This window comes from Actinocorallia sp. B10E7, from assembly GCF_039871655.1.
GTDB lineage: Bacteria > Actinomycetota > Actinomycetes > Streptosporangiales > Streptosporangiaceae > Actinocorallia.
In genome coordinates, this window is the sequence record NZ_JBDPLZ010000002.1 from 619,618 (window position 1) to 675,275 (window position 55,658).

Consider the following 55,658-nt stretch of genomic DNA (forward strand, 5'->3'; position numbering starts at 1 on the left):
AGGGTGGAACCTTCCTAAAATGGATGGTTAACCCACATGACACATGCCTGTCATATTGGCTAATTCTCATGGTGGCCGGAACTCTGGCCCGGTCCGGCGCTCCGGCGTGGCTCCCCTGTTCGAGGACGTCCGAGAAGGGGCATCTGAAAAGGGAAAGGAGCACCATGACCGAGCCCGTGATCGACAAGAGCGTCCCGAACTCCGCTCGGATCTGGAACTACTTCCTGGGCGGCAAGGACCACTACCCGGTCGACGAGGAGGCGGGGGACGCCTACCTGGCCGCCTTTCCCGGGATCGCGGACATCGCCAGGACCGGCCGGCTCTTCTTGGGCCGCGTCGTGCGATACCTGGTCCAGGAGGAGGGGATCGGCCAGTTCCTCGACATCGGGACGGGCCTGCCGACCGTCGACAACACCCACGAGCTGGCGCAGCGGGCCGACCCGTCCGCCCGGATCGTCTACGTGGACAACGACCCCCTCGTGCTCTCCCACGCGCGGGCGCTGCTGACCAGCACCCCCGAGGGTGCCACCGACTACATCGACGCCGACATGCGCGAGCCCGCCATGATCCTGGAGAAGACGCACGGGACGCTGGACTTCGACAGGCCCGTGGCCCTGACGCTGATGGGCGTCCTGGGGCATGTGGGCGACGACGGGGAGGCGCACGCCCTGGTGGCGGAGCTGCTGGACGGCCTGCCGCCGGGAAGCTTCCTCGCCCTGTACGACAGCCACGACGAGAACGCCGCGCTGAACGAGGCGCAGCAGCGCTACGACGGCACCGGGGCGGTGCCCTACAAGCTCCGGAGCAGGGCGCAGATCGAGGCGTTCTTCTCCGGCCTGGAGCTGGTGGAGCCGGGTGTCGTCCCGTGCCCGAGATGGCGCCCGGAGGTGGACTTCGGCGATGTTCCGGACAGTCCCACGCTCTGCGGGGTCGGGCGAAAGGCGTAGGAGGCGGATGAAGAAGAACCACATCGTGAGCGGACCGGCCGGACCGGCCGCCGCCATCGAGTGGCGGGCCGGTCCCACCGCGCCCCGGATGATCCTCGGAGCCCAGCTGCGCCGGCTCAGGGAGGCGGGGAACATCACCCGTGAGGTCGCGGCCGGCGCCATCCGCGGCTCCGAGTCGAAGATCAGCCGCATGGAGCTGGGTCGGCACAAGTTCAAGATCCGCGACCTCGAGGACCTGCTGGATCTGTACGGGGTCACCGAGGAGGCGGAGCGCTCCGTCCTGCTGGAGCTGGGCCGGCAGTCCGGCCTGCCCGGCTGGTGGCAGCCCTACAGCGACCTGGTCCCGTTGTGGTTCGAGTCCTGCCTCGGCCTGGAGCAGGCCGCCAGCGTCATCCGCTGCTACGAGATCCGCGCGGTCCACGACCTGCTGCAGACCCCCGACTACGCCAGGGCCGAGCTGGTCCGCCTCCACCCGGACGAGACCCGGGAGCGCGTCGCCCGGAGGGTGGAGCTGCGGCTGCACCGCCAGGACGTGCTGACCCGCCCCGGAGGCCCGCGCCTGTGGGTGGTCCTGGACGAGGCCGCGCTGCGCCGTCCGGCCGGGGACCTCGCGCTCATGCGCGCCCAGTTCGACCACCTGGCCGAGCTCTCCGCCCGCCCGAACGTCCGGATCCAGGTCCTGCCGTTCTCCTACGGGGTGCACGCCGCCAGCGGCACCCCGATCACCCTGATCCGGCTCCCCGCCGGCGACCTCCCCGACGTGGTCTTCCTGGAGCGCCGCTACGACGGCACCTACCCCGACCGTCCCGCCGAGGTCGGCCGCTACCGCCAGCTCGTCGACGAGCTCGGCACCCATGCCCTGCACCCCGAGCGGACCCCGGAGTTCCTCGACGGCGTCCTGCGCGAGCTCTGAGCCCGGCGGGCTCGCCGGGCTCGCGGACGAGGAGCCGCGCCGGGGTGGTCCTCACGGGACGCGGCTCCGTCCGTCCGGTCATCAGCTCTGGGCGAGGCAGCCGCGGATGCCCTTCTCACGTCCCTGTCCGAAGGCGGTGACGCGCTCGATGGCGTCGCCGTGGGCGCTGGGGTCGGTCCACGGGTAGTTGTCGCCGAAGGCCGACAGGGCGGTGCCGATCTCGGTGGTGTCGCCGTCCTCCCAGGTGAGGGTGCCGTCGGTCTGGGAGCCCCACAGGACGGCGCCGGCCAGGCAGTCGGCCTGCAGTTCGCCGGCCTCGGCGACCAGGCTCGTCTGGAGGCGGTTCTGGATGGCGTGGCCCCACTCGTGCGCGATGACGAGGTAGATCCAGGCGTCGCCCTGGGCGTAGCCGGTCTTCATCAGCTGGAAGTCCCAGGCGACGTAGTCCTCGGGGTTGCAGTAGTAGGCGTTGAACGCCTCGGCGATCTCGCCGCCGCAGGTGAAGCGGTTGGGGTCGCTGCCGTTGTAGGCGCCCAGGACGCGCGGCGGGGAGTAGGTGCCGGTGAAGAACTCCGACCAGTGGGTGCTCCAGTAGGTGTCGACGACCTGGATGGCGTCGTTGATCTCCTTGGTGACGTCGGCGTCGGAGAACTGCGTGTTGGGGTCGGGCTGGCCGCTCTGCGCGGGGGCGGGGGGCTGGTCACCGGCGTTGGGCGCCCCGGTGTTGGGGCCGGGCTTCATGGTGGGGACGTTGGTGGGCAGGGTCTGGACGTCACCCACTTGGAACTCGCAGCCCGCGGTGGTGGCCATGACGGCGGCCAGTGCGAGGGGGAGGAGGCGTTTGAACATGTCGTTCTCCGTGCGAAATCAGGGCGGGGGATCATCCATGTCTTCTGACTCCGCAAAGGGGAAAACGGTTCGCCTTTCGGACATTCGGCTCCGAGGTGTTCAGGCGAGTGAGGCGGGATCGGCCAGGACGCGGCGCAGCACCTGGCCCGCGGCTCCGAGAACCGCCGCGTCCGGGCCGGTGACGGCGGGGACGAGGGCGGGCGGGGCGGGGCGCAGGGCGCCGAGCCGCTCGTCGAGGACCGCCTCGACGGCCGGGGCCAGCCAGGGGAAGAGCGGGACGTAGCAGCCGCCCAGCACGATCGTGCCCGGATCGAGGAGGTTCACCGCCGAGGACAGTGCCAGGCCCAGGGCGCGGCCGGCCCGCCGGCACGCCGCGGCGGCCCGCGGGTCGTCCGCGGCGAGGGAGGCGGGATCGGGCAGGGAGCCCCGTCCCGCGTACACCTCCAGGCAGCCCCGGCTCCCGCACCGGCAGGCCGGGCCGCCGTCCGTGACGACCACGTGGCCCAGCTCGCCCGCCAGACCCGACGAACCGCGCAGGAGCCCGCCGTCGCGGACGAGACCCGCGCCGACGCCGATCTCGCCGGAGACGTAGAGGAAGTCACGGGGCGCGGCGCCGAACTCCAGCTCGCCCAGGGCCGCGAGGTTCGCCTCGTTCTCCACCGCGACGGGGGCGACGGAGAGGCGTGCGGCGATGTCGGCGGTCTCGACGTTCCGCCAGCCGAGATGGGGCGCGTGGTGGACGCGTCTTTCGCCGACCGTTCCCGGGACGGCGAGGACCGCCCCGGCGACGCGCAGGGACGGGACGCCGGCGAGGGTCTCGCCCGCCAGGCGGTCCAGCGCGGCCAGCACGGGCTCGGGGCGGCTCGCCCGGTTGTCGGCCCGGACGGTGCGCCGGGCCCGGACGGCCCCGGTCAGGTCGACGAGGCAGGCCGCCAGGTAGTCGACGTTGACCTCCAGCCCGAGGGCGGCGACGTGTTCGCCGCTCAGCCGCACCTCCACACCGGGCCTGCCGCGCTCCCCGCCGCGGGCGGCGGGAGCCTGCGCGACCAGCCCGGCGGAGAGCAGGTCGGCGACCAGGCTGGAGACCGTGGTCTTGGTCAGCCCGGTGAGCTCGGCGAGGGCGGCGCGGGTCAGCGGGCCGCCCCCGGCGATCTCGCCGAGGACCAGTGCCAGGTTGCGGGCGCGCATCGCCCCGTGGCGTACCGGCTGGTTCACGGTCTTGACGATGCCACCTCCCTGTGGTCCCCTTTAGTTCACATTATGGACTAAATAGAGGAGGCCGGGAATGCACGCCTACAAGCCCAAGCCCGAGGACCGCTTCACCTTCGGCCTGTGGACCGTCGGCTGGCAGGCCCGGGACCCGTTCGGCGACGCGACGCGGCCCCCGCTGGACCCGTCCGAGACCCTCCACCGCCTCGCCGAACTGGGCGCCTACGGCGTCACCTTCCACGACGACGACCTGACGGCCGTCGAACCCGACCGCGACAAGGCCGTCGAAAGCTTCAAACGCGCGCTCACCGAGACCGGCCTCAAGGTGCCGATGGCCACCACGAACCTCTTCACCCACCCCGTCTTCAAAGACGGCGCGTTCACCAGCAACGACCGCGACATCCGCCGGTACGCGCTGCGCAAGGTCATCCGCAACATCGACCTGGCAGTGGAACTCGGCGCGACCACCTATGTCTGCTGGGGCGGCCGCGAAGGAGCCGAATCCGACGCCGCGAAGGACGTCCGCGTCGCGCTCGACCGCTACAAGGAGGCCCTGGACGTCCTGACGTCCTACGTCATCGACCGGGGATACGACCTGCGTTTCGCGTTGGAACCCAAGCCCAACGAGCCGCGCGGCGACATCCTCCTGCCGACGATCGGCCACGCCCTGGCCTTCATCAACGAACTGGAGCACCCCGAACGGGTCGGCCTCAACCCCGAGGTCGGGCACGAGCAGATGGCCGGGCTCAACTTCACGCACGGCGTCGCCCAGGCGCTGTGGCACGGCAAGCTCTTCCACATCGACCTCAACGGCCAGCACGGACCCCGCTACGACCAGGACCTGATCTTCGGCCACGGAGACCTCAAGGGAGCCTTCTTCCTGGTGGACCTGCTGGAGTCCGGCGGCTACGACGGCCCCCGGCACTTCGACTACAAGCCGCTGCGCACCGAGACCGACGTCTGGCCGTCCGCCGCCGCCAACATGCGCACCTACCTGATCCTCAAGGAGAAGGCGGCGGCCTTCCGGGCCGACCCCGAGGTCGCCGAGGCGCTGGCCGCGACCCGCGCCCCCGAACTCGCCGCGCCCACGCTCGCCCCCGGCGAGGACCTCGACGGGCTGCTGGCCGAGGAGTTCGACCCGGACGTCGCCGGCCTGCGCGACAGCCACTACACCCGGCTGAACCAGCTGGCCCTGGAACACCTCATGGGAGTGCGGGGATGACCCTCGTCGCCGGGGTGGACTCCTCCACCCAGAGCTGCAAAGTGGTCATCCGGGACGCCGAGACGGGCGAAGCCGTCCGCGAAGGCGCCGCCCCGCACCCGCCCGGCACCGAGGTGGCGCCCGACGCCTGGTGGAACGCCTTCCTGCGGGCCGTCGAACGGGCCGGCGGACTGTCGGACGTGGCGGCCCTGAGCATCGCCGCCCAGCAGCACGGCATGATCTGCCTGGACGAGCGCGGCGGAGTCGTCCGGGACGCGCTGCTGTGGAACGACACCCGCTCGGCCTCCGCCGCCGCGGATCTGGTCGCCGAACGGGGCGCGCGCTGGTGGGCCGAGACGGTGGGCAGCGTTCCCGTGGCCTCCTTCACCGTCGCCAAGCTGCGCTGGCTGGCCGAACACGAACCGGACAACGCCCGCCGCACGGCTTCGGTCTGTCTGCCGCACGACTGGCTGACCCGCCGCCTCACCGGAGGGCTGACCACCGACCGGGGCGACGCCTCGGGCACCGGCTACTGGTCGCCCGCCACCGGCGAATACCGGCACGACGTGCTGAAGGACGCACTCGGAACGCTTCCGGAACCGCCGCGTGTGCTCGGTCCGCGCGAACAGGCGGGGGAGTGGGAGGGAAGGGCCGTCGCCTCCGGCACGGGCGACAACATGGCGGCCATGCTGGGCGTGGGAGGGACTCCGGGTGCCTCCGGAGATATCGTCGTGTCGATCGGCACGTCGGGGACCGCCTTCGCCGTCGCGGACACCCCCAGCGCGGACCCGTCGGGGAAGGTCGCCGGGTTCGCCGACGCCACCGGCCGCTACCTCCCTCTGGTGTGCACCCTCAACGCGGCCAGAGTCCTGGACGCGACCGCCTCCCTGCTCGGGGTGAGCCTCGAACGCCTCTCCGAGCTGGCCCTGAGCGCCCCGCCCGGAGCGGACGGCCTGGTGCTGCTGCCCTACCTGGAAGGGGAACGCACCCCCAATCTCCCGGACGCAGCCGGCTCCCTGCACGGGCTCCGCCCGTCCACCGCCACGCCCGCCCATATGGCACGAGCCGCCGTCGAAGGACTGCTGTGCCACCTGGCCGACGCCGTGGACGCGCTCGGACCCGACCCGGAACGGATCCTGCTCATCGGAGGAGGTGCGCGTTCCGAGGCCGTACGGCGTATCGCCCCGGCCGTCTTCGGCCGTCCCGTCCTCGTCCCCGAGCCGGGAGAGTATGTTGCGACCGGCGCGGCACGTCAGGCGGCCTGGCTGCTGGCGGGGACCCCCGACCCGCCGGAGTGGGCTTCGGCGGGTCGGGAGCGCTACGACGCCGAGCCCGTCCCCCGGATCAGAGAGCGCTACGCGGAGGTCAGGCCGTAGCAGGAGAGCGTGCCCGGGTCCGGGCGCGGGGTCAGCGCCGCGATGTCCACCGTCACCGCGATCGGGTCGTGACTCCGCGGGCCGTGCGCGTTGTCCAGCGGCTACGATCATTGGTGCGGGGAAGGAGCCCTTGATGGCGCAGGCTTACGTGCAGGTGACCACCACGACCGACGAACGGGCGGAGGCGGCCGAGCTGGCCGCCGCGGCGGTGTCCGAAAGACTGGCCGCGTGCGCCCAGGTCCTCGGTCCGATCGCCAGCACCTACTGGTGGGAGGGGGAGATCGAGACCGCCGAGGAGTGGATGGTCCTGTTCAAGACCACCGCGGACAGGTTCGAGGAACTGGCGGGGCTGATCAACGAACAGCATTCCTATGAGACACCCGAGATCATCGCCACCCCGGTGGTGGCCGGCAGCGCCGACTACCTGGGCTGGGTGAGCGAGCAGACCGTCGAGCCCGCGGTCGAGGAGGACGAGCTGGAGATCATCGACTGACGCTCGTTTGGTCTTGCCGCGGCCCGGTGACATATCGGAACATAAGGCGTCACTTACGGGAGAGTCGCCATGCAGAACGATGCCGCGCGAGACCACGGACTCTTCGGGCCGGGGTCGGTGACCTGGCGGATCATGGGCGAGCCGGTGCTGGTGGTCGGCGGACTCCGGGCCCTGCTGCTGCAGGCGCTGCACCCCCACTCGATGTGGGGCACCGCGCAGAACTCCGCGCTGATGGACCCCGAGGCGGCCTGGGCGCGCCTGGGGCGCACCATCGAATTCGTCGGCGTCCGCACCTGGGGCGACCTCGAGGAGGTCGAACGGGTCGGGCGCCGGGTGCGCAAGCTGCATTCCAAGCTGAGCGGAATCGACCAGCGGACGGGTGAGGCCTTCCGGGTGGACGACCCGGAGAACCTCCTGTGGGTGCACCTGGGCGAGGTCGACTCCTACCTGGACGTCGCCCGGCGGTCGGGACTCCCGCTGAGCCGCCAGGAGTGCGACCGCTTCGTGGACGAGCAGCGCCGCGCCGCCGAGGTCGTCGGCCTCGACCCCGCGGACGTCCCGGCCTCGGTGGGCGAGATGCGGGACTACTACCGGGCGATGCGCCCGCACCTGTACGCCTGCCACGAGGCGCGGGAGAGCCTGCGCCGGCTGTTCAACCCCCCGGTGCCCATGCCCTACACCCCGTTGAAACTCGCCGCGCCGTCGCTGGCCGTGCTGGTGGTGTCGACGCTGCCGCGCTGGGCGCGGCGGATGTACGGGCTGCCCGGCCTGCCGACGTCCGACCTGGCGGCGACGGCGACGCTCAAGACGCTCTACCGGGCCAGCCGGCTGGTGCCCTCTTCACTGCGCTACCCGCCGGAGGCCCGGCGCGCCCACGAGTTGACCCGGGAGGCGCTCAGCCACGCCGCATGAGCCTGCCGACGGCCGCCATGAGCTCCTCGGACATCTCCTCCGACTTGCCCTCCTGCGCGCTCAGCGCGACGCAGTGCCGGACGTGGCCGTCCAGCAGGCCCAGGGCGACCTTGTCGAGGGCCGCCTGGATCGCGCTGATCTGGGTGAGGACGTCGATGCAGTAGCGGTCGTCCTCGACCATGCGCTCGATGCCGCGCACCTGGCCTTCGATCCGGCGCAGTCTGGTCTGCAGCTGTTCCTTGGTCGCGGTGTAGCCGCGGGTGGTCATGGCGGGCCTCACATTCGCAGGGCGGGTGCGGCATCAGAGTACCCAGCCCCCAGAGGGTATGCTAAGTTCCTGGCTTGATACCCATACCCGGTATACCTATGAGGAGGGTCACATGTCCGACCGCACCTACACCGTCAAGGGCATGACCTGCGGCCACTGCAAGGCCTCCGTCACCGAGGAGATCACCGAGCTTCCCGGCGTCACCGGGGTGGACGTCGACCTCGAGACCGGCAGGGTCACCGTCGCAGGCGAGGGCTTCACCGACGAGGAGATCCGCAAGGCCGTCGAAGAGGCCGGCTACCAGGTCGTCTGATCGATCACCGCGTTGCGGGCCGCGGTGCCGCAGGGTCAGCCGTCATCGACAGGTCACTCAAAGCGATGATCCCATAGGGGGCGGGTCGGTTCAGGACGGGGGGACGTTCCAGGAGGTGATGACCTCCCGGCCGTGCTCCAGGCCCAGCGTGCAGGTGGTCCCCGTCCGCAGGGCGAACAGCCTGCCGTGGTCGGCGGGCAGGCCCAGCCACCGCGCGGTCAGGATGCGCAGCAGGTGACCGTGGGCCACCAGCGCCACGTCCCCCGACTCCAGGTGGGGGCGGACCGCGGCGATCACCCGGTCGCAGCGCTCGCCGACCGCCCGGACCGTCTCGCCGGGCGTGGCGCCGGGGACGATCTCGTGGGTCCAGACCGCCCAGCCGGGGATCTCCTGGCGGATCTCCGCGGTGGTGCGGCCCTCGTACCCGCCGTAGTCCCACTCCCACAGGTCGTCCAGCGGCTCGGCCCCGGGCAGCCCCGCCAGGCGCGCGGTGGCGCGGGCCCGCAGTGCGGGGGAGCAGAAGGCACACACGATGTGGCGCGCGGCCACCCGGGGCGCGAGAGCGGAAGCCTCCTCCTCCCCGCGCGGCGTGAGCGGGAGGTCGGTCCGGCCGGTGTGCTTGCGCATCCGGCTCCACTCGGTCTCTCCGTGGCGCAGGATCAGCAGTTCCCCCATGGAGGTCACGTTACGGGACGGTGCCTTCGTCCAGAAGATCCGTGACCGGAGTGAAAGGCAGCCCGTGCGCCAGGGCGACCCCGCCGTGCGTGAGCCGCCCCGCGTGCGTGTTGAGGCCCGGCGCCAGCGCCGGATCCTCGCGGAGGGCCCTCCGCCAGCCCTTGCCGGCCAGTGCCAGCGCGTAGGGAAGCGTGACGTTGGACAACGCGTGCGTCGAGGTGTGGGGCACCGCGCCCGGCATGTTGGTGACGCAGTAGAAGACCGACTCGTGGACCCGGTACGTCGGGTCGGTGTGGGTGGTGGGGCGGGAGTCCTCGAAACAGCCGCCCTGGTCGATCGAGATGTCCACCAGCACCGACCCGGGCCGCATCCGGCCGACCAGTTCATGGGAGATCACGGTCGGGGCCTTGGCGCCGGGGATGAGCACCGCGCCGATCACCAGGTCCGAGCGGACCGCCTGGCGCTCCACTTCGTAGGCGCTGGAGACGAGGGTCCTGATCCGGCCCTCGTACACCGAGTCGATCTGGCGGAGCCGCTCGACGTTGACGTCCACGACCGTCACCCGTGCGCCCAGGCCCATCGCGATCCGGGCGGCGTTCAGCCCGGCCACCCCGGCGCCCAGCACCAGCACCTCGGCCGGAGGAACTCCCGGCACCCCGCCGGGCAGCAGCCCCCGCCCGCCGTTGAAGCTCAGCAGGTGGTGGGCGCCGACCTGGGGGGCGAGCCGCCCGGCCACCTCCGACATGGGCGCCAACAGCGGCAGCGCCCCGCCGGGAGTCTGCACCGTCTCGTAGGCGATCGCGGTGGTCCCGGAGGCCAGCAGCGCGTCCGTGCACTCGCGGGAGGCGGCCAGATGCAGGTAGGTGAAGAGGATCTGCCCCTCGCGCATCCGGTGGTACTCCGAGGGCACCGGCTCCTTGACCTTGAGGACCAGCTCGCCCTCGGCCCACACCTCGTCCGCGGAGTCCAGGAGCTTGGCCCCCGCCTGGGCGTACTCCTCGTCGGGCAGGGCCGAACCGGTCCCCGCTCCGCGTTCGACGAACACCTCGTGGCCCGCGCGGACGAGTTCGTGCGCACCCGCCGGGGTGATCGCCACCCGGTCCTCGTGATCCTTGACCTCGCGTGGAATGCCGACCTTCACCGATTGCCTCCAGGTACGCGGGACGCGGGCCGCGTCCGTCCTCCCAGGGTGCGCCACGGCCCGCACCGCTCGCCAGCCGCACTGTGTACGGCTCCGCGCGGCTTCGGCGACACAGTGTCAGCCGCGCCTCGAGGAAGGCTTCCCGCTCGGGCTCACAGCCACTCCTCGGCGATGACGAAGGCGAGCCGCTCCAGCAGCGGGCCCGCGGCGCTGATGCAGCGCTCCACATCGGGTTCCAGGTCGGTGAGCGAGTAGGCGGCGCTGATCCGCGCGCGGCGCAGCTGCTCCCCGGTGAGCGCCCTGCGGCCGCAGACGGCCACCACCGGGACGTTCGCCCGGGCCGCGGAGCGGGCCACTCCGACCGGGGCCTTGCCGCGCAGGGTCTGGGCGTCCAGCGAGCCCTCCCCGGTGATCACCAGCCGGGCGCCGGCCAGCCGCCGGGTGAAGCCGAGCAGGTCCAGCAGGTAGCCGATGCCCGGCTCGACCCTGGCGCCGAGGAAGGTCATCGCGGCGAAACCGACCCCGCCGGCCGCGCCCGCCCCCGGACGGTCCCGGGCGGTCCGGCGCGTGGCGGCCTCGGCCAGGTCCGCCCAGCGCTGCAGCCCGGCCTCCAGGACCTTCACGCCGTCCCGCCCCGCGCCCTTCTGCGGCGCGTAGACGGCCGCGGCGCCCTCCCGGCCCAGCAGCGGGTTGTCGACGTCGGAGGCGACGACGATCTCGAGGCCGGCCAGGTCGTTGAACCCGCGCAGGTCCAGCGCGTGCAGCATGCGCAGCGCGGCCCCGCCGGGCGGCAGCTGGTGGCCCTTGGCGTCCAGGAGCCGGGCGCCGAGGGCCTGGACCATCCCGGCGCCGCCGTCGGTGCAGGCGCTGCCGCCCAGGCCCAGCACGATCCTGCGGGCCCCGCTCCGGGCGGCGGCGAGGACGAGCTGGCCGGTGCCGAGGCTGGAGGCGGTCATCGGTTGGGGCCGTCCGCCCGGCAGCCGGTGCAGCCCGGAGGCCTCGGCCAGCTCCACCACGGCGGTGTCGCCGCGGACCGCGTAGGCGGCTTCGACCGGTTCGCCCGTGGGGCCCGCGACCCGCGCGGTCCGCCGTTCGAACCCGGCGGCGATGGCGGCCTCGGCCGTGCCGTCGCCCCCGTCGGCGACGGGCAGGGTCACGAGCGGGACGTCGGGCCGGTGCCGGGCCAGCCCCGCGGCCAGATGAGCGGCGGCCTGGGACGCGCTGAGCGAACCTTTGAACTTGTCCGGGGAGATGAGAACGTGCCCGGTGGGTGAAGCCACCACATGCCTTTCTGGCCGTGAATCAGCAGGGAGAGCTCCATTCAAGCCCACCCGGGCCGCCGGCAGGCGAGAGTGTCCCAGCCGATACACAAACGGCTGCCCGGAGCCTCTTGCCAAGGCTCCGGGCAGCCGTTCCCGCGTTCTCTCAGAGGCCCAGCAGCTGCTGCACGGGGTCGAGCGCGAAGAAGACCGCGAAGACCGCGGTGATGAGCCACAGCAGCCAGCCCGTGCGGCGGCCCAGCGCGGTGCGCACGACGGTGTAGGCGACGATTCCGGCGCCGATGCCGGTGGTGATCGAGTAGGTGAAGGGCATCATCACCACGGTCACGAACGCCGGGATGACGATCTCGGGGTCGGACCAGTCGATCTTGGCGACCTGGGCCATCATCAGCGAGCCGACGATCACCAGTGCGGGGGCGGCGGCCTGGGTCGGGACCACCGAGGCCAGCGGGGTGAAGAAGAGGGTGACCGTGAACAGCAGGCCGGTGACCAGGTTGGCCAGGCCGGTCCGGGCGCCCTCGCCGATGCCGGCGGCGGACTCGACGAAGACGGTGTTGGCCGAGGAACTGGTGACACCGCCCAGCGCCGCGGAGACGCCGTCGACGGTGAGGATCCGGCCCAGGCCGGGCACCTGGCCCTGCTCGTCGGCGGTCCCGGCCTCCTCGCTGAGTCCCACGATGGTGCCCATGGCGTCGAAGAAGCCCGACAGCACCAGGGTGAACAGGACGACCACCGCGGTGACGACGCCGGCCTGGCCGAAGCCGCCGAACAGGTCGAACTGCCCGAACAGCGAGAGGTCGGGCGCGGCCAGCAGCCGCTCGGGCAGCTGCGGCACCACCAGGCCCCATTGTTCGCCGGGGACGGTGGCGACGGAGTTGATCGCCGTGGCCATGGCGGTGCCGGCGATGATGCTGATGAGGATGGCGCCGGGAACCCTGCGCACGTGCAGCACGAACATCAGCAGCAGGGTCGCCGTGAAGACGAGGATCGGCCAGCCCTGCAGCTTCCCGCCCTGGCCGAGGGTGAGCACGGTGCCCTCCCCCGAGCTGACGAACCCGGCGTCGACCAGGCCGATGAGGGCGATGAAGGCGCCGATCCCCGCGGTGATGGCGTACTTGAGCGCCAGCGGGATGGAGTCCATGATCATCTTCCGGACCCCGGTGACGGCCAGCAGTACGATGATCACGCCCTCCAGCACCACCAGGCCCATGGCCTGCGGCCAGGTCATCTGGGGGGCCGCCTGGTAGGCCACGACGGCGTTGATGCCCAGGCCGGAGGCGACGGCCATCGGCACGTTCCCGACCAGGCCCATGAGGATGGTGGAGATCGCCGCCGACAGCGCGGTCATCGCGGTGAGCTGGGGGATCGACAGCTGTGCGCCGGTCACGTCAGTGGCGCCGCCGAGGATGATCGGGTTCAGCAGCAGGATGTAGGCCATCGCCACGAAGGTGGTGATTCCGCCCCGGAACTCGCGGCCCACGGTGGTCCGCCGTTCCGACAGGGCGAAGCGCCGATCCAGCACCGAGCTTGCCGCCATTAGGGTCCTTCCATAAAAACGTGAACCGATGTCCTTAATCGGTTCACGGTGAATTATGGCGTGACCAGGCAGGCGGAGTACCCGGCGGGGGTGACCTGGAGTTCGAGCCGGTCGCCGGGAGTGAACTCGAATATGACCTGTATCTCAGGGAATTTCGTAGTGAAGTACTGCGCGGTGCCCAGCCGGGCCCGGTACAGCCCGCCCTCCGCCGCGGCGAGCTCGATCTCCCCCGAGCCGCCGGTCAGCCCCTCGGCCACGGACTGCCAGGTGTTCCCGTCATAACGGTCAAGCCGGACGGGCAGTTCGGCGGCGGTCCGGCCGCGCAGGGAATCGACGACTCTCAGGGTGAGGCTCATGACCACATCCTGCCGGGTTCGGATGATCCTCCAAACCCCCGCCACTAGCCTGGGGGAGTGAAACTCCGGGATCTTCTGGACATCGGCGAGCTGGGCCTGCGCCTGCTGTCCGGCGAACACGCGCTGGACCGTCCCATCCGCTGGGTCTACCTCACCGAACTGGTGGAGACCGGACGTTACCTGTCGGGTAACGAACTGGTGCTCACCGGATTGATCGGACCCCAGCTGAGGGAGTGTCCCGAGGCGTTGGTGGAGGAGCTGGTCGACGCGGGGGCGACGGCGCTGGGCGTGGGGCTCTCGGTCCAGGACGAGGTTCCCGGACGGGTCAGGGAGGCGTGCGCGCGCAGCGGGCTGCCGCTGGTGGAGGTGCCGCGGGAGCTGTCGTTCGGCACCATCAGCGAGGTGGTCACCCGGCGGCTGACCGCCGAGCGGGCGGCGGGGCTGGCCACCGTGCTGGGGCGGCATCGCAGGCTGATCTCCTCGGTGGCCGAGGGGTCCGGGCTGCGGCGGGTCTTCGAGCTCACCCGCGCCGAGCTGGGCCGGGCCTGCTGGGTGGTGTCGCCGACGGGGCGGGTGATCACGGGTCCGGGCCGGGACCTGCCCGAGCCCGTGCGGCTGGCCGCCGAGTACCTGACCGCCGGGCGGCTGCCCCATGTGGTGAACGGGGTGAACGGGGCGGACGGGGCCGGCGGCGGCTCCTACACGCTGCTGCCGGTCAACACCCGGGCCGCGCACCGGGTGGCCGGCTGGTTCCTGGTCTGCGAGGGCGCGCTGGTGGACGTGCCGGAGGAGAGCCGGGAGTCGGCCTACGAGCTGGCGGCGCTCACCGCGCTGGAGCGGGCGCGGCTGGAGGAGGGGCACCGGGTCGAGCGCCGGCTGCTGAACGCGCTGCTGGACCCGGCGGTGGCCGAGCCCGCCGAGGTCGCGGCCCGGATGCGGGCCTGCGGCCTCGACCCCGAACGCCGGTTCGTCGCGGTGGCCTGCGAGTTCGGGGGAGCCGACGACGGGGTGGCGGTGCTGCGCGAGCTGATGCCGGAGGCGGCGGCGGTGACCGCGCTGGAGGGCGAGGCGGTGACCGTGGTGCCGGACGCGGACCCGGACCTCGTCGAGCGGCTGCGCGCGTCGGTCGCGCTGCTGGAGACCGCTCTGGTGCGCGAACGGCTGACCGTGGGGGTCAGCGCCCCGGCGGCCGGCCCGTCGCTGCTGCGCGGCGCGGTCGAGGAGGCCAGGCACACCCGGCGGCTGGCCTCGGCCCGCAGGACCGGCCGGGCCCATGTGGTGACCAGCGACGAGATCCACTCCCACGCGCTGCTGCTGGCGACCGTGCCCGACGGGGTGCGCCGCTCGTTCCGCGACCGGCTGCTCGCGCCGCTCCAGGTCTACGACACCGAGCACCACTCCGACCTCGTCCGGACGCTGACCGCCTTCCTCGACAACTCCGGTTCCTGGAACCGGTGCGCCGGGCAGCTCCACCTCCACGTCAACACGTTGCGTTACCGGATCCGCCGGATCGAGGAGCTCACCGGCCGTGACCTGTCGACTTTGGAGGACAGAGTCGACTTTTTCCTGGCACTGCGCGCGATGTGATGCTTCTCTCCGCCACAATCAACAACAATGCACACGCGGCCCCACCCCTGACGGGGGCGCGGTTCGGGCGGCAGGTGAGGGTGCGAGGATCCCGAAGGTCCCCAGCATCACCATAAAAGTAATGACTTTGTGCAAGCGGGGCATGACTCCAAGTTAAGAGGAGCGGGTGTCAGTGAGTCAAGAGACTCTGGGAGACCGGATCAGGAACCTCCGTATCAAGCTGGGCATAAGCCAGGCCCAGCTGGCCTTCCCCGAGCTCTCCGACAGCTATATCTCCCTGATCGAGAGCGACAAGCGGGTGCCCGCCCCCAGCGTGATCGACCTGCTCGCGCGCAAGCTCAACTGCTCGCCCACCTATCTGGTCAGCGGCGTCAGCGAGGACATCGTCGACGAGCTGCGGGTCACCCTGGAGTACGCCGAGATCGCCTTGCAGAACGGCGCGGCCGCCGAGGCGCGCGACCGTTTCGCCGAGGTGCTCTCCCACTCCGACGCGCTGGCGCTGCCCGAGATGCTGCGCCAGGCCCGCTGGGGCCACGCGTTGTCGCTGGAGGCCGCCGGCGAGCTGGAGGAGGCCATCGCCGCGCTGCGGGAGATCGCCGCGAACTCGTCCCTGGAGTACGACCGCGACCACTGGACCCGCGCCCACGTGGCGCTCAGCCGCTGCCTGCGCGAGCGCGGGGACACCAGCGCCGGCGTCCAGGTGGCCGAGGAGGCGCTGCGCCGCCTGTCGGTGGCCGGGGGCGAGTACACCGACGCCGCCGTCCACCTGGGGGCCACCCTGCTGGGCTGCTGCATCGAGCGCGGCGACCTGGTGCGGGCCGGGCAGCTCGCCGACGACCTGGTGGCGCGGGCCGAGAGGATCGGCACCGTGCAGGCCAGGATCGCCGCCTACTGGGAGGCCGCGTACGTGGCTGAGATGCGCGGGGAGTATGAGCGCGGCGTCGCCCTGGCCGAGCGGGCGCTGAGCCTCCTGGGCGAGGACGAGGATCCGCGCAACCTGTCCCGGCTGAAGCTGGCCTACGTCTCGCTGCTGCTGCGCGCCCGCCCGTCCGAGGCGTCCCGGGGCAAGGAGATCCTGCTGAAGGCACGCAGGGAGATCGAGGGCAACGCGGCCGGCGAGGTGGACACCGCCTGGTGCCTGACCGAGCTGGCCCGCGCCGAGACCCTGCTGGGCCGCCCCGCCGAGGCCGTCGAGCTGGCCGAGCAGGCGCTGAGCCTGCTGGGTGACGCGCCGCGGCGCACCTCCGCCTGGGCGCTGACCGTGCTGGGCGAGGCCTACGTGCGGCTGGGCCGCCGGGCCGAGGCCCTGGACGTGCTGACCCGCGCCGCCACCCATCTGGAGGAGATGGAGTCGACCCGCGACGCCGCCCAGGCGTGGTTCGACCTGGCCGAGCTCATGGGCGAGACGGGCGAGGAGACCCACCGGCGCGACGCCTACCGGAGGGCGCTGGCCTGCGTCGGCCTTTAGGAGGAGGGATCATCCTCAAGAAGGAGAAGGCCTCGGCCGCGACGGCCGGGGCCTTCTGCCGTCCGGGGAGGCGGATGGCGGATCAGGCGGCCAGGACCACCGATTCCCTGCCGCCGCGGCGGCCGTGCCTGCCGAAGACGACCAGCCGCAGGACCAGGAACCGGCAGGTGCCGGCGACACCCGAGGCGAGGATGTAGACGCTCTGGTCGAGCAGGGCGCTGGGGTGGACGACGAGGTGGTGCAGCGTCAGCATCGCCCCGGTGGTCACCAGGTAGGCGCCGAGCGCGGTGAGCGTCGACTCGCCGTGCATGCGCCAGCCGCGCCGGTCGCTCTTGAAGGACACGCGTCCGTGCAGCTCGTTGACCAGGAGGGTGCCCGCGGCGGTGACCAGCGCGTTGGCGAGGACCAGGCTCATGGCGGCGTCCAGCAGGACGAGCGCCCAGCTGGACAGGAGGGTGACGCCGCCGCCGCAGACGACGAAACGGATGAAGGAGGAGACGGGACCGGGCGTGCGGGCGTCGAGCCGCACGGCCCGGCGGCCACCGGGCGTCCGATGGCCTTCGGGGTCGGTGGGCCTGGGCCCTGTGTTGTCTTCCCTGCCGCTCATGTTCGCACGCTATCGTCAGTCACTGACACTTTTAACCTCTCGAGCACCTTAGTAAGAGAGGACCTTGATTTATAGAACTGGGTTCTGTCTCTTGCGTCACTCCCGCGCGCGGGGGATATCCGGACGGCACCTGGGGGGGAGGCCCCGGGGCGGCGTCGGCTGGAAGGATGAAAGGGTGCCCAGGTCCCTGCTCCGCCCGCTCTACTCGACGGTGACGTGGCGGCGCTGGGCGTTCATGATCCTCGGCGGGATGATGGCCACCCCCTACCTGACCATCGCGATGGTCGCGGGCGGCATCACGGGCGAGATGCTCGGCGGGGCCGACTCGCTCTGGGCGCAGCTTCCGGGGTTCCTGCTCATCCTGGCGGGCGGGCTGTTCGTGACCGGCCTGCTGCCGGTGGCGCGCCGGCTGGAGTGCTCGATCTCCCTGGAGATGCTGGGCGCGCCGGAGCAGCCGGGCCAGGACACCCGATGGCCGGCCCGCGCCCGCGCCGCCGTGTGGTTCACCGTCCACGTGCTGGTCGGCGGGCTGGTCGGCCTCTTCAGCGTGATCGTCCCCCTGCTGGCCTGCTGGATCCTCAGCCTGCCCTTCCACGGCGGGCCTCCGGGGGACACGCTGCCCTGGCCGCCACGGGGCTGGACGATCACGTGGGCGCTTCCGCTGGGGCTTCTCCCGCTGCTGGCCTTCGGCTACGGGGTCGTCCTGCTCGGCGGGCTGGCCGCCAGGGGCGCCGCCTGGGCCCTGGGGCCCTCGCCCGAGGAGCGGATCGCCGCGGCCGAGCGGCGGGCCGAGGCCCAGGCCGAACGCACCAGGCTCGCCCGGGAGCTGCACGACTCCGTCGGACACGCCCTCAGCATCGTCACCGTGCAGTCCGGCGCGGCGGCCCGGGTCCTGGAACGGGACCCGGCGTTCGTCCGGCAGGCGCTGCAGGCGATCGAGGAGTGCGCGCGGACCGCGCTGGAGGACCTCGACCACGTCCTCGGCCTCCTCCGCGAAGAGGAGGCGGGCCGGCGCCGCACCCCCCAGCGGACCCTGCGCGATCTGGAGGAGCTGCTCGGCAAGACCGGCCTGGAGATCGACCTGCGCCGGACGGGGGACCTGGACAGGCTGCCCGCCGTAGTCTCCCGGGAGGCCTACCGGATCGTCCAGGAGGGCCTGACCAACGTGGCGAAGCACGCCGGGCACGTGCCGGTCGACCTGCTGCTGTCCGTCGGCCCCGCCGAACTCGACCTGGAACTGAGCAACCCGATGGGCACGCGCACCCACGGCGGCGGAGGGACCGGCGGCCGGGGGCTGGCCGGACTGGGCGAACGGGTCCACGTCCTGCGCGGCAGGCTGAGCGCCGGCTCCGACCGGGGCCGCTGGTACCTGCGCGCCTCCATCCCGATTCCGAAGGGGAACACATGACCACGGTGCTGATCGTCGACGACGAGAGGCTGATCCGCGCGGGACTGCGGGCCATCGTGGCCGCCGAACCGGACCTGGAGGTGGTCGGCGAGGCGGCCGACGGGGCGGAGGCGCTGAGCGAGACGCTCCGGCTCGGGCCCGAGGTGGTGCTCATGGACGTGCGGATGCCGGGGATCGACGGGATCCAGGCCACCCGCGACCTCCTGGCGAGGGTCCCGCGCCCGCCCCGGATCCTGGTGGTCACCACCTTCGAGAACGACGACCACGTCTACGACGCCCTGCGCGCAGGGGCGAGCGGCTTCCTCCTGAAGCGCTCGCGGCCCGAGGAGATCCTGCAGGCCATCCGGATGGTCGTCCAGGGGGACACCCTGCTCTTCCCCGCGGCGATCCGGGCGCTGGTCGCCGAGCACGGCCAGCCCGCCCACGCGCGCGCAGACTGGCACGACCGGCTGACCGAACGCGAGGCCGAGGTGCTGCGGCTGATGGCCTCCGGCCTGTCCAACGCCGAGATCGCCGACTCCCTGGTGGTCAGCCCCCAGACGGTCAAGACGCACGTGGGCAACCTGCTCGCCAAGCTCGGCGCCAGGGACCGCACCCAGGCGGTGATCTTCGCCTACGAGAGCGGCTTCATCCAGCCGCGCTAATCGGCGCCAGCCTTGGCGGAGGAACCGGACTGGCCGGGGTCTTTGAGCTGGGAGAGCATCGCGTTGTAGCGGGCGAGCTCGGCGTCCTCGTCGCGTTCGGCCTTGCGGTCGGTGCGGCGGGAGAGCCTCTGGTCGGAGACCGCCCACTGGACGACGATCGCGATCAGCACGACGAAGGTGGGGATCTCGCCGAAGCCCCAGGCGATGGCGCCGCCCGTCTGCAGGTCGTGCACGGCCGTGACGCCCCACGGGGGCTGGACCGCCTTGTACCAGTCGGCGGCCAGCGGCTCGCCCATGTTCATCAGCGCGATGCCGAAGAACGCGTGGAACGGCATGGTGACGAACAGCATCAGCAGCCGGGCCACGTGGGGGATCTTGTGCGGCGACGGGTCCACGCCGATGATCACCCAGTAGAACAGGTAGCCGCTGAGCAGGAAGTGCACCAGCATCCAGATGTGCCCGAGGTGGTTGCGCATCATCCACTCGAACGCGGGGCTGAAGTACAGGGCGTAGGTGCTGCCGATGAAGATCAGCCCGGCGACCACCGGATGGGCCATGACCCTGGTGTACCGGCTGCCCAGGAAGGCGGACAGCCACTCGCGCGGCCCCCGGTCGCCGCGCACCTCGGCGGGCCTGAGCGCGCGCAGCGCCAGGGTCATCGGGGCGCCCAGCACCAGGAAGATCGGGGTCATCATGGCGAGCGTCATGTGCTGGGCCATGTGCACGCTGAACAACACCGGGGCGTAGGTGGCGACACCGCTCAGGGTGACGATGGCGAGGGAGACGAGCGCGACGCACCAGGCGATCGTGCGGCCCCACGGCCAGGAGTCGCCGCGGCGGCGCAGCCGCAGCACCCCGGCCAGGTACAGGCCGCCCAGCACCAGGATCAGCACCACCCAGAACAGGTCGAACCGCCACAGCGAGGCGAGCCTGGCCACGGTGATCGGAGGCGGCATCTCGTAGCCGATCAGCGCCTCCACCGTGCTCACCGAGCCGGTCGTGGCCGGGGGAGCGGTCTGGGCGAGCGCGACCGCCACGCCCATGGTCGCGCCCATGATCGCCGCCTCGACGACGGCGAGCCGGGTGAACGCCAGGGGCCTGCCCTCGCGGATCGCCGGGACCGTGTGCTCCCGGTGCCGCCAGCCGATCCAGCCCAGGACGGCGAGCAGCACGATCTTGACCAGGATGATCCGGCCGTAGTCGGTGGTGAACAGCTGCAGCGGGTCGGGCAGCCGGGAGACGGTGTTGGCCAGCCCGGACAGGCCCGTCACGACCAGGCACCCGACGGCCAGCCGGCTGAACCGGCTGACGGCGGTGTCCAGCAGCCGGCCCCCGCTCATCGCGTGCCAGACCAGGACGGCGAGCCCGCCCACCCAGGGCACCACGGCCAGCAGGTGCAGGGCGAGCCCGACCACAGCGACCGAGTGGTTGGGGGAGGAGGCCGAGTGGCCGGTCAGCCCGGGCGGCAGCAGCGCCGCCAGGGCCAGCGCCAGCAGGCCCAGGGAGGCGGCCGGGGTGGAGACCGTGCGGGCCAGCAGCGCCACCATCACGCTCATGAGGATGACCACCAGCAGCGCGGTCCCCTGCGGGATCTGCCCGGCATAGCTGGACAGCTCGTGGCCGCGCAGCAGCCCGGTGACCGGAAGGCCGAGGATCTCGGCGACGGTCAGCACCAGGGTGGCTCCCGCGGCGGCGGCCCAGACGGCGGCGCACCAGGCCGACGCCTGCAGGTAGCGCTGGGCCGCCGAGGTCAGGCCGTCCTTGATCAGGGGGAGCAGCACGACCGCCATGACCAGGCAGCCGACGGTCAGAGCCGCGGCGATGTCCATCACGGTGCGGACCACCGGCAGTCCCCAGCGGACCAGGACCCCGGCGTCGCTGATGCCGGGGATGACCCGTTCGGCGACCGCCCCGCCGACGTAGAGCGCGCCGACCAGGCCGATCACGGTGGTGACGACCGCGATGGCGGCGGCCTTGGCGACCCCGCGCATCAGCGACGCCGCCGCATCGTGAACATGAGGCCGATGCCCGCGCCGGCGGCCAGCCCGGCGCCGACCATGATCCAGCGGGTGGCGCCGCCCTCGGCCGGGGCGTCCTCGGCGCTCTGCGCGCCCTGGCCGGTACCGGGGTCTTCGGCGGCGGGACCGGTGCCGCCCTCACCGGTCACCGTGAAGGACAGCACCCCGGTGACCGGATGGCCGTCGGCGGAGATCACCCGGTAGCCGACGGTGTACTTCCCGGCGGGCAGGGTCCCCTTGATCTTCTGGACGACCTTCTCGCCGTCCAGATCGGCGGCGCCCTTCTGCACCTCGGCCTCGGATTTCTCCGGGCGGATGACGACTTTGGCCGAGCGCAGGGCCTCGTTGAAGGTCAGCGTCACCTGGGAAGGGGCGGCGATCTCGGCTCCGTCGGCGGGGGTGCTGCCGGTGAGCGCGGTGTGCGCCCGGGCGGGAGCGGCGAGGAGGAGCAGCAGAAGCGTGGCCAGCGCGGTGAGCGGGCCGATCCGTCGAGCAGGAGAGGTCATGGTCTTCTCGGTTCGGGGCTGGAGACCCTTCCACCTTATTGACCCCTCGGGGCGGACGGCGCCCGCCCGCCCCTGACGGGGGGTCAGCAGTCGCAGCCGCAGTCGCAGCAGCAGCCGTCCCCGCAGCAGTTTGAGCAGCCGTCGCAGCCCGAGCAGCAGTCGCCGCAGCCGTCGCACCGGGTGCAGGCGCACCGGTCGGAGCACGGGGACCCGTGGTACTCGCTCCACTCCGGCCGCCACAGGCCGCAGGTGCAGCCGACCAGGGAGCCGGCCAGGCACAGTTCGGGTCCGCAGCCCGGACGGCTCTTGGGCGGACGGTAGCCGGGAGGGACCTGCCCGGGCGGGGGGTAGTGCCCCGGCGGGGGGTACTGGCCTACGGCGGGCAGGACGGGAAGCCCTCCCCGGCTGGAGGCGGAGGGCTCGTCGAACACCGCGTACGGGTGGCCCTGGAACGTCCGGTCCACCGCCTTGCGGACCTCCCGTTCCAGCAGGGCCTTCACCAGCGCGCGGTCCTCGAACTCGACCTCGGCCAGGGCCAGGCGCAGCCCGTGCAGGGACTCGTCGCACAGGCGCCGGGCCTCGCGCAGGGGGGTGTCGGTGGCGGTCAGGGGGTTGAAGGCCCCGATGGAGTGGTCGGCGGGCAGGTCCTCGACGGCGTCCAGCAGGTGGGCGAGCCTGCCGAAGAACCGGCCGGCCTCGGCCAGGGGTTCGGCGTTGCCCGGCCTGCCCGCCAGCACCGCGGTGTGCGCGAAGGCGGCCGCGACGGCGGTCTCGGTCGGCTCCAGCAGCTCCAGCAGGGTGAGGCCCGGCGTCCGTTCCAGCACGGTCTGGCGGGCCACGGCGTCCCGGAGGACGTCCACGTCGAAGCCCAGGCCCTCCCCGGTCGTGCCGCCCGCGGCGTCCCAGCGGTCGGCCATCCGGCCGGCGGCCGCGGCGACCGGCCTGCGGGCGTAGGGACCGTCGCCGTCGGCGATGTGGTCGCGGGTCTTGCCCGCGGCCAGCAGCAGGGAGACGGCGGCGGCCAGGCGCGCGCCCTCGGCCCGCGCCGTCACCACGTCGGCGCTCTTGAAGCCCCGCAGCGCGCACGCTCCGGCCTTGCGGCGCGGGGACGTCTCGGCGGACTGGGCCTCGGTGAGCACGGAGACCAGCAGTCCGTCGTAGTTGGTCACCAGCCGGGCACGGTGGCCGTGCTCATCGCGCAGGGTGAGGCACAACCCGCAGAGGTGGGCCATCCAGTCTTTGAACAAAGTCGTACACATACCGTGCCGACAGGGTCGTACCACCCCGAACATCGTTTTCCCTTCGCAAACCAGACAGCGCATTATTCACCGACGCCGCCGTTCGCGTGGTGGTTCGAGGGATGAGTGAGAAAAATCAACCTCCGGGTAGTTCGCCGAGCTTCACCTGCACGGTCTGCTCCGCTCCATCCCGACGGATCTTCACCGGTACGGTCTGGCCCACGTTCAGACCGGCCAGGACCTCGGCGAGCGCGGTGGTGGTCGGGGTCGCCCGTCCGTTGACCTCGGTGATGACGTCGCCCTTGCGCAGGTCCGCCGCGTCCGCCGCGCCGCCCTCGGCCACCGAGACGACCGCGACCCCGCCGGGCTCGCCGGTGGTGATGTTGAAGGTCTGGGCGATCGTGACGTTCAGCGCGGCCCGTCCGGAGCTGGTGACCTTGCCGGAGGAGATCAGCTGGGGCGCGATGGTGCGGACGGTGTTGCTGGGGATGGCGAATCCGATGCCCGGGGCCGGGGAGCCCTCGCCGGTGCCCGCGGCCAGTGTGGGGATGCCGACGACCTCGTTGTTCAGGGTGACCAGTGCGCCGCCGCTGTTGCCGGGGTTGATGGCCGCGTTGGTCTGCACCGCGTCGGAGATGGTGGCACCGGGGAAGGAGCCCTGCCGCCGGCCGGTCACCGTCCGGCCGGTCGCCGAGACGATGCCGTTGGTGACGCTGCCCGACAGGCCCAGCGGACTGCCCATGGCCAGGACGATCTGCCCCACCTTCAGTTGGGCGGAGTCGCCGAAGGTCGCCGGGGGGAGGTTCGCTCCGTCCACCTTCACGACGGCCAGGTCTCCGGCGTTGAAGGAGCCGACCAGCCGGGCGTTCAGCGGGTTGCCGCCGCTGGAGGGCACCACCTGGAAGGTGCGGGCCCCGGCCACTACGTGCGCGTTGGTCACGATGTGGCCGTCGGCGTCGTAGACGACACCCGACCCCTCGCCCTGGTCGGTGTTGATCTGGACGACGGACGGCAGCGCGGCGGCGACGATCCGCGTGTAGGCGTCCTCCAGCCCGGCCGCGGCGGTCGCCTGCCCCGGAGAAGCGGTCCGCGTCGTCGTGCCGTTCTCGCCGCCGCCTCCGGTGCATCCGGTCAACAGTGCGGCGGCCAGCGCCGCCGCGCAGAGCTCTCGTTTCCTCACGAACGTTCTGTTCCCCCGCTGGCGGCCTCATAGACGGCATCCCGGAAGTGGCGGGGAGGAGAGCGTTCCCTCTCGACCGGAGATTTGCACGGCCGTGGCACTGACCTTCTCCGGCGGAACGGCGTACGCTCGAAAATGCCGTATCAGGATAAAACGGAAGAGACGGTAAAGGTATGGACATTCTGCCGGGCTGTGGTCAGTGCAGCTGCTCCGACGAGACCCAGAAGGTGGACGGCACCCTCCACTCGACGACCCTCAAGGACTGAGTCGAGGGCGGCGGGCCCGCCGGGCGGGCCCGCTCAGGCCTTGCTCTCCAGCCAGCTCGTGATCTCGTCGCCCATCGCGGTGCGGACGGCGAGGATCACCGCTCCCAGGGTGAGGAGCGGAGTGATCACCCACTTCTCCGCCCTGCCGTTCGTCCGCGGGATCAGCGGCACCCCCAGCCGCCAGGGCGCCGGCCACAGCACCGGGCAGCCGCGCGGGGTGCAGCAGTCGCCGGCCACATGGACGACGCAGCCCAGCGCGACGGCGTAGCCCGCCCACGTCATGTCGACGTCGTGCATCCAGTAGACGAGCCCCGCCGCGGCCAGCGCGTTGAGCACCCCGGTGAAGGCGTCGCTGGAGCCGGTCCCGACGCCCAGGCCGCGCAGGCCGAGCCCGACGAGCAGGAACAGCAGCACCCACCAGATCCGCTCGTGGTGGGTGGCCAGCCAGTCGGCCCCGTATCCGGCGCCCAGCGCGAAGAGGATCGAGTGGGTGGCCTGCCGGTGCCCGCCCGAGACCTTGGAGACGACCTTGCAGAGCCCCCGGCTGAAGATCCCGAAGGTGTTGGCGATGGTGCCGTCATGGTGGTCGACGTCGGGCAGCATCGCGGCTCCGGCGCACACCACGGTCCCGGCCGCGATCTGCCCGGCGGACAGCTGCACCGCGTAGCCCTGCAGCAGCCCGGCGTCCTGGATCAGCGGCACGGCGGCCAGCCAGGCCACCGCGCCCGACAGGGCGTGGGTGGGGCCCATCATGCGGCACGCGCCTCGGAGGTCAGCACGGGCGGATTATCACCCGCCCGCCCGCCGGAATCGCGGCCGCCGCGCTGTTCGTACGGGATTGTTACGGCAGGGTGAGGATCTCCGCGCCCGTCTCCGTCACCAGGATGGTGTGCTCGAACTGGGCGGTGCGCCTGCGGTCCCGGGTCACCACCGTCCAGCCGTCGTCCCACATGTCGTAGTCGTGGGTGCCCAGGGTGAGCATGGGCTCGATGGTGAAGGTCATGCCCGTCTCGATGAGCGTGGTGGCGTGCGGGTCGTCGTAGTGCGGTATGACCAGCCCGGAGTGGAACGTGGTGCCGATGCCGTGGCCGGTGAAGTCGCGCACCACTCCGTAGCCGAAACGGCGGGCGTAGGCCTCGATCACCCGGCCGATCACGTTGACGGCGCGGCCCGGGCGGACCGCCTTGATACCGCGCATCATGGCCTCGCGGGTGCGCTCCACCAGCAGGCGTGACTCCTCCTCGACGTCGCCGACCAGGAACGTGGCGTCGGTGTCGCCGTGGACCCCGCCGACGAAGGCGGTGATGTCGACGTTGACGATGTCGCCGTCGCGCAGGACGGTGTCATCGGGGATGCCGTGGCAGATCACCTCGTTGATCGAGGTGCACAGCGACTTGGGGAAGCCCCGGTACCCCAGGGTGGAGGGGTAGGCGCCGTGGTCGAGGAGGAACTCGTGGCCGATCCGGTCGAGCTCGTCGGTGGTGATCCCCGGACGCACGGCCGCGCCGACCTCGGCCAGGGCCTGCCCGGCGATCCGGCCGGCCACCCGCATGGCCTCGATGATCTCGGGCGTCTTGACATCGGGCTCGCCCGTCCTGGGGGACCTCTTCCCGACGTACTCGGGCCGCTCGATGTTCGCCGGGACCTTGCGCGGGGGCGAGACCTTGCCGGGCGTGAGATACGTCGTCGTCATGGAATGAGAGTTTAGATGCCCGGATCAGGGCAGGAATTCGTACAGGAGGAGTGATCATGTCTGATGAGGGACACTGGTTTTTCTGTCTGCGGCACATGAAGGTGGAGCAGGGGCCCGGCTGCCCCGACAGGGTCCGGATGGGCCCCTATGACTCCGAGGAGGCCGCACGGTTCGCCCTGACCACCGCGCAGGAGCGCAACGAGGAGTGGGACTCTCAGGAGAGCTGAGGCCCGCTGACGGCGTCCAGCAGCCGCGCCAGCCGCTCCCGCAGTCCGCGTCGGGGGCTCTCCTCGGCGGCCGCGGCGCTCACCAGGTGCTGCGCCTGGTCGAACGTGACCAGGCCGCTGGGCCGGACCGTCAGCGCCTCGTGCGCCAGCCCGGTCAGCTCCCGGTCCCCGCCGTCCAGGGCGAGGATCACCGCTCCGGTGCGCCGGGCGTCGTCCACCCGCTCCAGCAGCGGGTCGGGCGCCCGCTCGGGCGAGACCACGAACAATGCCTCGCCGCGCCGGGCGTCGGCGAGGCGGTCGAGCCCGACCGACAGGTGCGCGGGCGCGCCCGGCGGAGGGTCCCAGCGCACCAGGGTGGGCTTGAGCTCGGGGACGAAGCGGCTCTCGTCGTCCAGGTGGGCGGCCAGATGCCAGGGCTCGTCCTCGGGGGTGCCCAGCAGCAGCAGGTCCTCCCGCGCCGAGGAGCGCAGGGTCCGGGCGAACCTCCGGGTGTCGGCCATGAGCTCGGTGGAGGAGAGCAGCTCCCGCAGCAGTGTCACTTGACCGGCGTCCATGGCTCCCATCCTGACGCAGCGGGCCCGCCTCCGCCCGGGGATCGCCACGGGCAGGGTCGATGGAATCCCGTTCGGACGCACCTGGCAGGATCACGAACATGAGCGATCTCCCTGACGTGAGCGGCCTGACCATCGGCATCCTGGGCGGAACCGGGGACCAGGGCAAGGGCCTGGCCCGCCGGTTCGCCCTCGCCGGGCACCAGGTGATCATCGGTTCGCGGGCCGCCGACCGCGCCCAGGAGGCGGCGGCGGAACTCGGCGAAGGGGTGCGCGGCCTCGACAACGCGGCCTGCGCCACCGAGTCCGACATCGTGATCATCGCGGTTCCCTGGGGCGGGCACCAGGCGACCCTCGAGTCGCTGAAGTCCGAGCTGGCCGGGAAGATCGTGGTGGACTGCGTGAACCCGATGGGCTTCGACAAGAAGGGCGCCTACGCCCTGCCGGTCGAGGAGGGCAGCGCCGCCCAGCAGGCGGAGGCCATCCTCACCGACAGCCGCGTCGTGGCCGCCTTCCACCACGTGTCGGCCGTGCTGCTGCTCGACCCCCAGGTCGACGAGATCGACCTGGACGTGCTGGTGCTGGGCGACGACCGGGAGGCGACCGACCTCGTCCAGGCCCTGGCCTCGCGGATCCCCGGCGTCCGCGGGATCTACGGCGGGCGGCTGCGCAACGCCCACCAGATCGAGGCCTTCACCGCCAACCTCATCTCCATCAACCGCCGCTACAAGGCCCACGCCGGCATCCGCGTCACCGACGTGTGAGCCGACGGACCACCGCACGGATCCGAACAGAGGCGGAACGGCCCCGGCGAGAGCCGGGGCCGTTCCTTTTCTCCTCCAGGGGGCGGGAGGGAGAGATCAGTGGTAGGAGTGCTCCGGAGCCGGGAAGGCGCCGCCGACGACCTCCTCGGCGTAGGAGCGGGCGGCCTCGGAGAGCATGTCGCCGACCGCGGCGTACTTCTTCACGAACTTGGCGGTGTGCGGGACCAGCCCGGCCATGTCCTGCCAGACGAGCACCTGGGCGTCGGTCGCCGCACCCGCGCCGATGCCGATGGTCGGGATCGAGAGCGAGGTGGTGACCCGCTCCGCGAGGTCCTCGGGCACGCACTCCAGCACCACGGAGAAGGCGCCCGCGGCCTCCAGCGCCTTGGCGTCCTGCAGCAGCTGCTCGCCGGCCTCGCCGCGGCCCTGGACCCGGTAGCCGCCGAAGACGTTGACCGACTGCGGGGTCAGCCCGAGGTGGCCCATCACCGGGATGCCGGCCGCGACCATGGCCTCGGCCTGCGGCAGCACCCGGCGGCCGCCCTCCAGCTTGACCGCGTGAGCGCCGGTCTCCTTGAGGAAGCGGGTGGCGGTGGCCAGGGCCTGCTCGACCGAGCCCTGGTAGGAGCCGAACGGGAGGTCGGCGACGACCAGTGCGCGCTTGGAGCCGCGCACGACCGCGGCGGTGAGCGGGAGGAGGTCGTCGACCGTCACCGGGACGGTGGAGTCGTATCCGTAGACGACCATGGCGGCGGAGTCGCCGACGAGCAGGACGGGGATGCCCGCCTCGTCGAAGATCCGTGCGGTGAGCGCGTCGTAGGCGGTGAGCATCGGCCACTTCTCGCCGCGGGCCTTGGCCGCTGCGATGTCGCGTACGGTGATCCGCCGGGTTCCCTGGCCGCCATAGAGCATGGTCGACCGGTCCTGCGCTGTGGACATGCTTGATCTACCTCCAGTCTCGAGGCGCCCCTTCGGCGTACCCGGACGGGATCGATGATCCCACCAACTCAACGGCAGGGGAAGGGTCCCCATTCCCAGCTTTTTGTCCAAAGGTGAAGGAAATCTCACTCCCGGTGCCGGGCCGGACACGGGCGGACCCCGCCGGAAGGGCCGGCCGGACTCGCCGCGCGGCGACCGCTCTTGGGTGGGTAACCACGCACGAAACGCTTCGGTACCCCATACTTGAGCGCAGGACTCGACAGGCGGACGGCGGCGGGAGCGGCAGACGTGAGAACCGCGATGGCGCGAAAGGCCACTGCGTCCATTCCGGATTCGGCGTCCAGGACCCTGGTCCTCGGCCTCGACGCCGACGGCAGGATCGTCCAGTCGGGCCGCAACGCGGCCTCGGTGCTGGCGCTGGAGCCCGCGGAACTGCTGGGCACCCCGCTGGCCGAGCTGATCGAAGAGGGCGCGGAGCAACTCGAGGGCCTCCTCGCGGCGGTCGCCGAGGGGCAGGAGCGCACCGCGGTCTGGCGGATGCGCGGCCCCGGCGAGGCCGTGGTGACGATCCAGCCGATGATCGGCGGGACGGACCTGGCCGCGCTGGCGCACATCAAGATCGCGCTGCCGTCGGCCGAGCGCTTCCAGGACCCGGTGCAGGTGCGCCGCGCCCTGTTCGACGACCCGCTCACCCGCTTCGGCGCCAACCTCGACCTCGACCAGTGCGCCCGCGAGCTGGCGAACGTCGTCGTGCCGCACTACTGCAACGTCGCGGCGATCGTGGTACTGGAGAGCCTGGTCGCCGCCGACGAGTCGCCCGGAGCGGCCGGCGGCTCGGCGGTGCTGCGCCGGATCGCGCTGGCCACCGACAACCACGACCTGGACTGGGCGTCGACGTTCCCCACCGGCGAGGTGCTGGTCTACCCGCCCGACACCCCCTACCGCGACTGCCTGGACCGCAGGGAGGCCGTGCACCTGCGGCAGATCACCGAGGAGCAGGCCACCGAGATCGCCGCGGCCTGGCGCCGCGACCCGGTGAAGGAGCTGCTGAGCGACGTCTCGATGGTGATGCTGCCGCTGATCGCCCAGGGCTCCCTGCTCGGGATGATGATCTGCACCAGGACCGCGGGCTTCCGCCGGTTCGACGCCTACGACGTCGAGATCGGCATGGAGTTCGCCTCCCGCGCCGCCATCGTCATCGACAACGCCCGCCGCTTCAGCCGGGAGCGGGCCACCGCCCTCACCCTGCAGCGCAGCCTGCTGCCCAACCGGCTGTCCCACCCGTCCTCGGTCGAGGTCAGGCACCGCTACCTGCCCGGCAGCAAGCTGGTCGAGGTCGGCGGCGACTGGTACGAGTCGATCGCGCTGCCCGGCGGCCGGGTCGCGCTGATCGTCGGCGACGTCGCGGGCCACGGCGTCAAGGCCGCCGTCACCATGGGGCGGCTGCGCACGGCGCTGCACACGCTGGCCAACCTGGACTACCCGCCGGCCGACGCCCTGCACATCCTGCACGAGCTGATGACCGAGCTCGGCGAGCAGGAACCGCACTTCGCGACCTGCGTCTACGGGGTCTACGACGCCATCAGCGGCCTGCTGGAGATCGCCTCGGCGGGGCACCTGCCGCCGCTGCTGCTGCGCGCCGACGGCACCACCGAGTACCTCGACCTGCCCGACGCCCCGCCGCTGGGCGTGGTCGGCGGCAACCCGATCGAGAGCCGCGAGTTCGCCGTCGAGGACGGCAGCATGTTCGTCATCTACACCGACGGCCTGGTCGAGAGCCGGGGCCGCGACATCGACGACGGGCTGGCCCGGCTGCGCGGGATCTTCGACGCGTCCGCGCTGGAGCGCCCGATGGAGGACCTGGCCAAGGCCTGCCTGGCCGGCGTCTACGACGACCACCACCGCGACGACATCGCGCTGCTCATCGCCCGGCTGCGGCGGCTGCCGTCCGACACCCACGAGTCGTGGACGCTGCCCAACGACCCGGCGGCCGTGCGCCGCGCCCGCGGCCTGGTGCGCGCCCAGCTGGAGGAGTGGGGTCTGGCCGAGCTGTCCTACACCGCCGAGCTGCTGGCGTCCGAGCTGGTCACCAACGCGGTGCGGTACTCGCCGGGCGCGCTGGAGCTGCGGCTGCTGCGCGAACGCACCCTGGTCATCGAGGTGATGGACCGTTCGGCGGCGCTGCCGAGGCTGCGCCGCGCCGCGGACGACGACGAGGGCGGGCGGGGCCTGCTGGTGGTCAGCGAGTTCGCCCGCCGCTGGGGCACCCGCAGGACCGCCCTGGGCAAGGTCGTCTGGTGCGACCTGCCGCTGCCGGGCACCGACCCGGACGACACCGACTTCAGCGAGCAGTGGCCGGGCCAGTACCACCACACCGACGAGTTCCCGCTGCCGCGGCTGCCCCAGGACTGAGGGAGTTCAGCGGCGGGCGTCGTTCAGGACGACGGTCTTGGCGAGCTTGTCGTGCCAGGCCTGACGCTTGGGCCTGTCCCACAGCGGCGAGAAGGAGTTGATCGTGGTGATCAGGCCGATCAGCGGCAGCATGCCCAGGAACCCGAAACCCATCGGGTAGAGGGCGGCGCGGCCGAAGGCCCTGCCCCGCGACAGCGGCAGATGGGGGGCGTCGACGGAAGCCACCCGCAGGCGCATGAGGCGTTTGCCCAGGGTGCGGGACCACAACGCGTTCTGGACGCCGTCGTAGAGGAAGTACCCGCCGAAGACGATCAGGAAGAGGGAGGCGACGGCCAGGTTCCCCACGGCGGTCTCCATCTCGGGGTCCCGCTTCTGGGCGGTCACCATGATCGGGACGATCAGGGCGACCGCCGTGACGGCCGCGATGAGGACGTCGATGACCCTGGCCAGGAGTCGTTTGCCGAGATGGGCCACGGCGAAGTAGCCCGGCGGCGCGTCAGGCGGCCCCCAGGGGGGCGCGGCGTAGTAGTACCGGTCGTGCGGGCCGTAGGGGTCATAGGCCGGGTGGTGGGCCTGCGAGGGGTACTGTCCGCCGTACTGTCCTGGCGCGAGGCGCGGATCGCGCGGATCCTGCCGGCCGGGCGGCGTCGCCATGGGAACTCCCATCGGTCAGGGAGCGATGATCATAGCTGGCCGAACGTCGTGTTTCAGTGTTTTTCGCGCCAACGGGACGTGATGGGCAGGCGGCGGTCGCGTCCGAAGTTCTTGCCGGTGATCTTCGGGCCCGGCGGGTACTGGCGCCGCTTGTACTCGGCCCGGTCGACCAGCAGGATGACGCGCTCGACCAGGGCCGGGTCGTGGCCGGCCGCGACCAGCTCGTCGTGGCCCAGGTCCCGCTCGACGTAGTCGTCCAGCAGCCGGTCGAGGACCTCGTACGGCGGCAGGGAGTCGACGTCCCGCTGGTCGGGGCGCAGCTCGGCGGACGGCTCCTTCTCGATGATCGCCACCGGGATCGGCTCGGGGCCCAGCGCGGCCAGGAACGGGCCGGGGCCCATCTGGGTGTTGCGCCAGCGCGACAGCTCCCACACCAGGGTCTTGGTGAGGTCCTTGATCGGGCCGAAGCCGCCGGCGCTGTCGCCGTAGAGGGTGGAGTACCCGACGGCGAGCTCGCTCTTGTTGCCGGTGGTCAGCACCAGGTGGCCGTGCTGGTTGGACAGGCCCATGAGCAGGTTGCCGCGGATGCGGGCCTGAAGGTTCTCGGCCGCCAGGCCGGTCAGCTCCAGCTCCCGCTCGTAGGCCTCCACCAGGTCGCGGATGGGCAGGGTCCGGGCGTGCAGGCCCTGGCGCTTGACCAGCTCCTCGGCGTCGCTCACCGAATGGTCGCTGGAGTAGCGGGAGGGCATGAGCACCACGTGGACCTTCTCGGGGCCCAGCGCGTCGGCGGCGATGGCGGCCACCAGCGCCGAGTCGATGCCGCCGGACAGGCCGAGGATCACCGAGCGGAAGCCGTTCTTGCGGACGTAGTCGCGCACCCCGGTGACGAGGGCGCCGTACACCTCGGCGGCGTCGTCGAGCGGTTCGGCCAGCGGCGCGGGCTCGGCGGGGCCGTCCCGCCGGGGCCCGTCGGAGACGAACCTGCGCTCGACGGTGATCGTGGTGCCGTCCCCTGCGTCCAGCGGGAAGGAGCCCTCGCCCAGCGAGGAGTCGGCCTCGGGCAGGTCGAGGTCGGCGATCAGCAGGTCCTCGGTGAACCGGGGGGCGCGGGCCAGCAGCCTCCCGGAGGCGTCGACGACGAGGGAGTCGCCGTCGAAGACGAGCTCGTCCTGGCCGCCGACCATGTTGACGTAGGCCAGCGCGCAGCCGGCCTCCCGGGCGCGGCGGGCGCACAGCTCCAGCCGCACGTCGTCCTTGCTGCGCTCGTAGGGCGAGCCGTTGATCACCAGTAGCAGCCCGGCGCGGGCCTTGGCCGTGGCGCTGACCGGCCCGCCGTCCTGCCACAGGTCCTCGCAGATGGCGGAGGCGACGTCCACCCCGGCGATCCGGACGACCGGCAGCCGGTCGCCCGGCACGAAGTACCGGAACTCGTCGAAGACCCCGTAGTTGGGCAGGTGGTGCTTGGCCGAGCGCAGCAGCACCTCACCCCGGTGCAGCCAGGCGAGTGAGTTCTCGGGGGCACCGGGGGGCTGCCCGGCCGCGGCGGTCTCCCTGCGGTCGAGGTAGCCGACGGCCACGGGCAGCTCGCCCAGGCCCTCGGCGGCCAGCCGGGCGGCCAGCTCGACCAGGCACCTGCGGGAGGCCTCCGCGAAGGACCCGCGCAGCGCCAGGTCCTCCACCGGATAACCGGTCAGCACCATTTCCGGGAAGGCCGCCAGATCCGCGCCGGCCTCCAGGGCGCGACGGGCTCCGGAGACGACGAGCTCGGCGTTCCCGCCGAGGTCGCCGACCGTGGGATTCACCTGGGCGAGAGCGATGCGTAGACGTGCCACGCCGACCAGCCTAAGGCCTGTTTCGAAGTCGAGACAGTCCGGTGCCCGGTGGCGTCTGTCCGGTGGGATCCGTGGTGGGTCCCGGTCCGGGGTCGGCGCCTGGGGCGTTCCGGATGCGGCCGAGCAGAGGCCTCCCCTTCGGGGCGGCTGCCGCCTCGCCTCCCGCCGCCTGTTGGGGCGGTGCGGGTGCGGGTGGCGGTTGACTCGGCCAGGGCTCCTTGCAGCCCCGGCCCGAACACGCCCAACGCGTGCCGGGAAGAAGAGAAGTCGACCGACGCGGTCTTGGGGTCGGCCGGATCGGTCCAGGTGACGAACGCGCCGAGCGCGGCCGAGACCAGGTCCCGATCGGCGACCAGCCCGCAGGACGGGCAGCGGTGCACCCGCTGCTTAAGGGTCTTGGGTGTCCTCTGCCCGCACAGGCAGTGCTGGGACAGCGCGGTGCTGAACGTGGCCGCCCGCCCCAGCCTGCCGCCGACTGCGGCGCATTCGGCGGCCAGCGCCGTCTTCAGCATGCCGGGGGTGAAGACGGCGCACGCCCGCCCCCACAACCGGAACCACGCGCTGACCGGGCCGTCCCACCGCCACGCCGCAGCCTTGTTCGCACCCCGCGTGCGGCGCACACCACTCTCGGGGCCGCCGGAGGCATCCGGCGGCCCCGGCCTGGTGGCAACGGTGGTCTGCATGACCCCGGATCCTGCCATGAGCGACCGACAGAACGCAGAGAGTCACCAAAATTGTCGCCACTATCCGGTGAAACCGAGCTCGAATCCTTCACCGGCACATCCACCGATCCGCCTGCGACCGGACTTCGAGACAGGCCTTAGATCAGAGTCCGGGGAACTCCCCGGCCGAGGGGAGTGGCCTGGGCCACTCCCCTCGGCCCGCCGGGTCCGCGGGACGCCCGGTGCCGGCGGGGACGTGTCAGAGCACCTCGATGTAGCGCCTGCGCTCGTACTCGGTCACCTGGCGGCGGTAGTCCTCCCACTCCGCGCGCTTGTTGCGCAGGAAGAAGTCGAAGACGTGCTCGCCTAGGACGTCCGCGAGCAGCTCGGAGCGCTCCATCGCGCGGATCGCCTCGTCGAGGGACTGGGGCAGCGGCTGGATGCCCAGTACCCGGCGCTCGGCCGGGGTCAGCGCCCACACGTCGTCCTCGGCGCCCGCGGGCAGCTCGTAGCCCTCCTCGATGCCCTTCAGGCCGGCGCCCAGGATGGCGGCGAAGGCCAGGTAGGGGTTGCAGGAGCTGTCGAGCGAACGGAACTCGATCCGGGTGGCGTGGCCCTTCTGCGGCTTGTACATGGGCACGCGGATCAACGCCGAGCGGTTGTTGTGGCCCCAGCAGACGTAGGACGGGGCCTCGCCGCCCTGCCCGGCGGCCGAACCGGGGCCGCCCCACAGGCGCTTGTAGGAGTTGACCCACTGGTTGCAGACCGCGGTGATCTCCGGCGCGTGCTTGAGCAGGCCCGCGATGAAGGCGCGGCCGACCTTGGAGAGCTGGTACTCGGCGCCCGGCTCGTAGAAGGCGTTGCGGTCGCCTTCGAACAGCGACATGTGGGTGTGCATGCCCGAGCCCGGGTACTCGGTGAACGGCTTGGGCATGAACGAGGCCCAGACGCCCTGCTCCAGCGCGACCTCCTTCATGACCAGGCGGAAGGTCATGATGTTGTCGGCGGTGGTGAGCGCGTCGGCGTACCGCAGGTCGATCTCCTGCTGGCCGGGGGCGCCCTCGTGGTGGCTGTACTCCACCGAGATGCCCATCGACTCCAGCATGGTGATCGCGTTGCGGCGGAAGTCGTGCGCCGTCGAGTGCGGGGTGTGGTCGAAGTAACCCGCCTGGTCGACCGGCTCGGGCGGCTCCCCCGCGGAGGGGAGGCTCTTGAGCAGGAAGAACTCGATCTCAGGGTGGGTGTAGAAGGTGAACCCCAGGTCCGCGGCCTTGCCCAGGGTGCGCTTCAGCACGTACCTGGGGTCGGCGAAGGAGGGGGTGCCGTCCGGCATCAGGATGTCGCAGAACATCCGGGCCACACCGGGGGCCTCCGCCCGCCACGGCAGCACCTGGAAGGTCGAGGGGTCGGGCTTGGCCAGCATGTCGGCCTCATGGACCCGGGCGAAACCCTGGATCGACGAGCCGTCGAAGCCGATGCCCTCGGCGAAGGCGCCCTCCAGTTCGGCCGGAGCGACGGCCACGGACTTCAGGAAGCCCAGGACGTCGGTGAACCAGAGCCTGATGAACCGGATGTCCCGCTCCTCGAGGGTCCGGAGCACGAACTCCTGCTGACGGTCCAATGCCATTCTCCTTACGAGCCTATGAACCGGAGTCGAGGCTGATCAGCCGCCACACCGGGCCTTGCCGCCAGTCTGCCTTGTGGGTGTTTCCCCAGCGTTACAAACCTACCCGCCGGGTGCGACCTGGGTAGTGGCCCGTCCAGGGTCGAAGTCCTCGAACGATCGCACAGTTCCGGGATACCTTCATCCCGTGAGCGTTATCTGTGTGCCCTATCACCTTGACGAGCGGCTGCCGGACTTCGAGGCGCCGGTCGAGGCCGACGAGACCATCACGCTGCTGCTCCCCGAGGCCGGGCACTGGCGGCGGATGGCGGTGCTCTACGACACGGTCGCGGACTCGGTGGCCAAGCTGGTGGGCGAGGGGGACAGGCCGGTCGTCGTCTCGGGCGACTGCACCACCTCGCTGGCCGTGGTGGCCGGCCTGCAGCGCGCCGGGATCAGCCCCTCCATCGTCTGGTTCGACGCCCACGGAGACGTCCACACCCCGCAGAGCACCCTGTCGGGTTATCTGGGCGGTATGCCGCTGCGCCTGCTGGTGGGGGCCAACCCCGAGGTGATCGCCGATCTGCTGGGCCTGGAGCCGGTGCCCGAGCAGCGGGTCGTCCTGGTGGACGCCCGCGACCTGGACCCGCCGGAGGCCGAGTACCTGGCCGGCGCCGAGATCATCCGCTGCGAGGTGGCCGAGGTGGACGAGCCGGTGCTGCCCGATGGACCGATCTACCTTCATGTGGACTTCGACGTCATCGACGGCGAGGAGCTGCCGGGCCTGCTGTACCCCGCGCCCGGGGGCCCGTCGCGCAAGAAGGTGGGCAAGGCGCTCCGCCGGGTGCTGGACACCGGCCGGGTCGTGGCGGTGGGCGGGGCCTGCACCTGGGTGCCGGGCCACGGCACGGCGGCTCTGGTGGAGCCCATCATGACCGGACTTTGACCCGGAGTACCCGGAAGCCGCGGCGGCGCTCACCTAACGTGAGCGCATGCTGACCTCCGAGCTGCTGTCGCCCCTGACCTGGCGGGTCCCCTCTCTGGCCGCCCCCTGCCGGGTCCACGAGGGGCTGTGGGCGGTCGGGGAGGAGACCGCCGCCTGGGCCAGGTCGAGGGGGCTGGTGATCGGCGACGCCGACACCTCGCGGCTGGGCCGCGGCCGGTTCGAGCGGCTGGCCTGCCGGGTCTTCCCGGACGCCCCGGTCTCCCGGGTCACCTTGTCCACCAAATGGCTGATCTGGTTGTTCGCCTTCGACGACCTGCGCGACGAGACCCCGTTCGGCGGCTCGGCGACCGCGGTGGACGCCCTCTACGAGGAGATGGCGCGGGCGGTGCGCCGGGGCGCGCCCCGCGCCGGGGCCGGCCCGCTGGAGATCGTGCTGGCCGAGCTGTGGCGGGAGACGTCCGAGGGGATGGGCGGCGAGTGGCGCCGCCGGTTCCGCACCCATCTGGAGTGGCACCGGCAGGGCTGCGCGGACGAGGCGGTCGGCCGCCGCACCGGGGTGCTCCCCTCGCTGGAGGACTATCCGCGGCTGCGCCGCCGCACCAACGGCCCGTTCATGCTGGACCTGGCCGAGCCGGTCCTGGGGGCCGAACTGCCCGAGGAGCTGATCCGCACCCGTTCCTGGCGTCGGCTCTTCGACGGGGTCAACGATGTCACGGCATGGTGCAACGACGTCGCCTCCTACCCGCACGAACACGGCCGGGGCGAGCTGTGCAACTACGTCGCGCTGGCGGCGAGGGAGCTGGAGCTGGAGCCGCTGACGGCGGTCGCCTGGGTGAGCGAGCGCATCGAGGAGGGGCTCGCCCGGGTGGCCGAGGCCGCCGAGGACCTCACCGCGGAATCCGCCTGGCGCGGGCTGGATCCGTCCCTGCGCGAGCCGGCCGGCCGGGTGGTCGACGCCCTGCTGGCGGTGCCCCGCGCCCAGCTGGACTGGATCGCGGAGAGCGGGCGTTACAGCCCCATGCCGGACCCTTCCGTCCCTTCACCGAGACGTCGGGTCAGCGTAACTTTGAAGTGAGGTCTGTAACGTTCCGGAGACCTTGAGCATAGTGATCCACTCCCGGCGGTCCCTGGACGGTTAGTTTGAAGATTGTGAGTGAACGCCGTACATCCCTCACCGCAAGGCTCGCGCGGCTTGGCTTCTCCGACGCGTCCGCGGCCGAGAGGGCTCTCTCCTCTTCCCCTGTTCCTCTCGACGATCCGCTTCTCGACGCGCTGGGCGGGACCGCCGAACCCGACCTGGCGCTGGACGGACTCATCCGGCTGTTCGAAGCCGACCCGGACCTTCCCGGACGGATGGCGGCCGACCCCCTCTTCACCCGCAGGCTCCTGGCGGTCCTGGGCGTGAGCGCGGCCCTGGGCGAGCACCTGGCGCGCCACCCGGAGCAGTGGAACGTTCTCACCGGCCCTCCCGATCCGCCCCCTCCGGGGCGGTTGCGCGCCGAGCTGCTCACCGCGGTGGGCGCCGACCCCGGCGACCCGGTCCCCGTCGGCCTCCCCGACGCGCTGGACGCGCTGCGCGTCGCCTACCGGGGCAGGCTGCTGCACCTGGCGGGCCGCGACCTGACCGGCGAGGCGGACGTGGGGGAGGTGGCCGAGGAACTGGCCGTCCTCGCCGACGCCGCGCTGGAGGCGGGCCTGGCCATAGCCCGCGCCCAGGTGCCCGAGCACACGCTGTGCCGCCTGGCCGTCATCGGCATGGGCAAGTCCGGCGGGCGCGAGCTCAACTACGTCTCCGACGTGGACGTCATCTTCGTCGCAGAGCCCGCCGAGTCCGCCGAGGGGCGGACCGGCGGCGAGGAGGAGGCGCTGCGCGCGGCGACCCGGCTGGCCGCCGCGATGATGCGGGCGTGTTCGGACATCACCCCCGAGGGATCCCTGTGGGAGGTGGACGCCAATCTCCGCCCGGAGGGCAAGTCGGGTCCGCTGGTGCGCACCCTGGCCAGCCACCGCGCCTACTACGAGCGCTGGGCCAAGACCTGGGAGTTCCAAGCGCTGCTCAAGGCCCGTCCGGTGGCCGGCGACCTCGAGCTGGGCCAGGACTACCTCGACGCGCTCTCCCCGCTGGTGTGGAAGGCGGCCGCGGGGGAGAGCTTCGTCTCGGACGTGCAGGCGATGCGCCGCAGGGTCGAGGACCACCTGAAGGAACGGCACGGCGAGGTCGAGCGGCAGCTCAAGCTCGGCCCCGGTGGTCTGCGCGACGTGGAGTTCGCCGTGCAGCTCCTCCAGATGGTCCACGGCAGGGCGGACGAGCTGCTGCACAGCCCCAACACCCTGGGCGCCCTGACCGCGCTGTCGGAGGGCGGGTACGTCGGACGCGACGACGCCGCCGCGCTCGCCGAGGCGTACCGGTTCCTGCGCCGCACCGAGCACCTCATCCAGCTGCACCGGCTGCGCCGCACCCATCTGGTGCCCGCGGACGAGGCGGGGCTGCGGCGGCTGGGCCGGGCGCTGGGACTGACCGGCGACCCGGCTCGGCAGTTCACGGACCTGTGGCGGCGGCACGCGCGGGGCGTCAGGCGCATCCACGAGAAGCTCTTCTACCGGCCGCTGCTGGTGGCGGTGGCCAACCTGCCGGGCGAGGAGGCCAGGCTCACCCCCGAGGCGGCGCGGGCCCGGCTGCTGGCGCTGGGCTACAACGACCCTGCCGGGGCACTGCGCCACATCGAGGCGCTCACCCGCGGGGTGTCGCGCAGGGCGGCGATCCAGCGCACCCTGCTGCCGGTGATGCTCGGCTGGTTCGCCGACGCGCCCGACCCGGACGCCGGGCTGCTGGGCTTCCGCCGGGTCAGCGACGCGCTGGGGGCCACCCCCTGGTACCTGCGGCTGCTGCGCGACGACGTGACGGTCGCCGAGCGGATGGCGCGGCTGCTGGCGTCCAGCGCCTACGTCACCGACCTGCTGCTGCGCGCCCCGGACGGGGTGAAGATCCTGGGCGACGACGCGGAGCTGGCGCCCCGCTCCCTGACGGATCTGCGTGCCGAGGCCCTGGCGGTGGTGGGCAGGCACGGTGACCGGGAGAAGGCAGAGCACGCCGTCGCGGCGGTCCGGGCGATCCGGCGCCGGGAGCTGTTCCGGGTGTCGGTGGCCGACCTGCTCGGCCTGGCCGACGTCCGGACGGTCAGCGAGGCGCTCAGCGACATCACCTCCGTCACCCTCGAGGCCGCGCTCACCGCGGCGGTCAACAAGGTCGAGACCGAGCGGGGGGAGCCGATCCCGGCCCGGCTGGCGATCGTGGCGATGGGCCGCTTCGGCGGGCGCGAGCTGGGCTACGGCAGCGACGCCGACGTCATGTTCGTCTACGAGCCGGTGGACGGCGCCGAGGACCGGCAGGCGCACAGGGCCGCGCACACCGTGGCCGAGGAGCTGCGCCGGCTGCTGGCGCTGCCGGCACCCGAGCCGCCGCTGGGCATCGACCCCAACCTCCGTCCGGAGGGCAAGTCGGGCCCGCTGGTGCGCAGCCTGTCGTCCTACGCCGCCTACTACCGGCGCTGGTCCTCGCCCTGGGAGAGCCAGGCGCTGCTGCGCGCGGATCCCGTCATCGGCGACAGGGAGCTGTGCGCGAGGTTCGCCGAGGTCATCAACCCGATCCGCTGGCCGGAGGGCGGCGTCGGCGAGCAGGAAGTGCAGCACATCCGCCGGCTCAAGGCGCGGATGGAGGCCGAGCGGCTGCCGCGCGGCGTCGACCGGAGGCTGCACCTCAAGCTCGGCCCGGGCGGGCTGTCGGATGTGGAGTGGGTGGCGCAGCTGCTGCAGCTGCGCCACGCGTTCGAGGTGCCCGAGCTGCGCACCACCAGGACGCTCAGCGCGCTGGAGGCGGCGGTGGAGTACTCGCTGCTGACCGCCCGGGACGCCAGGACGCTCATCGACGCCTGGTGTCTGGCCACCCGGATCCGCGGCGCGGTGATGCTGGTGCGCGGACGGGCGTCGGACCTGCTGCCGACCGACCACCACCGGGAGCGCACGGCGGTCAGCAGGCTGCTGGGCTACCCGGGCAGCGGTGACCTGCTGGAGGACTGGCGCAGGCACGCCCGCCATGCCCGCGAGGTCACCGAGCGCGTCTTCTACGGGACGGGCTGAGCTTTCCGTACCGGGCACGGCGGCGGCCCCCTCCGCCGACCGTGCCCGGGCACGCCGTCAGCGGCGGGCGGTCACCCTGGTGGGCAGCGAGATGAAGCCGCGGTTGATGGAGGTGTGCACGCGTTTGGCGGCGGCCTCGTCGATCTCGTAGTCGGCGATGGCCGCCGTCAGTTCCTTCAGGGCCAGCCGAGCCTCCAGCCGCGCCAGGGGCGCGCCCAGGCAGTGGTGGCGGCCGTTGCCGAAGGTGAGGTGCTGGCGGGTGTCGCGGTCGAGGTCGAACCGGTCGGGGTCGGGGAAGACCTCGGGATCGCGGTTGGCCGCGCCGTTCAGCAGCAGGACCTTGGCGCCGGCGGGGATCGTCACCCCGTGGAGTTCGACGTCCTCGGTGGTGGTGCGGGGCGACGACTGGGCGACCGGGTCGTAGCGCAGGGTCTCCTCGATCCAGTCCTCGATCCGGCCGGCGAAGGCGCGCTCGCGCTCGGCGGGGTGCTTCCACGCGGCGTGCCAGGCGTTGCCCAGCAGCAGCATCGTGGTCTCCGAGCCCGCGCCGATCAGGAGGATCAGGATCCCGATGATCTCTTCGGGGGTGAGCCGGTCCTCGTTCTCGGTGGCCTGGAGCAGCCCCGACAGCAGGTCGTCCTGGGGCCGCTTGGCGCGTTCGGCGGTCAGCTCCGCGTAGTAGCCGATCAGCGCGCCCATGGCGTCGGTCGAGCCCTCGTGCATCTCGCCGTCGCCCTCCTCCGGGGCGTGCATGACGGCGAAGCTGATGTCACGGACCTTCGCGCGGTCGGACTCGGGGACGCCGACCAGCTCGGAGATGACGTCGGTGGGGTAGGTCTTGGCGAAGTCGATCAGGTCGAACTCGTCGCCCTCCAGCAGCGGCTCCAGGTGGGTGCGGGCGATCTCCAGCAGCCGGGGTTCGAGGGCGGCGATCCGGCGGGGGGTGAAGGCCTTGTTGACCAGCCCGCGCATCCGGGTGTGCTTCGGCGGGTCCATGGCCACGAAGGAGAAGAACTGCTCGGCCTGGGGCCCCCAGAAGGGCTCCTCGATCCGGATCCCGTTCCTGCTGGAGAAGCGCCGGTCGTCGCGGAACGCGGCCAGGACGTCGGCGTGCCGGGAGAGCGCCCAGAACCCGTCCTTCTCGTTGTGGTAGACGGGCGCCTCTTCCCGCAGCCGCGCGTAGAACGGGTACGGGTCCTCGTGGACCGTGAAGTCGAACGGGCTGTAACGCAGCTCCATCGCCGCACCTTTCACATTGTTTATGGCCACCAAGTCGATCATGTCGTGAAAATCTCGAGATGTCAGGGATACGTAGGGCAGAATGACGTTCCGTGAGTGCTGAACGTGCCCCGCGAGGAATCGACCCCACCAAGGCGCACCCCGCGCGCCGGTACGACTACTGGCTCGGCGGCAAGGACAACTTCGCCGCGGACCGGGAGTCGGCCGAGATCCTCGCCGCGGGATTCCCCACCATCAGGCTCGCCGCGCTGGAGAACCGCAAGTTCCTGCAGCGGGTGGTGCGCTACCTCGCGGCCGAAGTCGGGATCAGGCAGTTCCTCGACATCGGCGCGGGGCTTCCGTCGGCGGGCAACGTGCACGAGATCGCCCAGAGCATCGCCCCGGAGTCGCGGGTGGTCTACGTCGACAACGATCCGATCGTGCTGGTGCACGCCCGCGCGCTGCTGAACAGCTCTCCCAAGGGCGCGACCGCGTACGTGGACGCGGACCTCCGCGAGCCCGAGAAGATCCTGGGCGCCCCCGAGCTCTCCCAGACGCTGGACCTGTCGCGGCCGACGGCGCTGATCCTGGTCGCGACCATGCACTTCATCACCGAGGAAGAGGACGCCTACGGGCTGTTGGGCCGGCTGCGCGAGGCACTCGCTCCCGGCAGCCACATCGTTCTGACGCACGCGACCCTCGACTACCTCTCCCCGGAGCGACGGGCCGAGGTCGTCGAGGCCGACAAGAAGAGCGGCGTGCGCTTCCAGATGCGGACCACCGAGGAATTCGCCCGGTTCTTCGAGGGACTCGACCTCGTCGAACCGGGGATCACCTCCGTCGTCGACTGGCGTCCCGACGTCCCGCCGGAGGAGCGCCCGTCCCGCGAGGACGTCTCGATACTCGGGGCCGTCGCCAGGGTCCCCTGAGGCGGGAAGGCGCCGGGGGAGAGGCTCCTCACCGGCTCCGGAGGGGGCCGCTGCTTCGGTGGGCCAGCCAGGCCCCGCCGCTCCCCAGCAGGATCAGCGCGACGCCGGCCACCGCGTCCACGATGTAGTGGTTGGCCGTCGCCATGATGACGAGCACGGTCGCCACCGGGTAGAGCACGCCGAGCAGCCGCGCCCACCAGGCGCGGCCCAGCAGCAGCAGCGCGATGCCGCACCAGATCGCCCAGCCCGCGTGCATGGACGGCATCGCGGCGTACTGGTTGGCCATCGCGGTCGAGGCCCCCGAGGAGTACAGGCCGGGGGTGTCGAAGAAGACGACCGGGTCGACGAAGCCGTGCTCGGGTAGGAAGCGCGGCGGCGCCAGCGGGTACAGCCAGAAGCCGACCAGCGCCATCCCGGTGGCGGCCATGATGCCGGTGCGCAGCCAGACGTAGTGGTGGGGCCGGTGGCGGTAGAGCCAGACGACGATGCCGACCGTCACCACGAAGTGGGCGCTCAGATAGAAGAGGTTGGCGGCCACGGCCAGCCATTCGTGGTGCAGCAGCGCCTGGTTGAGGCCCAGTTCCACGTTCACGCCCGCGGCCTGCTCCCACCGCAGGATCTGCTGGGCGTGCCGGAACGCCTCCTGCGTCCCGTCCGGGTCGTTGAGGATGATCCGCGTCGCCATGTAGGCGGCGTAGAACAGGGCGATGAGCAGGAGCTCGCGCCAGACGGGGGGTGTACGGACCGCCGGGGTCGCCGGCCGGGAGTCCGCGCCCCCACCCGTGGCCGAGGCTTCCTTGGCTTCAGGGGGAGGTGGGGCGATCTGGACCATGCATTGACTTTGTCGGAAATTCACACTTCTGAGATCACCAAGTCGGATGGTCTTCATCTCAGACTTTTGGAGTAGTACCCCTGGCGCCGGAGTCGGGGAGGGGTCAGGGCAGGGGCGCTTCTTCCGGGGTGCGAGTGCCGACGGTGAAGAGATGTCCACAGAATCCGGGAAAAGACCAACCGGGGCTGTGCGTAGTCGTACGGTGACTCTGACAGGCCCTCGCCGACCCAAGGAGCACATGTGAGCACCGACGGACAGCCGCACATCCTCGCCATCGGTGGCGGCGGTTTCCTGCCCAACTCCCGCTACGGGCTCGACCCCAGCCCTCTGCTGCGCTACGCCTTCGACCTCACCGGGCAGGACCGTCCGCGGGTCTGCTTCCTGGCCACCGCCACCGGCGACCCGGCCGAGCGGCTGGCCCTGGCCTACGACGCCTTCGGCCGGATGGACGCCGAGGTCAGCCACCTGGCGCTGTTCCCCATGCCCAACATCGAGGACGTGCGCGGCCACCTGCTCGCCCAGGACCTCGTCTACGTCTTCGGCGGCAGCGTGGTGAACCTGCTGGCGCTGTGGCGGGCGCACGGGCTGGCGGAGGTCTTCGAGGAGGTCTGGCGCTCGGGCGTGGTGCTGGCGGGGCAGAGCGCGGGCGCGCTGTGCTGGCACTCGGGCGGCAACACCGACTCCTTCGGGCCCGAGCTGCGCCCGCTGAAGGACGGGCTGGGCCTGCTGCCCTACTCCTGCGGCGTGCACTACGACAGCGACCCGCAGCGGCGCCCGCTGCTGCAGGCCTCGGTCGGCTCGGGGGAGCTGCCCGACGGGTACGCCGCCGACGAGGGCGTCGGGCTGCACTACGTGGGCACCGAGTTCGTCCAGGCGGTGACCTACCGGCCGAACGCCAGGGCGTGGCGGATCGAGGGCGACGGGTCGGGCGGAGTGAAGGAGACGCCCATCGAGCCGCGCCAGCTCAAGTAGTCTCTGCAGTGTGATTTTCGTGCACGCGGGCTTCGGTGACCAGGCTGTTCCCTACCAGGAGGGGTGGGCGCTGCAGCGCCGCACCCATGCGCGCCGGGTCGCCGGCGAGATCGACGACACCGTCATCCTGCTGGAGCACGAGCCGGTCTACACCGCCGGCAAGCGCACCGAGCCGCTGGACCGGCCGCTGGGGGACCCGGGGGCCCCGGTGGTCGACGTCGACCGCGGGGGGAAGATCACCTGGCACGGTCCGGGGCAGCTGACGTTCTACCCGATCGTCAGGCTCTCCGACCCGATCGACGTGGTGGCCTTCGTCCGGGTGCTGGAGGAGGCCATGATCGGCGTGATGGCGGAGTTCGGCCTTCAGGGGGTGCGGGTCGAGGGCCGCAGCGGGGTCTGGCTGGTCGACGGGGTGCGTCCGGACCGCAAGCTGGTCTCGGTGGGGCTGCGGGTCTCCCAGGGGGTGACCATGCACGGAGTCCAGATCAACTGCGACTGCGACCTGTCCTGGTTCGACAAGATCGTTCCCTGCGGTCTCAAGGACGTCTCGTCCACCTCGCTCACCGAGGAGGTGGGCCGCCGGGTGAGCGTCCGCGAGGTGCTCCCGCTGGTGGAGAGGCACCTCGCGGAGCAGCTGGGCGCGGCCGAGACGGCACATCGGACACTCGCCCAGCTGTAGGGCCTTCAACAGGATCTAGCAAGGAATCCCGGCCGTTCACGGCCGGGAGGAATTGCGCCCCGTAGAGCGAGGCCAAGCGCCGCGTACCGAACCAGTCAGGGGCGTTCTGCTGTCCGATGGACTCCTTGACGATCGCCGGTGGTAAGCCGCCGCAGGGCGCGGCGAAGGACGACGGCGACCAGAAGTGCTCTGCCCGCAGGCAGCGGCGGACGTGCTGGCCGGACTTTTCACGCGGGTAGCGCGCCGATCTTCTTTGCCGCCGGTCGGCGGGGGTGGAGACGGAGGTTTTGGGCGGATGGCGCGCCGGGAGGTGCACATGATCGTCTTCTAGCGGAGTCCTCTGTCAGGCTGAGCGCACACGTCCTGCATGACCTGCTCGCAGACGAGGTACTTCGCCTTCCTTGCACATGCCGGAATCCGGGAAACACTCTCAGTGTCGGAGTCAGGACGCTACGTTGTGGGTGTGAAGATCGTGGTGCAGGTGAAGCTCCTCCCGGACGAGGCCACCGGGGTGGCTCTGCGGGAGACGCTGCACGCCTGCAACCGGGCCGCGAATCACGTCTCCCGGCGCGCGTTCGAGAGCGGCGTCAAGGGCGGGCGGGCGCTTCAGCGGCTGGTGTACGCGGAGGTGAAGGCGTTGGGCCTGTCGGCCCAGCCCGCCCTGCACGTCGTGCGCAAGACCGCCGGGGCTTATGCGACCTTGAAGGCGAACCTGAAGGCCGGGAACTACGGCCGGGAGGGCTCCGAACGGCGCAAGGCCGTGGAGTCCAAGCCGGTCCGGTTCCGCAAGGACGCCGCCCAGCCGTTCGACGACCGGTCACTGTCCTGGCAGCTGGAGGCCCGTACCGTCTCGATCTGGACCGTCCACGGCCGCGTGAGGGATATCGGGTTCCAGTGCTCGCCGTCCCAGCTGAAGACGCTCACCGAGTACCGGCGCGGGGAGTCCGATCTGGTGCTGCGGGGCGGTAACTGGTACCTGTACGCGGTCTGTGAGGTCCCCGAACCCGACCTGGGCGAGGTGGTCGGCTTCCTGGGTGGGGATCTGGGGATCGTGAACATCGCCACCACCAGCGACGGCACCCGGTATGCCGGCAGGCACCTCAACCAGGTCCGGCACCAGAACCGGCGGCTACGCAGCAGGCTGCAGAAGAAGGGCACCAGGTCCGCCAAGCGGCTGCTGCGCAAGCTGTCGGGCCGGGAGGCGCGGTTCGCGGCCGACACCGACCATCGCATCGCCAAGCAGCTGGTGACCGAGGCTCAACGCACCTGCCGCGGGATCGCCCTGGAAGATTTGGGCGGCATCCGCGGCAGGGTACGGCTGCGCAAGCCCCAGCGGGTCACGCTGCATTCCTGGTCGTTCGCGCAGCTCGGCGCGTTCATCTCCTACAAGGCCGCCCTGGCGGGTGTGGCGGTGGTGTTCGTCGATCCCCGCCACACCTCGCAGGAATGCAGCCGCTGTCACCACGTCAGCCGGGGCAACCGGCCTGACCGGTCCACCTTCCTTTGCACGTCGTGTGGCTTCGCTGAGCACGCCGACGTGAACGCAGGCCGCACCATCGCCCAGCGCGGTGAAGCGGTCTGGGCAGTGAGTCACGCTGCCGACGACGCGGCCTGAACCACACCCGCCAGGTGTGAGGAAGAGCTGCAAGCCCGGCCCTTCAGGGCCGAGAAGCTGACCCCATCGTCTTGAAGATCGCTTCTCCGTGCGCGGCGGCGTCGGCGAAGAACCTGCCCAGGGTGTGGTAGCTGGGCTTGAACAGGTTGTCCCGGGCGGCGTCGGTCCAGCTCGACACGCCCTGGACGTCCGCCATCGCCATGGCGGCCAGGTCGAAGCGGCGGGAGGGGAAGGGCGTGTCGGCCAGGTGGTCGGCGGCGATCTTCACCCGCTCCGGGGACAGGAAGATGATGTCGAAGCCCAGCGCCTCGGTGCCGTTCTCGGTGAGGAGCCGGCCTCCGCAGACGATGTCGGCCTCGGGTGAGCGCCCCTCCCAGGGGTCGCCCGTGATCAGGTAGTGCAGCCCCTGCCAGTTGCCGGCCAGGTCGAGCACCCTTCCGGGGTGGGCCTTGCGCCAGTCGGGGGAGCCGAACACCTGCCGCGCCATCTGGCCCGGGTCGGCGCCGCCCTCCACCGGCAGCCTCAGATAGGTCATGGCCAGCGCCACGGCTGTTCCTCTCATTTGTTCATGTGCGACTCGTTTGACAACAGCGAGTCACCCTAGAGAGATCAGCTCACGTGCGGGAGCCAAAACCGGGAATCGGCCTGATGGACCACCCGATTGTTATACAGACTGTACTTTTCCATGCCTCAGTCCACCTTCTGGACACGTACGGCGGTGCCGTAGGCGCAGATCTCCGTCCCCAGGTCACGCAGGTCGTTGGCCTCGTAGCGGACGGCGAGGACGGCGTCGGCGCCCATCTCCTCGGCGGCCCTGATCAGCCGTCTGCGCGCCTCCAGGCGGAAGTCGTGCAGCTCCTTGGTCATGGTCCGGGGCTCGCCGCCCAGGAAGCTCTTCAGGCCCGCCTCGAGGCTGGAGGCTCCGCTGCGGACCAGGACGGTGAGGCCGAACACATCGCCGAGGACCTCGGTCACCCGGTATCCGGGCAGGTCGTTCATGGTCGAGACGATCATGGGGGGTGCCTCCGCTGCGGATGAAGAACGCCGATCTGAGACGTACCCTAGCCATGTGAGTGCTGTGGCCCCAGAGGGACGGAAGCTGCTGCGGCTGGAAGTCCGCAACGCAGAAGTACCCATCGAACGCAAACCGCCGTGGATCAAGACCAAGCTCAAGATGGGCCCCCAGTACCGGGAGCTCACCGAGCTGGTCAAGGACGAGGGGCTGCACACCGTCTGCCAGGAGGCCGGCTGCCCCAACATCTTCGAGTGCTGGGAGGACCGCGAGGCCACCTTCCTCATCGGGGGCGACCAGTGCACCCGGCGCTGTGACTTCTGCCAGATCGACACCGGCAAGCCCGCCGAGTACGACACCGGCGAGCCCGTCCGGGTGGCCGAGTCCGTCGCGTCCATGGGCCTGAAGTACGCCACCGTCACGGGCGTGGCCCGCGACGACCTGCCGGACCAGGGCGCCTGGCTGTACGCCGAGACCGTCCGCCAGATCCACGCACAGGTCCCCGGCTGCGGGGTCGAGCTGCTGGCCCCTGACTTCAACGGGCTGCCCGAGCTGCTCGGCGAGGTCTTCTCGGCCGCCCCCGAGGTGTTCGCGCACAACCTGGAGACGGTGCCGCGGATCTTCAAGCGGATCCGCCCCGCCTTCCGCTACGAGCGCTCCCTGGACGTGATCACCCAGGCGCGCCGGGCCGGGCTGGTCACCAAGTCCAACCTCATCCTGGGCATGGGGGAGACCCGCGAGGAGATCTCCCAGGCGCTGGGCGACCTGCACGAGGCCGGCTGCGAACTGATCACCATCACCCAGTACCTGCGTCCCACCCCCCGGCACCACCCCGTGGAACGCTGGGTGAAGCCGGAGGAGTTCGTCGAGCTCCAGGAGGAGGCGACGGAGATCGGTTTCGCCGGCGTCATGTCCGGGCCGCTGGTGCGCTCCAGCTACCGCGCGGGCCGGTTGTACCGGCAGGCCGTCGAGGCACGCGCCGATCACTAGAATGAGCGACATGGCAGAGAACGACGACAAGCCCGGGCGCTTCCGGCAGATCCGCATGGTGGCCCAGCTGGTCCACCGTTCCAACCCGAAGGCGCTCCCGATCGTCTTCGCCTCGGCGCTGGGCACCCTGGCGCTGTTCGTGGTCCTCGGCTTCTTCATCAGCAGCTTGTGGTTCATGATCCCGCTGGGCATCATGGCGGCGATCATCGTCGGCATGGTGATCTTCGGGCAGCTGGCCCAGAAGACCCAGTACAAGATGCTCGAAGGCCAGATCGGCGCCGCCTACGGTGTGCTCGACACCATGCGGGGCAACTGGGTGGTGACCCCGGCCGTGGGCGGCAACCGCAGCATGGACGTGGTGCACCGGGTGGTCGGCAGGCCCGGCGTCATCCTGGTCTCCGAGGGGCCGCCCTCGCGGGTGGCCTCGCTGCTGGGCGCGGAGAAGAAGAAGATCTCCCGTCTCGCCGCCACGGTGCCGATCTACGACTTCCAGGTCGGCGACGAAGAGGGCCAGGTTCCGCTCTCCAAGCTGCAGAGCAAGATCATGAAGCTGCCGCGCAACCTCAACAAGGCCCAGGTCAACGATCTGAACGACCGGCTGCGCGCGCTGCCCTCCAAGCCGGGCATGCCCGGCGGGCCGATGCCCCGCAACGTCCGCATGCCCAAGCCGCCCCGGCCCCGCTCCCGCTGACACGGCCCCGCCGAGGACGGCACGACGACATGACGAAGCCCGCGGAGGAATCCGCGGGCTTCGGTGTTCTCAGGGGGCTTCGGGAGTCTTCGGGCTCACCGGCTCTCGATGACGATCGTGGCGGCGGCCCTGTCGTGCAGGCCGCGGTGGTCGCGGTCCCACAGCAGGGCGGGCACCACCAGGAGCAGCAGCAGCGTGCGGACCAGTGCCCACACCGGGCCGACCGGCCTGCCGTCGATCCGCACCACGTGCAGTCCGGCGATCAGCTTGCCCAGCGTGGTGCCGGCGAAGGCCACCAGCAGCCAGGCCTGCACCCCGAAGACGGCCAGGGTCATCAGGTTCTTGGTCTGGTCGGACCAGCCGAAGGCGTTGGCCAGGCCCCCGGCGATCAGCATGCACAGGAACCAGTCGATCAGGAGCGCGACCAGCCGCCGCGCGTAGCTGGCGACCGAGCCGCGGCCGGTCCGGGGCAGCCCGAGTTGCTCTCCCGGATATCCCAGCTCTGCTCCGGCCGCCCGCGCCCCGCTCAGCCACGTCCCGGTCCAGCGGGATCTGTTCTCGTTACCGCTCACCCCACAAAAGTACCGGCAGCGTCGGGAGGCACGATCGCACGGTGGCCCGGCGGGGTAGGACGTAGGCTGGGCTGCGGTTAGAGCGTCGTGAACACCGGAAGTCGTAACACATCGGAAACAGACGAGATACGACCGCAATCTAGAGTCATTGATCGTTGGAAGAACCCTGGGAGGCCGGATGTTCAACAGCGCCGAAGAAGTCCTGACCTATATCCGTGAAGAGGGGGTGGAGTTCGTCGACGTACGGTTCGTCGACCTGCCCGGCACCGTCCAGCACTTCACCTTCCCCGCCTCGAACTTCGGCGAGAACGTCTTCAGCGACGGCCTGATGTTCGACGGCTCCTCGATCCGCGGATTCCAGGAGATCCACGAGTCGGACATGCTGCTGCTGCCCGACCCGACCACCGCGGTCATCGACCCGTTCCGCCAGCACAAGACGCTGAACATCATGTTCTTCGTCCACGACCCGCTGACCGGCGAGCCCTACAGCCGCGACCCCCGCAACATCGCCAAGAAGGCGCAGGACTACCTGATCGGCACCGGCATCGCCGACACCGCCTTCTTCGGTCCCGAGGCGGAGTTCTACATCTTCGACGACGTGCGCTTCAAGACCTCGGCCAACGAGGGCTTCTACTTCCTGGACTCGATCGAGGGCGCCTGGAACACCGGACGTGAGGAGGAGGGCGGCAACCTGGGCGCCAAGCCCCCCTTCAAGGGCGGCTACTTCCCGGTCCCGCCGATGGACCACTACACCGACCTGCGCTCGGAGATGTCCAAGCAGCTCATGCAGGTGGGCATCGAGGTCGAGATGCAGCACCACGAGGTGGGCACCGCCGGCCAGGCCGAGATCGACATCCGGTTCTCGACGCTGCTGCACTCGGCCGACAACCTGATGCTCTACAAGTACGTCGTGAAGAGCGTGGCCCGCGCCCACGGCAAGGCCGTCACGTTCATGCCCAAGCCCATCTTCGGCGACAACGGCTCCGGCATGCACTGCCACCAGTCGCTGTGGAAGGACGGCGGCCCGCTGTTCTACGACGAGGTCGGTTACGCCGGCCTGTCGGACACGGCCCGCTTCTACATCGGCGGCCTGCTCAAGCACGCCCCGGCCCTGCTGGCCTTCACCAATCCGACGGTCAACAGCTACCACCGCCTGGTGCCCGGCTATGAGGCCCCGGTGAACCTGGTCTACAGCCAGCGCAACCGCAGCGCCTGCATCCGCATCCCGATCACCGGCACCAACCCCAAGGCCAAGCGCATCGAGTTCCGCGTCCCGGACCCGTCCTGCAACCCGTACCTGGCCTTCGCGGCGATGCTCATGGCCGGCCTCGACGGCATCAGGAACAAGATCGAGCCGATCGAGCCCGTCGACAAGGACCTGTACGAGCTCCCGCCGGAGGAGGCCCGCAACATCCCGCAGGTCCCCGGCTCCCTCGAGGCCGTCCTCCAGGCCCTCGAAGCCGACCACGCCTTCCTCCTGGAGGGCGGCGTCTTCACCGAGGACCTCATCGACACCTGGATCGCCTACAAGCGCGAGCACGAACTCGACCCCATCCGTCTCCGCCCCCACCCGCACGAGTTCGAGCTGTACTTCGACATCTGATCGAAGAACGCCCTGACCAGCGGCGGAGGAGTCTCCAAAGCCGGTCGGGGCGCTTACGGGGCACAAGGCTCAGACGAGGCCGCCGTCCGTTCCCTCACCTGGGGAGCGGGCGGCGGCCTCGCTCGGACGCGGGGGCTCTCAGGCCGCTTCCGTTGTCGGGAGGGGCGATGATGGGGGCCAGGTGGCGGCGGGCGAAGTCGGCGGCGGCGGCGGAGTCGTGGAGGTCGGCGGCGCCGCTGCGGGAGAGGCAGTAGGAGATGACGACGCGGGCCAGGACGTCGGCCGCCGTCTCCATGGAGTCGTACTCGACGTCCGAGTCGCGCATGATCTCCAGGTAGTAGGCGCGGAGAAGAAGGATGAGGGGCTCGCCGCGGGTGGTGAAGGACGGCAGGAACTGGCCCGGGTCGCTGAAGAGCAGCGGTGCCAGCTTGCCGTGGCGGGCGTAGTCGAGGACGAAGACGAAACCGGCGGCGACCTTGTCGGGGAGGGTCTTCTCGGCGCGGGCGATGACGCGGCCGCGGGCGTACAGGTCGCGGGCCTCCTCGATGAGGACGGCCGTCACCAGGTCCTGCTTGCTGGGGTAGCGGCGGTGGACGGTGACGCGGGAGACTCCGGCGCGGCGGGCTATCTCCTCCATCTTGGCGCGGCGGATGCCCCTGGCGAGGAACTCCTCCAGAGCGGCCCGCAGGATGCGGGCCGTGGTGGGGTGGTGCTCGGGAGACTCCTCCCTGGTGATCTCGTCCAGCATCCGCGCTCCCTCAGCCGAATTAGATTCGGTTTCCCTCTTCCCCTGGTGTCCAGGATGTAACACAATGCGGAAAACGTAACATCGCTTCAACGTCGAGGTAGCGCTATGGATCTTGGGACGATGGCCGCGCGGTTCCCGGACAAGCCGGCTGTGATCATGGCGGGCTCCGGTCGTGCCGTCACCTACAGGGAACTCGACGAGGCGTCCAACCGTCTCGCCCAGGTGTTCCACGAAGCGGGTCTCCGGCCCGGAGAGCACATCGCGTTCATGCTCGAGAACCGGTGGGAGTTCTTCGCCGTGGCGTGGGCCGCGCAGCGCTCCGGCCTCTACTACACGGCCATCAGCACCCGGCTCACCGCCGACGAGGCCGGCTACATCGTCGGCAACTGCGAGGCCAAGGCGTTCGTCACCGCCCACGCCCTCGCCGGCATCGCAGGGCAGATCACCGCGGGCAACGAGCGGCTCGTCCTCAAGCTCATGCTGGACGGCACCGCCGAGGGCTTCACCTCCTACGAGGAGACCGTGGCCGCCGCCCCGGCCGTCCCGCTGGAGAACCAGGTCGAGGGCATCGACATGCTCTACTCGTCCGGCACCACCGGGCGGCCCAAGGGCATCAAGCCGGTCATCAACTTCGACCCGTTCGGCACGCCCGGAGTGCTGTTCCACCTCATCCAGTTCCTCTTCGCGCCCGACGAGCACTCCGTCTACCTCTCGCCCGCGCCGCTCTACCACGCCGCCCCCCTGCGCTACACGATGACGTTCCAGCGCTTCGGGGCCACCGTCATCGTCATGGAGAAGTTCGACGCCGAGAAGGCGCTGTCGCTCATCCAGGAGCACCGGGTGACGCACAGCCAGTGGGTGCCGACGATGTTCATCCGGATGCTCAAGCTCCCCGAGGAGGTCCGCGCCTCCTACGACGTCTCCAGCCTCAAGTTCGCCGTCCACGCCGCGGCTCCCTGCCCCCTCCCGGTCAAGCAGCAGATGATCGAGTGGTGGGGGCCGGTCATCCACGAGTACTACGCCGGCACCGAGGGCAACTGCTTCATGTACGTCAACAGCGAGGACTGGCTGGCGCACCCCGGCACCGTCGGCAAGCCGGTGCTCGGTGAGATCCACGTGCTGGACGAGTCCGGCGAGGAACTGCCCCCCGGCGAGATCGGCGTCCTGTACTTCGACAAGGGCCCGGACTTCGTCTACCACGGCGACCCGGAGAAGACCGCCTCCTCGCGCGACCCCAAGGGCCGCGGCTGGACCACCCTCGGCGACATCGGCTACGTGGACGAGGACGGCTTCCTCTACCTCACCGACCGCCAGTCCCACATGATCATCAGCGGTGGGGTCAACATCTACCCGCAGGAGGCCGAGAACCTGCTGGCGGTGCACCCGAAGGTCGCCGACGTCGCGGTCTTCGGCGTCCCCGACCCGGAGATGGGCGAGCAGGTCAAGGCCGTCGTCCAGCCGATGTCGATGGACGAGGCGGGCGAGGAACTGGCCGCCGAGCTCATCGCCTACTGCCGCGACAACCTCGCGCACTACAAGTGCCCGAGGAGCATCGACTTCCGCGAGGAACTGCCCCGCCACCCCACCGGCAAGCTGCTCAAGCGCGTCCTCCGCGACGAGTACGCCAAGCAGGCCTGAGCCGAAAGGACCCCTTCCTTCATGTCCACGATCGCGGAGAACGTCGAACGGCTCCGTAAGACCTTCGCCTCAGGGAAGACCAAGTCGCTCTCCTGGCGGCGGTCCCAGCTGGAGGCCCTCCACCTGCTGATCACCGAGCGCGAGAGCGAGATCGTGGAGGCCCTCGGCGAGGACCTCGGCCGCGAGGCGTTCGACTCGTGGTTCGCCGACCTGTCGTCCACCAAGACCGAACTGGTCGACGCCAGGAAGAACCTCGCCAAGTGGGTCCGCCCCCGCAAGGCCGGCACCCCCCTGGCGATGCTGCCGGCCCGCTCCTGGGTGCAGTACGAGCCGCTGGGCACCGTCCTGATCATCGGGCCGTGGAACTACCCGGTGTACCTGACGCTCAGCCCGGCGGTGGCCGCGATCGCCGCCGGCAACTGCGTGATCATCAAGCCGTCGGAGCACGCCCCGGCCACCTCGGCGCTGCTGGCCCGGCTGGTCCCGCAGTACCTGGACCAGGACGCGGTGCAGGTGGTGGAGGGCGCCGCCGACGTCACCCAGGAACTGCTCGACCAGGGCCTGGACCACGTCCTGTTCACCGGCGGCCCGCAGATCGCCAAGGCGATCATGGCCGGGGCGGCCAGGCACCTCACCCCGGTGACGCTGGAGCTGGGCGGCAAGTCCCCGGTCATCGTCGCGGCCGACACCGACGTGGCCACCGCCGCGCGGCGGATCGTCTTCGGCAAGCAGCTCAACTCCGGGCAGACGTGCATCGCGCCGGACTACGCGTTGGTCGACGCGAAGGTCGCCGACCGGTTCACCGAAGAGGTCGTCAAGGCCGTCGAGGAGATGAGCGGCGGCGACGGCGGACGGGCCCGCCGGATCGTCAACGAGCGGCACGCCCGGCGGCTCGCCGGCCTGCTGGACGGGCACGGCGGCAAGGTCGTGCACGGAGGCGACAGCGACCCGGACGCCAGGACCGTCGACTTCACCGTCGTGGTCGACCCGGACCCGGACTCCCCGCTGATGACCGAGGAGATCTTCGGCCCGATCCTGCCGATCCTCCAGGTCTCCTCGGTCGCCGAGGCCGTCGAGTTCGTGCGGGCCCGGCCCAAGCCTCTGGCCGCCTACCTGTTCACCGGGAGCAAGGGCGACGAGCGCCGCTTCCTGGCGGACGTCAGCGCCGGCGGGGTCGTGATCAACCATGTCGGCTACCACGCCCTCAACCCGAACCTTCCGTTCGGCGGCGTGGGCAACAGCGGCATGGGCGCCTACCACGGCGAGTACGGCTTCAAGACCTTCAGCCACGCCAAGGCCTGCTTGAGGAAGGGCATCAGCCCCGACCCCGGGTTCGTCTACCCGCCT

At 71.2% G+C, this 55,658-nt stretch carries 53 protein-coding genes (1 of these 53 running past the window's edge); 26 read left to right on the plus strand and 27 right to left on the minus strand.

Translation table 11 applies throughout. From position 1 onward, the window contains the following. The first annotated feature begins 164 nt into the window (after nucleotides 1–164). Nucleotides 165–947, plus strand: coding sequence for an SAM-dependent methyltransferase (locus ABGB12_RS07965; protein ID WP_347675618.1), 783 nt, complete (start codon nucleotides 165–167; stop codon nucleotides 945–947). A gap of 7 nt (nucleotides 948–954) precedes the next feature. Next, a complete protein-coding gene (locus ABGB12_RS07970; RefSeq protein WP_347675619.1) occupies nucleotides 955–1,860 on the plus strand; it encodes a helix-turn-helix transcriptional regulator in 906 nt (301 codons plus the stop codon). An 81-nt stretch (nucleotides 1,861–1,941) separates the two neighbouring features. Here ABGB12_RS07970 and ABGB12_RS07975 read toward each other — a convergent pair whose 3' ends face one another. Both ABGB12_RS07975 and ABGB12_RS07980 read right to left on the minus strand, forming a co-directional pair. Then, the gene (locus ABGB12_RS07975) at nucleotides 1,942–2,709 is read right to left on the minus strand and encodes a neutral zinc metallopeptidase (RefSeq protein WP_347675620.1); all 768 of its coding nucleotides are present in this window, start codon (nucleotides 2,707–2,709) and stop codon (nucleotides 1,942–1,944) included. A gap of 99 nt (nucleotides 2,710–2,808) precedes the next feature. After that, nucleotides 2,809–3,924, minus strand: a complete 1,116-nt coding sequence (locus tag ABGB12_RS07980) for an ROK family transcriptional regulator (RefSeq protein ID WP_347675621.1) — start codon at nucleotides 3,922–3,924, stop codon at nucleotides 2,809–2,811. 70 nt (nucleotides 3,925–3,994) lie between these two features. Between ABGB12_RS07980 and xylA the strand changes: the two genes are divergently transcribed. The 4 genes from xylA to ABGB12_RS08000 all read left to right on the plus strand — a co-directional run bounded on the left by xylA (nucleotide 3,995) and on the right by ABGB12_RS08000 (nucleotide 7,900). Beyond that, entirely contained in the window at nucleotides 3,995–5,140 is a 1,146-nt protein-coding gene (xylA, locus tag ABGB12_RS07985; protein WP_347675622.1) for a xylose isomerase, read from the plus strand. Then, nucleotides 5,137–6,495 (plus strand): xylulokinase, encoded by a 1,359-nt coding sequence (xylB, locus tag ABGB12_RS07990; RefSeq protein WP_347675623.1) that lies wholly within the window; start codon nucleotides 5,137–5,139, stop codon nucleotides 6,493–6,495. The genes xylA and xylB overlap by 4 nt, the downstream gene beginning before the upstream one ends. A 133-nt stretch (nucleotides 6,496–6,628) precedes the next feature. Beyond that, nucleotides 6,629–6,988 carry a divalent-cation tolerance protein CutA gene (gene cutA / locus ABGB12_RS07995; RefSeq protein ID WP_347675624.1) on the plus strand — a complete coding sequence of 120 codons (360 nt, stop codon included), beginning with the start codon at nucleotides 6,629–6,631 and terminating at the stop codon, nucleotides 6,986–6,988. Between the two features lie 69 nt (nucleotides 6,989–7,057). Next, the gene (locus tag ABGB12_RS08000) at nucleotides 7,058–7,900 is read left to right on the plus strand and encodes an oxygenase MpaB family protein (RefSeq protein WP_347675625.1); all 843 of its coding nucleotides are present in this window, start codon (nucleotides 7,058–7,060) and stop codon (nucleotides 7,898–7,900) included. On the opposite strand, the gene ABGB12_RS08005 is transcribed toward ABGB12_RS08000, so the two are convergent. Further along, a complete protein-coding gene (locus ABGB12_RS08005) occupies nucleotides 7,884–8,168 on the minus strand; it encodes a metal-sensitive transcriptional regulator (RefSeq protein WP_347675626.1) in 285 nt (94 codons plus the stop codon). The two genes, ABGB12_RS08000 and ABGB12_RS08005, sit on opposite strands and share 17 nt — an antisense overlap. Nucleotides 8,169–8,280: 112 nt before the next feature. On the opposite strand from ABGB12_RS08005, the gene ABGB12_RS08010 reads away from it, so the two are divergent. Continuing rightward, entirely contained in the window at nucleotides 8,281–8,481 is a 201-nt protein-coding gene (locus ABGB12_RS08010) for a cation transporter (RefSeq protein WP_347675627.1), read from the plus strand. 90 nt (nucleotides 8,482–8,571) lie between these two features. Here the strand turns inward: ABGB12_RS08010 and ABGB12_RS08015 are convergent, their stop codons facing one another. The 5 genes from ABGB12_RS08015 to ABGB12_RS08035 all read right to left on the minus strand — a co-directional run bounded on the left by ABGB12_RS08015 (nucleotide 8,572) and on the right by ABGB12_RS08035 (nucleotide 13,470). Further along, entirely contained in the window at nucleotides 8,572–9,156 is a 585-nt protein-coding gene (locus ABGB12_RS08015) for a histidine phosphatase family protein (protein ID WP_347675628.1), read from the minus strand. A 10-nt stretch (nucleotides 9,157–9,166) separates the two neighbouring features. Then, nucleotides 9,167–10,297 carry an alanine dehydrogenase gene (gene ald / locus ABGB12_RS08020; RefSeq protein WP_347675629.1) on the minus strand — a complete coding sequence of 377 codons (1,131 nt, stop codon included), beginning with the start codon at nucleotides 10,295–10,297 and terminating at the stop codon, nucleotides 9,167–9,169. 152 nt (nucleotides 10,298–10,449) lie between these two features. Next, nucleotides 10,450–11,577, minus strand: coding sequence for a glycerate kinase (locus ABGB12_RS08025; RefSeq protein ID WP_347675630.1), 1,128 nt, complete (start codon nucleotides 11,575–11,577; stop codon nucleotides 10,450–10,452). Between the two features lie 145 nt (nucleotides 11,578–11,722). After that, nucleotides 11,723–13,114, minus strand: coding sequence for an NCS2 family permease (locus tag ABGB12_RS08030; RefSeq protein ID WP_347675631.1), 1,392 nt, complete (start codon nucleotides 13,112–13,114; stop codon nucleotides 11,723–11,725). Nucleotides 13,115–13,167: 53 nt separating this feature from the next. Next, nucleotides 13,168–13,470: a hydroxyisourate hydrolase gene (locus ABGB12_RS08035; RefSeq protein WP_347675632.1), complete on the minus strand. Its 303-nt coding sequence runs from the start codon at nucleotides 13,468–13,470 to the stop codon at nucleotides 13,168–13,170. 57 nt (nucleotides 13,471–13,527) lie between these two features. On the opposite strand from ABGB12_RS08035, the gene ABGB12_RS08040 reads away from it, so the two are divergent. Continuing rightward, nucleotides 13,528–15,057 (plus strand): PucR family transcriptional regulator ligand-binding domain-containing protein, encoded by a 1,530-nt coding sequence (locus ABGB12_RS08040; RefSeq protein ID WP_347675633.1) that lies wholly within the window; start codon nucleotides 13,528–13,530, stop codon nucleotides 15,055–15,057. Between the two features lie 172 nt (nucleotides 15,058–15,229). Next, nucleotides 15,230–16,525, plus strand: a complete 1,296-nt coding sequence (locus tag ABGB12_RS08045; protein WP_347675634.1) for a helix-turn-helix transcriptional regulator — start codon at nucleotides 15,230–15,232, stop codon at nucleotides 16,523–16,525. Nucleotides 16,526–16,607: 82 nt separating this feature from the next. Here ABGB12_RS08045 and ABGB12_RS08050 read toward each other — a convergent pair whose 3' ends face one another. After that, nucleotides 16,608–17,132, minus strand: a complete 525-nt coding sequence (locus ABGB12_RS08050; protein WP_347675635.1) for a GtrA family protein — start codon at nucleotides 17,130–17,132, stop codon at nucleotides 16,608–16,610. Between the two features lie 175 nt (nucleotides 17,133–17,307). Between ABGB12_RS08050 and ABGB12_RS08055 the strand changes: the two genes are divergently transcribed. Together ABGB12_RS08055 and ABGB12_RS08060 are read left to right on the plus strand one after the other, a co-directional pair. Then, nucleotides 17,308–18,540, plus strand: a complete 1,233-nt coding sequence (locus tag ABGB12_RS08055) for a histidine kinase (protein WP_347675636.1) — start codon at nucleotides 17,308–17,310, stop codon at nucleotides 18,538–18,540. Then, on the plus strand, nucleotides 18,537–19,184 hold the full coding sequence (locus ABGB12_RS08060) for a response regulator transcription factor (protein ID WP_347675637.1): 648 nt from the start codon (nucleotides 18,537–18,539) through the stop codon (nucleotides 19,182–19,184). Before ABGB12_RS08055 ends, ABGB12_RS08060 begins: the two co-directional genes overlap by 4 nt. On the opposite strand, the gene ABGB12_RS08065 is transcribed toward ABGB12_RS08060, so the two are convergent. From ABGB12_RS08065 to map, 6 genes are all read right to left on the minus strand, one after another. Next, entirely contained in the window at nucleotides 19,181–21,175 is a 1,995-nt protein-coding gene (locus ABGB12_RS08065; RefSeq protein WP_347675638.1) for a cytochrome c oxidase assembly protein, read from the minus strand. The genes ABGB12_RS08060 and ABGB12_RS08065 overlap by 4 nt on opposite strands. Next, complete coding sequence (locus ABGB12_RS08070) at nucleotides 21,175–21,885, minus strand: copper resistance CopC family protein (protein WP_347675639.1); 711 nt, start codon at nucleotides 21,883–21,885, stop codon at nucleotides 21,175–21,177. Before ABGB12_RS08070 ends, ABGB12_RS08065 begins: the two co-directional genes overlap by 1 nt. Continuing rightward, nucleotides 21,792–23,030 (minus strand): DUF5685 family protein, encoded by a 1,239-nt coding sequence (locus ABGB12_RS08075; protein ID WP_347675640.1) that lies wholly within the window; start codon nucleotides 23,028–23,030, stop codon nucleotides 21,792–21,794. Before ABGB12_RS08075 ends, ABGB12_RS08070 begins: the two co-directional genes overlap by 94 nt. Before the next feature lie 52 nt (nucleotides 23,031–23,082). After that, nucleotides 23,083–24,126: a trypsin-like peptidase domain-containing protein gene (locus ABGB12_RS08080; protein ID WP_347675641.1), complete on the minus strand. Its 1,044-nt coding sequence runs from the start codon at nucleotides 24,124–24,126 to the stop codon at nucleotides 23,083–23,085. A gap of 299 nt (nucleotides 24,127–24,425) precedes the next feature. Beyond that, nucleotides 24,426–25,145 (minus strand): metal-dependent hydrolase, encoded by a 720-nt coding sequence (locus tag ABGB12_RS08085; protein WP_347675642.1) that lies wholly within the window; start codon nucleotides 25,143–25,145, stop codon nucleotides 24,426–24,428. An 88-nt stretch (nucleotides 25,146–25,233) separates the two neighbouring features. After that, nucleotides 25,234–26,085 (minus strand): type I methionyl aminopeptidase, encoded by an 852-nt coding sequence (gene map / locus ABGB12_RS08090; RefSeq protein ID WP_347675643.1) that lies wholly within the window; start codon nucleotides 26,083–26,085, stop codon nucleotides 25,234–25,236. Between the two features lie 56 nt (nucleotides 26,086–26,141). Between map and ABGB12_RS08095 the strand changes: the two genes are divergently transcribed. After that, entirely contained in the window at nucleotides 26,142–26,312 is a 171-nt protein-coding gene (locus ABGB12_RS08095) for a hypothetical protein (RefSeq protein ID WP_347675644.1), read from the plus strand. Here the strand turns inward: ABGB12_RS08095 and ABGB12_RS08100 are convergent. Further along, nucleotides 26,300–26,866, minus strand: a complete 567-nt coding sequence (locus ABGB12_RS08100) for a hypothetical protein (protein WP_347675645.1) — start codon at nucleotides 26,864–26,866, stop codon at nucleotides 26,300–26,302. The genes ABGB12_RS08095 and ABGB12_RS08100 overlap by 13 nt on opposite strands. Nucleotides 26,867–26,964: 98 nt before the next feature. Between ABGB12_RS08100 and npdG the strand changes: the two genes are divergently transcribed. Then, complete coding sequence (gene npdG, locus ABGB12_RS08105) at nucleotides 26,965–27,627, plus strand: NADPH-dependent F420 reductase (RefSeq protein WP_347675646.1); 663 nt, start codon at nucleotides 26,965–26,967, stop codon at nucleotides 27,625–27,627. A 96-nt stretch (nucleotides 27,628–27,723) separates the two neighbouring features. Here the strand turns inward: npdG and panB are convergent, their stop codons facing one another. After that, on the minus strand, nucleotides 27,724–28,566 hold the full coding sequence (gene panB, locus ABGB12_RS08110) for a 3-methyl-2-oxobutanoate hydroxymethyltransferase (RefSeq protein ID WP_347675647.1): 843 nt from the start codon (nucleotides 28,564–28,566) through the stop codon (nucleotides 27,724–27,726). 288 nt (nucleotides 28,567–28,854) lie between these two features. Between panB and ABGB12_RS08115 the strand changes: the two genes are divergently transcribed. Next, nucleotides 28,855–30,978 carry a SpoIIE family protein phosphatase gene (locus ABGB12_RS08115; RefSeq protein WP_347675648.1) on the plus strand — a complete coding sequence of 708 codons (2,124 nt, stop codon included), beginning with the start codon at nucleotides 28,855–28,857 and terminating at the stop codon, nucleotides 30,976–30,978. Between the two features lie 6 nt (nucleotides 30,979–30,984). Here the strand turns inward: ABGB12_RS08115 and ABGB12_RS08120 are convergent, their stop codons facing one another. The 4 genes from ABGB12_RS08120 to ABGB12_RS08135 all read right to left on the minus strand — a co-directional run bounded on the left by ABGB12_RS08120 (nucleotide 30,985) and on the right by ABGB12_RS08135 (nucleotide 35,747). Continuing rightward, nucleotides 30,985–31,632: an RDD family protein gene (locus ABGB12_RS08120; RefSeq protein WP_347675649.1), complete on the minus strand. Its 648-nt coding sequence runs from the start codon at nucleotides 31,630–31,632 to the stop codon at nucleotides 30,985–30,987. A gap of 53 nt (nucleotides 31,633–31,685) precedes the next feature. Next, the gene (locus ABGB12_RS08125; RefSeq protein WP_347675650.1) at nucleotides 31,686–33,464 is read right to left on the minus strand and encodes an NAD+ synthase; all 1,779 of its coding nucleotides are present in this window, start codon (nucleotides 33,462–33,464) and stop codon (nucleotides 31,686–31,688) included. Continuing rightward, complete coding sequence (locus ABGB12_RS08130; protein ID WP_347675651.1) at nucleotides 33,431–34,147, minus strand: zinc ribbon domain-containing protein; 717 nt, start codon at nucleotides 34,145–34,147, stop codon at nucleotides 33,431–33,433. Before ABGB12_RS08130 ends, ABGB12_RS08125 begins: the two co-directional genes overlap by 34 nt. A gap of 238 nt (nucleotides 34,148–34,385) precedes the next feature. Continuing rightward, entirely contained in the window at nucleotides 34,386–35,747 is a 1,362-nt protein-coding gene (locus ABGB12_RS08135) for a glutamine synthetase family protein (protein ID WP_347676110.1), read from the minus strand. 205 nt (nucleotides 35,748–35,952) lie between these two features. On the opposite strand from ABGB12_RS08135, the gene ABGB12_RS08140 reads away from it, so the two are divergent. The 3 genes from ABGB12_RS08140 to ABGB12_RS08150 all read left to right on the plus strand — a co-directional run bounded on the left by ABGB12_RS08140 (nucleotide 35,953) and on the right by ABGB12_RS08150 (nucleotide 40,812). Further along, nucleotides 35,953–36,675: an arginase family protein gene (locus tag ABGB12_RS08140; RefSeq protein WP_347675652.1), complete on the plus strand. Its 723-nt coding sequence runs from the start codon at nucleotides 35,953–35,955 to the stop codon at nucleotides 36,673–36,675. A 46-nt stretch (nucleotides 36,676–36,721) separates the two neighbouring features. Continuing rightward, a complete protein-coding gene (locus ABGB12_RS08145) occupies nucleotides 36,722–37,750 on the plus strand; it encodes a terpene synthase family protein (RefSeq protein ID WP_347675653.1) in 1,029 nt (342 codons plus the stop codon). A 74-nt stretch (nucleotides 37,751–37,824) separates the two neighbouring features. Continuing rightward, entirely contained in the window at nucleotides 37,825–40,812 is a 2,988-nt protein-coding gene (locus ABGB12_RS08150; protein ID WP_347675654.1) for a bifunctional [glutamine synthetase] adenylyltransferase/[glutamine synthetase]-adenylyl-L-tyrosine phosphorylase, read from the plus strand. 57 nt (nucleotides 40,813–40,869) lie between these two features. Here ABGB12_RS08150 and ABGB12_RS08155 read toward each other — a convergent pair whose 3' ends face one another. Next, nucleotides 40,870–42,051, minus strand: coding sequence for a cytochrome P450 (locus tag ABGB12_RS08155; RefSeq protein WP_347675655.1), 1,182 nt, complete (start codon nucleotides 42,049–42,051; stop codon nucleotides 40,870–40,872). Between the two features lie 92 nt (nucleotides 42,052–42,143). Between ABGB12_RS08155 and ABGB12_RS08160 the strand changes: the two genes are divergently transcribed. Beyond that, nucleotides 42,144–42,959 carry an SAM-dependent methyltransferase gene (locus ABGB12_RS08160; protein WP_347675656.1) on the plus strand — a complete coding sequence of 272 codons (816 nt, stop codon included), beginning with the start codon at nucleotides 42,144–42,146 and terminating at the stop codon, nucleotides 42,957–42,959. Nucleotides 42,960–42,987: 28 nt separating this feature from the next. Here ABGB12_RS08160 and ABGB12_RS08165 read toward each other — a convergent pair whose 3' ends face one another. Then, a complete protein-coding gene (locus tag ABGB12_RS08165; protein WP_347675657.1) occupies nucleotides 42,988–43,791 on the minus strand; it encodes a phosphatase PAP2 family protein in 804 nt (267 codons plus the stop codon). A gap of 240 nt (nucleotides 43,792–44,031) precedes the next feature. Here ABGB12_RS08165 and ABGB12_RS08170 point away from each other — a divergent pair, with 240 nt between their 5' ends. The 3 genes from ABGB12_RS08170 to ABGB12_RS08180 all read left to right on the plus strand — a co-directional run bounded on the left by ABGB12_RS08170 (nucleotide 44,032) and on the right by ABGB12_RS08180 (nucleotide 47,057). After that, complete coding sequence (locus tag ABGB12_RS08170) at nucleotides 44,032–44,763, plus strand: peptidase E (protein WP_347675658.1); 732 nt, start codon at nucleotides 44,032–44,034, stop codon at nucleotides 44,761–44,763. Nucleotides 44,764–44,773: 10 nt separating this feature from the next. Continuing rightward, nucleotides 44,774–45,442 carry a lipoyl(octanoyl) transferase LipB gene (gene lipB / locus ABGB12_RS08175; RefSeq protein ID WP_347675659.1) on the plus strand — a complete coding sequence of 223 codons (669 nt, stop codon included), beginning with the start codon at nucleotides 44,774–44,776 and terminating at the stop codon, nucleotides 45,440–45,442. 463 nt (nucleotides 45,443–45,905) lie between these two features. After that, nucleotides 45,906–47,057 carry a transposase gene (locus ABGB12_RS08180; protein WP_347675660.1) on the plus strand — a complete coding sequence of 384 codons (1,152 nt, stop codon included), beginning with the start codon at nucleotides 45,906–45,908 and terminating at the stop codon, nucleotides 47,055–47,057. Between the two features lie 43 nt (nucleotides 47,058–47,100). Here ABGB12_RS08180 and ABGB12_RS08185 read toward each other — a convergent pair whose 3' ends face one another. Both ABGB12_RS08185 and ABGB12_RS08190 read right to left on the minus strand, forming a co-directional pair. Then, the gene (locus ABGB12_RS08185; protein WP_347675661.1) at nucleotides 47,101–47,619 is read right to left on the minus strand and encodes a DUF1877 family protein; all 519 of its coding nucleotides are present in this window, start codon (nucleotides 47,617–47,619) and stop codon (nucleotides 47,101–47,103) included. Between the two features lie 128 nt (nucleotides 47,620–47,747). Beyond that, nucleotides 47,748–48,071: a YbjQ family protein gene (locus ABGB12_RS08190; RefSeq protein ID WP_347675662.1), complete on the minus strand. Its 324-nt coding sequence runs from the start codon at nucleotides 48,069–48,071 to the stop codon at nucleotides 47,748–47,750. A 55-nt stretch (nucleotides 48,072–48,126) separates the two neighbouring features. Between ABGB12_RS08190 and lipA the strand changes: the two genes are divergently transcribed. Together lipA and ABGB12_RS08200 are read left to right on the plus strand one after the other, a co-directional pair. Then, a complete protein-coding gene (gene lipA, locus ABGB12_RS08195; protein ID WP_347675663.1) occupies nucleotides 48,127–49,059 on the plus strand; it encodes a lipoyl synthase in 933 nt (310 codons plus the stop codon). A gap of 1 nt (nucleotide 49,060) precedes the next feature. Further along, nucleotides 49,061–49,750 (plus strand): DUF4191 domain-containing protein, encoded by a 690-nt coding sequence (locus ABGB12_RS08200; protein WP_347675664.1) that lies wholly within the window; start codon nucleotides 49,061–49,063, stop codon nucleotides 49,748–49,750. A 95-nt stretch (nucleotides 49,751–49,845) separates the two neighbouring features. Here ABGB12_RS08200 and ABGB12_RS08205 read toward each other — a convergent pair whose 3' ends face one another. Further along, on the minus strand, nucleotides 49,846–50,322 hold the full coding sequence (locus ABGB12_RS08205) for an RDD family protein (protein ID WP_347675665.1): 477 nt from the start codon (nucleotides 50,320–50,322) through the stop codon (nucleotides 49,846–49,848). A 178-nt stretch (nucleotides 50,323–50,500) separates the two neighbouring features. Between ABGB12_RS08205 and glnA the strand changes: the two genes are divergently transcribed. After that, nucleotides 50,501–51,925: a type I glutamate--ammonia ligase gene (gene glnA, locus ABGB12_RS08210; protein WP_347675666.1), complete on the plus strand. Its 1,425-nt coding sequence runs from the start codon at nucleotides 50,501–50,503 to the stop codon at nucleotides 51,923–51,925. Between the two features lie 94 nt (nucleotides 51,926–52,019). Here glnA and ABGB12_RS08215 read toward each other — a convergent pair whose 3' ends face one another. Beyond that, nucleotides 52,020–52,673, minus strand: coding sequence for a helix-turn-helix domain-containing protein (locus tag ABGB12_RS08215; RefSeq protein ID WP_347675667.1), 654 nt, complete (start codon nucleotides 52,671–52,673; stop codon nucleotides 52,020–52,022). A gap of 105 nt (nucleotides 52,674–52,778) precedes the next feature. Between ABGB12_RS08215 and ABGB12_RS08220 the strand changes: the two genes are divergently transcribed. Together ABGB12_RS08220 and ABGB12_RS08225 are read left to right on the plus strand one after the other, a co-directional pair. Continuing rightward, the gene (locus ABGB12_RS08220) at nucleotides 52,779–54,311 is read left to right on the plus strand and encodes an acyl-CoA synthetase (protein WP_347675668.1); all 1,533 of its coding nucleotides are present in this window, start codon (nucleotides 52,779–52,781) and stop codon (nucleotides 54,309–54,311) included. A 21-nt stretch (nucleotides 54,312–54,332) separates the two neighbouring features. Beyond that, nucleotides 54,333–55,658, plus strand: partial view of an aldehyde dehydrogenase family protein gene (locus ABGB12_RS08225; RefSeq protein WP_347675669.1) — the 5' portion only. The gene runs 42 nt beyond the window's last position; the window shows 1,326 of its 1,368 coding nt (coding positions 1–1,326); the start codon lies at nucleotides 54,333–54,335; its stop codon lies beyond the right edge, outside the window.

Excerpts from the sequence above, each read along its gene's own strand:
- ABGB12_RS07965 (WP_347675618.1), top strand. The coding sequence starts at position 165 with ATGACCGAGCCCGTGATCGACAAGAGCGTCCCGAACTCCGCTCGGATC.
- ABGB12_RS07970 (WP_347675619.1), top strand. The coding sequence starts at position 955 with ATGAAGAAGAACCACATCGTGAGCGGACCGGCCGGACCGGCCGCCGCC.
- ABGB12_RS07975 (WP_347675620.1), bottom strand. The coding sequence starts at position 2,709 with ATGTTCAAACGCCTCCTCCCCCTCGCACTGGCCGCCGTCATGGCCACC.
- xylA (WP_347675622.1), top strand. The coding sequence starts at position 3,995 with ATGCACGCCTACAAGCCCAAGCCCGAGGACCGCTTCACCTTCGGCCTG.
- xylB (WP_347675623.1), top strand. The coding sequence starts at position 5,137 with ATGACCCTCGTCGCCGGGGTGGACTCCTCCACCCAGAGCTGCAAAGTG.
- cutA (WP_347675624.1), top strand. The coding sequence starts at position 6,629 with ATGGCGCAGGCTTACGTGCAGGTGACCACCACGACCGACGAACGGGCG.
- ABGB12_RS08000 (WP_347675625.1), top strand. The coding sequence starts at position 7,058 with ATGCAGAACGATGCCGCGCGAGACCACGGACTCTTCGGGCCGGGGTCG.
- ABGB12_RS08005 (WP_347675626.1), bottom strand. The coding sequence starts at position 8,168 with ATGACCACCCGCGGCTACACCGCGACCAAGGAACAGCTGCAGACCAGA.
- ABGB12_RS08010 (WP_347675627.1), top strand. The coding sequence starts at position 8,281 with ATGTCCGACCGCACCTACACCGTCAAGGGCATGACCTGCGGCCACTGC.
- ABGB12_RS08015 (WP_347675628.1), bottom strand. The coding sequence starts at position 9,156 with ATGGGGGAACTGCTGATCCTGCGCCACGGAGAGACCGAGTGGAGCCGG.
- ABGB12_RS08030 (WP_347675631.1), bottom strand. The coding sequence starts at position 13,114 with ATGGCGGCAAGCTCGGTGCTGGATCGGCGCTTCGCCCTGTCGGAACGG.
- ABGB12_RS08035 (WP_347675632.1), bottom strand. The coding sequence starts at position 13,470 with ATGAGCCTCACCCTGAGAGTCGTCGATTCCCTGCGCGGCCGGACCGCC.
- ABGB12_RS08050 (WP_347675635.1), bottom strand. The coding sequence starts at position 17,132 with ATGAGCGGCAGGGAAGACAACACAGGGCCCAGGCCCACCGACCCCGAA.
- ABGB12_RS08060 (WP_347675637.1), top strand. The coding sequence starts at position 18,537 with ATGACCACGGTGCTGATCGTCGACGACGAGAGGCTGATCCGCGCGGGA.
- ABGB12_RS08065 (WP_347675638.1), bottom strand. The coding sequence starts at position 21,175 with ATGCGCGGGGTCGCCAAGGCCGCCGCCATCGCGGTCGTCACCACCGTG.
- ABGB12_RS08075 (WP_347675640.1), bottom strand. The coding sequence starts at position 23,030 with ATGCGCTGTCTGGTTTGCGAAGGGAAAACGATGTTCGGGGTGGTACGA.
- ABGB12_RS08085 (WP_347675642.1), bottom strand. The coding sequence starts at position 25,145 with ATGATGGGCCCCACCCACGCCCTGTCGGGCGCGGTGGCCTGGCTGGCC.
- map (WP_347675643.1), bottom strand. The coding sequence starts at position 26,085 with ATGACGACGACGTATCTCACGCCCGGCAAGGTCTCGCCCCCGCGCAAG.
- ABGB12_RS08095 (WP_347675644.1), top strand. The coding sequence starts at position 26,142 with ATGTCTGATGAGGGACACTGGTTTTTCTGTCTGCGGCACATGAAGGTG.
- ABGB12_RS08100 (WP_347675645.1), bottom strand. The coding sequence starts at position 26,866 with ATGGACGCCGGTCAAGTGACACTGCTGCGGGAGCTGCTCTCCTCCACC.
- npdG (WP_347675646.1), top strand. The coding sequence starts at position 26,965 with ATGAGCGATCTCCCTGACGTGAGCGGCCTGACCATCGGCATCCTGGGC.
- panB (WP_347675647.1), bottom strand. The coding sequence starts at position 28,566 with ATGTCCACAGCGCAGGACCGGTCGACCATGCTCTATGGCGGCCAGGGA.
- ABGB12_RS08120 (WP_347675649.1), bottom strand. The coding sequence starts at position 31,632 with ATGGCGACGCCGCCCGGCCGGCAGGATCCGCGCGATCCGCGCCTCGCG.
- ABGB12_RS08130 (WP_347675651.1), bottom strand. The coding sequence starts at position 34,147 with ATGCAGACCACCGTTGCCACCAGGCCGGGGCCGCCGGATGCCTCCGGC.
- ABGB12_RS08145 (WP_347675653.1), top strand. The coding sequence starts at position 36,722 with ATGCTGACCTCCGAGCTGCTGTCGCCCCTGACCTGGCGGGTCCCCTCT.
- ABGB12_RS08155 (WP_347675655.1), bottom strand. The coding sequence starts at position 42,051 with ATGGAGCTGCGTTACAGCCCGTTCGACTTCACGGTCCACGAGGACCCG.
- ABGB12_RS08165 (WP_347675657.1), bottom strand. The coding sequence starts at position 43,791 with ATGGTCCAGATCGCCCCACCTCCCCCTGAAGCCAAGGAAGCCTCGGCC.
- ABGB12_RS08185 (WP_347675661.1), bottom strand. The coding sequence starts at position 47,619 with ATGAGAGGAACAGCCGTGGCGCTGGCCATGACCTATCTGAGGCTGCCG.
- ABGB12_RS08190 (WP_347675662.1), bottom strand. The coding sequence starts at position 48,071 with ATGATCGTCTCGACCATGAACGACCTGCCCGGATACCGGGTGACCGAG.
- ABGB12_RS08200 (WP_347675664.1), top strand. The coding sequence starts at position 49,061 with ATGAGCGACATGGCAGAGAACGACGACAAGCCCGGGCGCTTCCGGCAG.
- glnA (WP_347675666.1), top strand. The coding sequence starts at position 50,501 with ATGTTCAACAGCGCCGAAGAAGTCCTGACCTATATCCGTGAAGAGGGG.
- ABGB12_RS08215 (WP_347675667.1), bottom strand. The coding sequence starts at position 52,673 with ATGCTGGACGAGATCACCAGGGAGGAGTCTCCCGAGCACCACCCCACC.
- ABGB12_RS08220 (WP_347675668.1), top strand. The coding sequence starts at position 52,779 with ATGGATCTTGGGACGATGGCCGCGCGGTTCCCGGACAAGCCGGCTGTG.